This is a genomic window from Streptomyces sp. NPDC051218 (assembly GCF_044455475.1).
Lineage (GTDB): Bacteria > Actinomycetota > Actinomycetes > Streptomycetales > Streptomycetaceae > Streptomyces.
Genome location: NZ_JBITEU010000012.1, coordinates 170443 through 227878 on the forward strand (window position 1 = coordinate 170443; position 57436 = coordinate 227878).

48 protein-coding genes and 2 pseudogenes (2 of these 50 running past the window's edge) are annotated in these 57436 nt (G+C 70.7%); 15 read left to right on the forward strand and 35 right to left on the reverse strand.

The window, feature by feature from the left end:
• Positions 1-467, reverse strand: partial view of an acyl-CoA carboxylase subunit beta gene (locus ACIBCK_RS32915; RefSeq protein ID WP_399396176.1) — the start only. The gene continues 1129 nt to the left of window position 1, outside the view; only the first 467 of its 1596 coding nucleotides appear in the window; the start codon lies at positions 465-467; its stop codon lies beyond the left edge, outside the window.
• A 343-nt stretch (positions 468-810) separates the two neighbouring features.
• Here ACIBCK_RS32915 and ACIBCK_RS32920 point away from each other — a divergent pair, with 343 nt between their 5' ends.
• The 3 genes from ACIBCK_RS32920 to ACIBCK_RS32930 all read left to right on the forward strand — a co-directional run bounded on the left by ACIBCK_RS32920 (position 811) and on the right by ACIBCK_RS32930 (position 3195).
• Positions 811-1419 carry a YceI family protein gene (locus tag ACIBCK_RS32920; protein ID WP_399396177.1) on the forward strand — a complete coding sequence of 203 codons (609 nt, stop codon included), beginning with the start codon at positions 811-813 and terminating at the stop codon, positions 1417-1419.
• A gap of 212 nt (positions 1420-1631) precedes the next feature.
• Positions 1632-2168 (forward strand): hypothetical protein, encoded by a 537-nt coding sequence (locus ACIBCK_RS32925; RefSeq protein ID WP_399396179.1) that lies wholly within the window; start codon positions 1632-1634, stop codon positions 2166-2168.
• A gap of 46 nt (positions 2169-2214) precedes the next feature.
• Positions 2215-3195 (forward strand): SDR family NAD(P)-dependent oxidoreductase, encoded by a 981-nt coding sequence (locus ACIBCK_RS32930; protein WP_399396181.1) that lies wholly within the window; start codon positions 2215-2217, stop codon positions 3193-3195.
• On the opposite strand, the gene ACIBCK_RS32935 is transcribed toward ACIBCK_RS32930, so the two are convergent.
• The 8 genes from ACIBCK_RS32935 to ureA all read right to left on the reverse strand — a co-directional run bounded on the left by ACIBCK_RS32935 (position 3167) and on the right by ureA (position 13061).
• Positions 3167-4099 carry an alpha/beta fold hydrolase gene (locus ACIBCK_RS32935; protein ID WP_399396182.1) on the reverse strand — a complete coding sequence of 311 codons (933 nt, stop codon included), beginning with the start codon at positions 4097-4099 and terminating at the stop codon, positions 3167-3169. The two genes, ACIBCK_RS32930 and ACIBCK_RS32935, sit on opposite strands and share 29 nt — an antisense overlap.
• 80 nt (positions 4100-4179) lie before the next feature.
• Entirely contained in the window at positions 4180-5544 is a 1365-nt protein-coding gene (locus ACIBCK_RS32940) for a hypothetical protein (protein WP_399396184.1), read from the reverse strand.
• Positions 5545-5606: 62 nt separating this feature from the next.
• Positions 5607-7211, reverse strand: coding sequence for a citramalate synthase (gene cimA / locus ACIBCK_RS32945; RefSeq protein WP_399396186.1), 1605 nt, complete (start codon positions 7209-7211; stop codon positions 5607-5609).
• A 340-nt stretch (positions 7212-7551) separates the two neighbouring features.
• On the reverse strand, positions 7552-8811 hold the full coding sequence (locus ACIBCK_RS32950) for a TolB family protein (RefSeq protein ID WP_399396188.1): 1260 nt from the start codon (positions 8809-8811) through the stop codon (positions 7552-7554).
• Between the two features lie 134 nt (positions 8812-8945).
• A complete protein-coding gene (locus tag ACIBCK_RS32955; protein WP_399396190.1) occupies positions 8946-9575 on the reverse strand; it encodes a TetR/AcrR family transcriptional regulator in 630 nt (209 codons plus the stop codon).
• 14 nt (positions 9576-9589) lie between these two features.
• Positions 9590-10627, reverse strand: coding sequence for an agmatine deiminase family protein (locus ACIBCK_RS32960; protein WP_367045159.1), 1038 nt, complete (start codon positions 10625-10627; stop codon positions 9590-9592).
• A gap of 11 nt (positions 10628-10638) precedes the next feature.
• A complete protein-coding gene (locus tag ACIBCK_RS32965; protein WP_399396192.1) occupies positions 10639-12360 on the reverse strand; it encodes an urease subunit alpha in 1722 nt (573 codons plus the stop codon).
• On the reverse strand, positions 12357-13061 hold the full coding sequence (gene ureA / locus ACIBCK_RS32970; protein WP_399396193.1) for an urease subunit gamma: 705 nt from the start codon (positions 13059-13061) through the stop codon (positions 12357-12359). The genes ACIBCK_RS32965 and ureA overlap by 4 nt, the downstream gene beginning before the upstream one ends.
• Positions 13062-13223: 162 nt before the next feature.
• Here ureA and ACIBCK_RS32975 point away from each other — a divergent pair, with 162 nt between their 5' ends.
• Entirely contained in the window at positions 13224-14642 is a 1419-nt protein-coding gene (locus ACIBCK_RS32975; RefSeq protein ID WP_399396195.1) for a cytosine permease, read from the forward strand.
• A gap of 296 nt (positions 14643-14938) precedes the next feature.
• Here the strand turns inward: ACIBCK_RS32975 and ACIBCK_RS32980 are convergent, their stop codons facing one another.
• Together ACIBCK_RS32980 and ACIBCK_RS32985 are read right to left on the reverse strand one after the other, a co-directional pair.
• A complete protein-coding gene (locus ACIBCK_RS32980; RefSeq protein ID WP_399396197.1) occupies positions 14939-16036 on the reverse strand; it encodes a branched-chain amino acid aminotransferase in 1098 nt (365 codons plus the stop codon).
• 245 nt (positions 16037-16281) lie between these two features.
• Positions 16282-17322 (reverse strand): 3-isopropylmalate dehydrogenase, encoded by a 1041-nt coding sequence (locus ACIBCK_RS32985; RefSeq protein ID WP_399396198.1) that lies wholly within the window; start codon positions 17320-17322, stop codon positions 16282-16284.
• Positions 17323-17473: 151 nt separating this feature from the next.
• Here ACIBCK_RS32985 and ACIBCK_RS32990 point away from each other — a divergent pair, with 151 nt between their 5' ends.
• A complete protein-coding gene (locus tag ACIBCK_RS32990; protein ID WP_399396199.1) occupies positions 17474-19072 on the forward strand; it encodes a purple acid phosphatase family protein in 1599 nt (532 codons plus the stop codon).
• A gap of 22 nt (positions 19073-19094) precedes the next feature.
• On the opposite strand, the gene ACIBCK_RS32995 is transcribed toward ACIBCK_RS32990, so the two are convergent.
• Complete coding sequence (locus tag ACIBCK_RS32995; RefSeq protein ID WP_268251300.1) at positions 19095-19223, reverse strand: hypothetical protein; 129 nt, start codon at positions 19221-19223, stop codon at positions 19095-19097.
• A gap of 270 nt (positions 19224-19493) precedes the next feature.
• Positions 19494-20069, reverse strand: coding sequence for a GNAT family N-acetyltransferase (locus tag ACIBCK_RS33000; protein WP_399396337.1), 576 nt, complete (start codon positions 20067-20069; stop codon positions 19494-19496).
• 34 nt (positions 20070-20103) lie between these two features.
• Here ACIBCK_RS33000 and ACIBCK_RS33005 point away from each other — a divergent pair, with 34 nt between their 5' ends.
• The 4 genes from ACIBCK_RS33005 to ACIBCK_RS33020 all read left to right on the forward strand — a co-directional run bounded on the left by ACIBCK_RS33005 (position 20104) and on the right by ACIBCK_RS33020 (position 23560).
• Positions 20104-20700, forward strand: coding sequence for a CDP-alcohol phosphatidyltransferase family protein (locus ACIBCK_RS33005; protein ID WP_399396201.1), 597 nt, complete (start codon positions 20104-20106; stop codon positions 20698-20700).
• 73 nt (positions 20701-20773) lie between these two features.
• A complete protein-coding gene (locus ACIBCK_RS33010; protein WP_399396203.1) occupies positions 20774-21637 on the forward strand; it encodes a phosphatidate cytidylyltransferase in 864 nt (287 codons plus the stop codon).
• The gene (locus ACIBCK_RS33015; protein ID WP_399396204.1) at positions 21634-22833 is read left to right on the forward strand and encodes a lysophospholipid acyltransferase family protein; all 1200 of its coding nucleotides are present in this window, start codon (positions 21634-21636) and stop codon (positions 22831-22833) included. Before ACIBCK_RS33010 ends, ACIBCK_RS33015 begins: the two co-directional genes overlap by 4 nt.
• A gap of 19 nt (positions 22834-22852) precedes the next feature.
• Positions 22853-23560 carry a nitroreductase family protein gene (locus ACIBCK_RS33020; protein WP_399396206.1) on the forward strand — a complete coding sequence of 236 codons (708 nt, stop codon included), beginning with the start codon at positions 22853-22855 and terminating at the stop codon, positions 23558-23560.
• Here ACIBCK_RS33020 and ACIBCK_RS33025 read toward each other — a convergent pair.
• Entirely contained in the window at positions 23539-24660 is a 1122-nt protein-coding gene (locus ACIBCK_RS33025) for an alkene reductase (protein ID WP_399396207.1), read from the reverse strand. The two genes, ACIBCK_RS33020 and ACIBCK_RS33025, sit on opposite strands and share 22 nt — an antisense overlap.
• Before the next feature lie 57 nt (positions 24661-24717).
• On the opposite strand from ACIBCK_RS33025, the gene ACIBCK_RS33030 reads away from it, so the two are divergent.
• The 3 genes and pseudogenes from ACIBCK_RS33030 (at position 24718) to ACIBCK_RS33040 (ending at position 25987) form a co-directional block, all read left to right on the forward strand.
• Complete coding sequence (locus tag ACIBCK_RS33030) at positions 24718-25083, forward strand: MerR family transcriptional regulator (RefSeq protein WP_399396209.1); 366 nt, start codon at positions 24718-24720, stop codon at positions 25081-25083.
• A gap of 258 nt (positions 25084-25341) precedes the next feature.
• Positions 25342-25695, forward strand: a pseudogene (locus ACIBCK_RS33035) (alpha/beta fold hydrolase); the annotation flags it as partial.
• Position 25696: 1 nt separating this feature from the next.
• Positions 25697-25987 carry an alpha/beta fold hydrolase gene (locus ACIBCK_RS33040; RefSeq protein ID WP_399396353.1) on the forward strand — a complete coding sequence of 97 codons (291 nt, stop codon included), beginning with the start codon at positions 25697-25699 and terminating at the stop codon, positions 25985-25987.
• Positions 25988-26106: 119 nt separating this feature from the next.
• On the opposite strand, the gene pruA is transcribed toward ACIBCK_RS33040, so the two are convergent.
• Complete coding sequence (gene pruA / locus ACIBCK_RS33045) at positions 26107-27738, reverse strand: L-glutamate gamma-semialdehyde dehydrogenase (protein WP_399396210.1); 1632 nt, start codon at positions 27736-27738, stop codon at positions 26107-26109.
• A gap of 50 nt (positions 27739-27788) precedes the next feature.
• Positions 27789-28715 carry a proline dehydrogenase family protein gene (locus tag ACIBCK_RS33050; protein WP_399396212.1) on the reverse strand — a complete coding sequence of 309 codons (927 nt, stop codon included), beginning with the start codon at positions 28713-28715 and terminating at the stop codon, positions 27789-27791.
• A 180-nt stretch (positions 28716-28895) separates the two neighbouring features.
• On the opposite strand from ACIBCK_RS33050, the gene ACIBCK_RS33055 reads away from it, so the two are divergent.
• A complete protein-coding gene (locus ACIBCK_RS33055; RefSeq protein WP_399396214.1) occupies positions 28896-30062 on the forward strand; it encodes a PucR family transcriptional regulator in 1167 nt (388 codons plus the stop codon).
• Positions 30063-30127: 65 nt separating this feature from the next.
• Here ACIBCK_RS33055 and serA read toward each other — a convergent pair whose 3' ends face one another.
• From serA to ACIBCK_RS33085, 6 genes are all read right to left on the reverse strand, one after another.
• On the reverse strand, positions 30128-31732 hold the full coding sequence (gene serA, locus ACIBCK_RS33060) for a phosphoglycerate dehydrogenase (protein WP_399396216.1): 1605 nt from the start codon (positions 31730-31732) through the stop codon (positions 30128-30130).
• Positions 31733-31960: 228 nt separating this feature from the next.
• Positions 31961-32959 (reverse strand): ketol-acid reductoisomerase, encoded by a 999-nt coding sequence (gene ilvC / locus ACIBCK_RS33065; protein WP_399396217.1) that lies wholly within the window; start codon positions 32957-32959, stop codon positions 31961-31963.
• 110 nt (positions 32960-33069) lie between these two features.
• Positions 33070-33597: an acetolactate synthase small subunit gene (gene ilvN / locus ACIBCK_RS33070; protein ID WP_160507374.1), complete on the reverse strand. Its 528-nt coding sequence runs from the start codon at positions 33595-33597 to the stop codon at positions 33070-33072.
• Positions 33598-33626: 29 nt separating this feature from the next.
• Positions 33627-35471, reverse strand: a complete 1845-nt coding sequence (locus tag ACIBCK_RS33075; protein ID WP_399396219.1) for an acetolactate synthase large subunit — start codon at positions 35469-35471, stop codon at positions 33627-33629.
• A gap of 231 nt (positions 35472-35702) precedes the next feature.
• Positions 35703-38645 (reverse strand): putative bifunctional diguanylate cyclase/phosphodiesterase, encoded by a 2943-nt coding sequence (locus tag ACIBCK_RS33080; protein ID WP_399396221.1) that lies wholly within the window; start codon positions 38643-38645, stop codon positions 35703-35705.
• 379 nt (positions 38646-39024) lie between these two features.
• Positions 39025-39975 (reverse strand): 2-hydroxyacid dehydrogenase, encoded by a 951-nt coding sequence (locus tag ACIBCK_RS33085; RefSeq protein ID WP_399396223.1) that lies wholly within the window; start codon positions 39973-39975, stop codon positions 39025-39027.
• Between the two features lie 96 nt (positions 39976-40071).
• Between ACIBCK_RS33085 and ACIBCK_RS33090 the strand changes: the two genes are divergently transcribed.
• The gene (locus tag ACIBCK_RS33090; protein ID WP_399396225.1) at positions 40072-41064 is read left to right on the forward strand and encodes an aldo/keto reductase; all 993 of its coding nucleotides are present in this window, start codon (positions 40072-40074) and stop codon (positions 41062-41064) included.
• Positions 41065-41179: 115 nt separating this feature from the next.
• The gene (locus ACIBCK_RS33095; RefSeq protein ID WP_399396226.1) at positions 41180-42346 is read left to right on the forward strand and encodes a PQQ-dependent sugar dehydrogenase; all 1167 of its coding nucleotides are present in this window, start codon (positions 41180-41182) and stop codon (positions 42344-42346) included.
• Positions 42347-42382: 36 nt separating this feature from the next.
• Here ACIBCK_RS33095 and ACIBCK_RS33100 read toward each other — a convergent pair whose 3' ends face one another.
• From ACIBCK_RS33100 to ACIBCK_RS33160, 13 genes and pseudogenes are all read right to left on the reverse strand, one after another.
• The gene (locus tag ACIBCK_RS33100) at positions 42383-42712 is read right to left on the reverse strand and encodes a DUF6191 domain-containing protein (protein ID WP_399396227.1); all 330 of its coding nucleotides are present in this window, start codon (positions 42710-42712) and stop codon (positions 42383-42385) included.
• 79 nt (positions 42713-42791) lie between these two features.
• The gene (locus ACIBCK_RS33105; protein WP_399396228.1) at positions 42792-45956 is read right to left on the reverse strand and encodes an AAA family ATPase; all 3165 of its coding nucleotides are present in this window, start codon (positions 45954-45956) and stop codon (positions 42792-42794) included.
• Complete coding sequence (locus ACIBCK_RS33110) at positions 45956-46138, reverse strand: hypothetical protein (RefSeq protein WP_399396230.1); 183 nt, start codon at positions 46136-46138, stop codon at positions 45956-45958. The genes ACIBCK_RS33105 and ACIBCK_RS33110 overlap by 1 nt, the downstream gene beginning before the upstream one ends.
• 242 nt (positions 46139-46380) lie before the next feature.
• Positions 46381-46965, reverse strand: a complete 585-nt coding sequence (locus tag ACIBCK_RS33115; protein WP_399396232.1) for a hypothetical protein — start codon at positions 46963-46965, stop codon at positions 46381-46383.
• A gap of 35 nt (positions 46966-47000) precedes the next feature.
• On the reverse strand, positions 47001-47579 hold the full coding sequence (locus ACIBCK_RS33120) for a GNAT family N-acetyltransferase (protein ID WP_399396234.1): 579 nt from the start codon (positions 47577-47579) through the stop codon (positions 47001-47003).
• A complete protein-coding gene (locus tag ACIBCK_RS33125) occupies positions 47548-49821 on the reverse strand; it encodes an MMPL family transporter (RefSeq protein WP_399396236.1) in 2274 nt (757 codons plus the stop codon). Before ACIBCK_RS33125 ends, ACIBCK_RS33120 begins: the two co-directional genes overlap by 32 nt.
• Positions 49822-50051: 230 nt before the next feature.
• Positions 50052-52157: a phosphocholine-specific phospholipase C gene (locus ACIBCK_RS33130; RefSeq protein ID WP_399396237.1), complete on the reverse strand. Its 2106-nt coding sequence runs from the start codon at positions 52155-52157 to the stop codon at positions 50052-50054.
• 129 nt (positions 52158-52286) lie between these two features.
• Entirely contained in the window at positions 52287-53582 is a 1296-nt protein-coding gene (locus ACIBCK_RS33135) for an SLC13 family permease (protein WP_399396239.1), read from the reverse strand.
• Between the two features lie 95 nt (positions 53583-53677).
• Positions 53678-55189: an Asp-tRNA(Asn)/Glu-tRNA(Gln) amidotransferase subunit GatB gene (gene gatB, locus ACIBCK_RS33140; RefSeq protein ID WP_399396241.1), complete on the reverse strand. Its 1512-nt coding sequence runs from the start codon at positions 55187-55189 to the stop codon at positions 53678-53680.
• 16 nt (positions 55190-55205) lie between these two features.
• On the reverse strand, positions 55206-55448 hold the full coding sequence (locus ACIBCK_RS33145; protein WP_399396243.1) for a hypothetical protein: 243 nt from the start codon (positions 55446-55448) through the stop codon (positions 55206-55208).
• Positions 55445-56950 (reverse strand): Asp-tRNA(Asn)/Glu-tRNA(Gln) amidotransferase subunit GatA, encoded by a 1506-nt coding sequence (gene gatA, locus ACIBCK_RS33150; RefSeq protein ID WP_399396245.1) that lies wholly within the window; start codon positions 56948-56950, stop codon positions 55445-55447. The genes ACIBCK_RS33145 and gatA overlap by 4 nt, the downstream gene beginning before the upstream one ends.
• A 5-nt stretch (positions 56951-56955) precedes the next feature.
• A complete protein-coding gene (gatC, locus tag ACIBCK_RS33155; protein ID WP_016642027.1) occupies positions 56956-57252 on the reverse strand; it encodes an Asp-tRNA(Asn)/Glu-tRNA(Gln) amidotransferase subunit GatC in 297 nt (98 codons plus the stop codon).
• A gap of 133 nt (positions 57253-57385) precedes the next feature.
• Positions 57386-57436: pseudogene (locus ACIBCK_RS33160) on the reverse strand (putative bifunctional diguanylate cyclase/phosphodiesterase) (it continues 2352 nt past the right edge of the window).

A 57436-nucleotide genomic window follows, 5' to 3' on the forward strand; every position in this document is an offset into this window, starting at 1 on the left:
GCGGAGACGCCCTCCTGGATACGGGCCCCGGCACCGTCGTTCAGGGAGACCAGCGGGGCACCGGCCGCGATGGCCATGTCCATGATCTTGTGGATCTTCGTGGCGTGCGCCTCGCCGAGCGCACCGCCGAAGATGCGGAAGTCGTGGGCGTAGACGAAGACCGTGCGGCCCTCCACCGTGCCCCAGCCGGTGATCACACCGTCCGTGTACGGCTTCTTCGCCTCCAGGCCGAACCCGGTCGCCCGGTGCCGGCGCAACTGCTCGACCTCCTGGAACGACCCCGCGTCCAGAAGCAGCTCGATCCGCTCACGCGCGGTCAGCTTGCCCTTGGCGTGCTGGGCCGCCGTCGCCTTCTCGCTCGGGCCGCGCAGCGCCTCCGCACGGATCGCGTGCAGCTCGGCCACGCGCCCACGCGCATCGGTGGGCTCGCCGTCGGGAGAAGAAGCGGTGTCGTCCAAAACGGTCATGTAGTGACCTTACGAAGCGGGCCCATGGAAACGGACCGTCGACTCTGAACAGTCTCCGGCCCGTTTTCCTGGCACCCCCGAACAGAAGCCCTCCGCTGTACACGCGAAGTGACTGCTCAGAGCCGTCTCCAGCTGTAGGGATTCAACAAAGGGGTGCGTGAGAGACAGCTCACAGCGGTGGTCACTGCGCCCGCGATCGCGTGATCGTCTCGACACGCTCCGCTATAGGTTGAATGTTGAACTGAATCGCGTTAGAGTCAATCTCGTTGAACATTCAACAGGCACCTCCCTCGTAGCTCGCAGCTCGGCTTCCCCGCTCGCAGCTCGTCCCCAAGGAGCAGTCATGGGTCTCTTCGGCCGCAACAACGAAACCACCACCGCTACCGCAACCGCCCCGGTCAGCCCGGAGCTGGCCGCCCTGACCGGCGAGTACGTGATCGACCCCTCGCACACCTCGATCGGCTTCGTCGCCCGCCACGCCATGGTCACGAACGTCAAGGGCTCCTTCACCGACGTCGCGGGCACGCTGCACCTGGACGGCACGGACCCTTCCGCGTCCACCGCTTCCATCGACGTACAGATGGCCAGCATCGACACCGGCAGCGCCGACCGTGACGGGCACCTGAAGAGCGCGGACTTCTTCAAGGTCGACGAGTTCCCGGAGATGACCTTCCGCTCCACGAAGGCGGAGGCGCTGGGCGGCGACGACTACCGCGTCACCGGTGATCTGACGATCCTCGGCACCACGAAGCCGCTCGCCATCGACCTCGAGTTCAACGGCTCGGCCACGGATCCCTTCGGGAACGAGCGGGTCGGCTTCGAGGGCAAGGCGGAGATCCTTCGCTCGGAGTGGGGCCTCACGTGGAACGCAGCGCTGGAGACGGGCGGGGTTCTTGTCTCCGACCGGATCAAGCTGCGCTTTGACATTTCCGCGATTCGTTCTGGCTCCTGATTCGTTCTGGCTCCTGAGCCTTGGGCCTTCTTTTGTGCCGCCGCTTCGCGGCGGATGCTTTCCCGCCCACCCACCCGATTGCCCCGTAGTGCCAAGGGGGGGGGGTGGGTGGGTGGCTTGGGTGGGTGGCTTGGGGCGGGTGGCCCTTGCCGAATGTCGCCGTTCGGTCGGTCTCCGGTTCGGGCGCTTCGTTACTCCTATAGCGTTCCGCCGTGTCGGACTTTGTGCAGCAACTGCCCGCCCTGATAGGCGTGATCGTCGGTGCGCTCGGGTCGTATCTGGCGATCACCCGCGGTGACCGGGCCCGCTTCCAGCGGGAGCAGGCCGCCCGTTGGGAGGAGCGGCGCCTCGCCGTGTACGGCGACTACGCCCGCGTCGTGAAGCAGACGGTCACGCTCACCTACCGCGTCGCGGCCCACCTCGGCAACGACCCGCACCCCCACCCCCTGACCCCGGAGGAAGCGGCTCCGCACCTTGCGGAGGCCGCCATCGCGCGGGATCCGGCGGGCGAGGCGCTGTTGATGCTCGGTACGCCGGACGTGGTGGACAAGGCGCGGGTCTGGATCCTCACCGTCATCGAGATGGAGCGCTTCCTGCGCGAGGGCATCCGGGACCCCGGCGCCTGGTCCGCCCTCCTGGAGCGGCAGCGGACCTCGCGCGAGGGCTATTACCAGGCGGTGCGGCGCGACTTGGCGCTCCCGCCGGGGCATTCGGGGAGCTGGTCCGTCTCGTCGACGCAGGGCACTTGAGGCACGTCTTGCGTTGGAGCGCGGTCCAGCTTCTAGCGTCACGCGTATGACCACACGGCAAGAGCTACAGCACAGGATCGGCAGCGGGTTCGGCGCGCTGAGCACGGCGGACGACGTACTCGGCGGGATCGATCTCTCGGGCAGGACGGCGCTGGTCACCGGCGGCTACTCGGGTCTCGGCCTGGAGATCACCCGGGCGCTCGTCCGGGCGGGAGCGCACGTCGTCGTCCCGGCACGCAGGCCCCGTATCGCGGAGGAGGCGTTGCGCGGCACGGCCCGCGTGGAGGTGGGGGCGCTGGACCTGGCCGACCAGGAGAGCGTGCGGCTCTTCGCTGATCGGTTTCTCGCGACGCACCGCGTTCTCGACATCCTCGTCAGCAACGCGGGCGTGATGGCCTGCCCCGAGACCCGCGTCGGCCCGGACGGGACGTGGGAGTCCCACTTCGCGATCAATCATCTGGGTCACTTCGCCCTGGTCAACCGCCTCTATCCGGCGTTGAGCCGGGGGACCGACGCCCGCGTCGTGTCCGTCGCATCCTCCGGTCATTTCCTCTCCGGCATCCGCTGGGCGGACCCGCACTTCCACGAGGGTTACGACCGCTGGCTCGCCTACGCCCAGTCCAAGACGGCGAACGCGCTCTTCGCCGTGCACCTCGACTCCCTGGGCGCGGCGGGCGCCGGCCCGCGGGCCTTCGCCGTCCACCCCGGCAGCATCCTCACGCCTCTCCAACGCCACATCCCCCGCGCGGAACAGATCGCGCAGGGCTGGGTGACCGCCGACGGCACACCCGCGCAGGGCTTCAAGACCCCGGCGCAGGGCGCGGCCACGGCGGTCTGGGCGGCGACGTCACCGCTGCTCGACGCCCACGGCGGCGCGTACTGCCAGGACTGCGACATCGCGGAGCCCGCGCTGACGGATGACATGCTGATCGGCGGCGTGAAGCCCTGGGCGACGGACCCTGAAGCGGCCGCCCGCCTCTGGCAACTGTCGGCAGAACTCACGGGGTTGGGGAATCCGCTGCGGTGACCTGGCTGCCATCATGCCGGGCGGATTCAGTGTGCGTCAGGATCGCTTTCGCGAGCGGGCCCTGTACCGCCGGGGGCAGGGCGTGTCCCATGCCCGGGATCTCCACGACGTGGGTCGCACCGCCGCCGATGACCTGGGCCAGGTGGTGCGGGTGCGGGGGCGGGAAGACCGGCTCGGCCGGGGCGGCGAGGACCAGCGTGGGGACCTTCGTGTCGGCCAGTTCGTCGGTGCGGAGCATGTGGGAGTCGTCGGCTCGGGCGTGGGCCGTCGAGGCGATGTGGGTGCCTGTGTGGGCGATGATCCGGCGCTCCAGCTCACGGAAACACGCGTCGTCCACGTCGAGTTGGCCTCCGTTCAGGACCCGCCAGTGCTCCACCCTGCGGTCGAGTTCGGCCTCCAGCCCCGTGTCCTCGACCGGACGCGACCACATCTCCAGGACCTCCGGTGCGATGCCCGGGAGTTCACCTACGGGGACTTCGGTTCCGTCCAGAGTCACGTACGGTGCCTCGCTGAGCGCGCAGGTGCCGATCAGTGTGGCGCTGAGGACGCGCTCCGGGTGGTCGGCCAGCACCAACTGAGTCAGCATCCCGCCGAGCGACATGCCCACCAGGTGTGCGCGCTCCACTCCCAGACCGTCCAGGACGGCTACCGCGTCCCTCGCCAAGTCCGTTACGGGGTACGGGTTTTGGTCGAACGTCGTGGTGGATCGGCCGGTATCCCTGTGGTCGTAACGGATGACCTGATGCCGGGCGGCCAGTGCGTCGACCAGGGCGTCGGGCCAGCCGAGGCCGGAGGCCTGGGCGCCCATGACCAGGAGCAGGGCGGGAGCGTCGGGTGCACCACGCCGTTCCGTCCACAGGCGAATGCCGGGGGCTGTTTCGACGTACTGCTGCCGGGGCTCCATGGGGCGACCTTCCGTAGCGACGAGACATTCACTAGAAGACGATACGTATCGTCTCGCAAATGTCGTGCGTCGTCAACCCGCTAGAAACCGCCGCCACCGAAGTCCCCTCCCCCACCGCCGAAGTCTCCGCCGCCGCCGAAGCCACCGCCACCGAAGTCCCCGGGGTCGAAGTCCGAGCCCGAGTAGTCGCCGCCGTCGTACCCGGCGCCCGCGCCGCCGCCGAAGTCCCCGTACCCCGCCCCGTAGTCCGCCGCGTACGCCGGGCTCGCCATCATTCCGCCCAGCATCGTGCCGATCAGGAGACCCGGCAGCATGCCGCCGCCGAAGTAGCCGCCGGCCCAGGGGCCGTAGGCCGGGCCAGCGTCCCAGTACGGGCGCCGCTCCCCCGACTCCGTGGCCACCGTCCGCGACATGGGCTCCTCGCCGTCCGCGAGGCGCGTCGCGTCCGCCAGGCAGACCGGTACCGTCCGCTCGGCGCCGCCCGGCGGCGCCCACTGGGCGTCCTTCACCGACGGGCCGTGGCGCGGGTCGAAGAAGCAGGGGGCGCGCCACTCCGGCAGCGGGCGGCCCTCACGGCGCGCGGCGAGCAGGGCGAGCGAGAAGCGGCCGTCCTCCAGGGACTGGGTGACGGCCCGCACCTCCTCGGGGCGCTCCGCCGCCGCCATGAACGACTTCGCCTTCTCGTACGAGTCGAGGGCGCGTTCGTAGTCCGCGCGCATCGCGTCGTCCGCTCCCGCCTCCCCGGGGTGGAAGTCCAGACGGTCCAATTCCTCGCCGTACGCCGTGATGTCCTCGTCCACGACGACCCGCAGCTTCTCCAGCGCGACCCGCTGCTCCTCGGCCTTGCGCCGCCGGTTGCGCCGGACCACCGCGTACGTGGCACCGCCGCCCGCGACGAGCACCGCGCCGACACCGATCAGCGCGCCGACGGGAGTGCCGTCGTCGGAACCGGCGTCCCAGGACGCGGGCGCCGAGCCGCGGGTGTCCTTCACCGCCTGGTCGACGAAGTCGTTGAGCTGGGTCTTGGTGTTGGGCACGTCCCCGTAGGTGGCGACGAGGTTCGAGACGGCCGCATTGCTCAGGACCTGCCGGTCGGCCTTCGCGTCGAACGCGTCGCCGAGGCGGATCCCGTACACACCGGTCACGCCGGTCTCGGTGCGCAGCTTCTGGAAGAGGTCCTGCTTGGGGAAGTCGGCGGCCAGCACCGCGACGAACACGGGCTTGTCGGCGTCCTTGATCTTCTCCGCGATGGCATCCGCGTCGGCCCCGGACAGCTGCTCCGAGGCGGCAGGATCCACGTACACCGGGCTCTTCTCCCAGGCGTCGGCCACCGCGGGAACACTGGCAGCGGCCGCGGCCCCGGGCGCCGCCGTGAACGACACGGCACCCAGGGACAGGAGCATCCCGGACAGCGCGACAAATATTCGCTTCGTCCCATTGCTCATACTTCGAAGCTAACTCAGTCGAGCCCCCGACGGCGGTCCGTGACCGCCCTCATGTCCGGTGACTACTCCACCGGCTCGACGCCCGCGCGCAGCAGACCGAAGGTGTACGCGTCCTCCAGCGCCTGCCATGACGCGGCGATCACGTTCTCCGCCACACCCACCGTCGACCACTCACCGTCACCGTCGCTGGTGGAGATCAGTACCCGGGTCGTGGAGGACGTGCCGTGCTTGCCCTCCAGGATGCGGACCTTGTAGTCGACGAGCTCCATCTTGGCGAGCTGGGGGTAGATCCGCTCAAGGCCGACCCGCAGCGAGCGGTCGAGTGCGTTGACCGGGCCGTTGCCCTCCGCCGTGGCGACGATGCGCTCGCCCTTGGCCCACAGCTTCACGGTCGCCTCGTTCGCGTGCGTGCCGTCGGGGCGGTCCTCGACGATGGCCCGCCAGGACTCGACGCGGAAGTAGCGCCGGGCCCGGCCCTCGACCTCCTCGCGGAGCAGCAGTTCGAAGGACGCGTCGGCTGCCTCGTACGTGTATCCGCTGAGCTCGCGCTCCTTGACCCGCTCCACGACCCGGCCCACCAGCTCCCGGTCGTCGCCCAGGTCGATCCCGAGCTCCTTGCCCTTGAGCTCGATGGAGGCGCGCCCCGCCATGTCCGAGACCAGCATCCGGATGCGGTTGCCCACCAGGTCGGGGTCGATGTGCTGGTAGAGGTCCGGGTCGATCTTGATCGCGGAGGCGTGCAGGCCCGCCTTGTGTGCGAAGGCGGAGACACCCACGTACGGCTGGTGGGTGGAGGGGGTGAGGTTCACGACCTCGGCGATGGCGTGCGAGACGCGGGTCATCTCCCGCAGCGCACCCTCGGGCAGGACCTGCTTGCCGTACTTGAGCTCCAGGGCGCCGACGACGGGGAAGAGGTTGGCGTTGCCGACGCGCTCGCCGTAGCCGTTGGCGGTGCACTGCACGTGGGTGGCACCGGCGTCGACGGCGGCGAGGGTGTTGGCGACCGCGCAGCCGGTGTCGTCCTGTGCGTGGATGCCGAGCCGGGCGCCGGTGTCGGCGATGACGGTGCCGACGATGGCCTTGACCTGGGCGGGGAGCATGCCGCCGTTGGTGTCGCACAGGACGACGACGTCGGCGCCCGCCTCGGATGCCGTGCGGACGACGGCTTTCGCGTACTCGGGGTTGGCGCGGTAGCCGTCGAAGAAGTGCTCGCAGTCGACGAAGACGCGTCGGCCCTGGTCACGGAGGTAGGAGACGGTGTCGCGCACCATCTCCAGGTTCTCCTCCAGGGTGGTGCGCAGGGCGAGCTCGACGTGCCGGTCATGGGATTTGGCGACGAGCGTGATGACCGGGGCGCCGGACTCCAGCAGGGCGTTGACCTGCGGGTCCGTGGCCGCCGAGCCACCGGCGCGGCGGGTGGCGCCGAAAGCGACGAGCTGGGCGTGCCGGAAGGTGATCTCTTGCTGGGCGCGGGCGAAGAACTCGGTGTCGCGGGGGTTGGCGCCCGGCCAGCCGCCCTCGATGAAGCCCACGCCGAAGTCGTCCAGGTGCCGGGCGATGGTCAGCTTGTCCGCGACGGTCAGGTTGATTCCCTCGCGCTGCGCGCCGTCGCGCAGCGTGGTGTCAAAGACGTGGAACGCATCGTCGGGTGTGCTGGTTTCCGTCATGCTGATCTGGCTCCTGTGTCGGATCTCGGTCTACCGGAATGACCGGCTCCACCGCCTCAATGATCCCTCGCGCTCCGCGTCCGGCTGATGTTGGGCCAGGAAACGAAAAAACCCCTCGTGGGTACGAGAGGTTTGCGCGCGGGTCTGAGAGACGACGGTGTCCGCCCGTACATGGTGGTACGAGACGGTCACTGCGGACCGGCGCGCCTGCTGCCAATAATCATGGCGAACGAGAGCACGGTGGCAGCCTGCCACAGCCCGCACACGACGCGCTGCCCCGTCTCACGATGCGGGCGACGCGTGGGACGCGCCGCCCGCCTGCGTGCCGTGGCGTGCGGTGTCAGCGCGTGTGGCGCACGAAGGCGTCGTAGCCGTCATTGGTGTCGCCGCTCAGGAGCGTCGCGTCACCGGAGAGGAACGCGATCCTGCGGCCGTCCGCCGAGATGCCGCCGGGGGCGACCTGCGCCGTGGCCGTGCCGCCCGTGGTGTCCGGCGTGACGAGCGTGGTGCTGCCCTTCTCCAGGTCCCGCAGGTAGACGGGCCACTCCTTGCCGTACTCGGAGCCGGCTTCGGTGAGTTCCGACATGAAGGTCAGGCGGCGGCCGTCGGCGCTGATGGCGGGCGATCGGGTGTAGACCTCGCCGGGGCCGCCCTGGGTGCCGTGGACGCGCTGGTTCTTGCCGGACGCGATGTCGTGCACGAAGACGTTCCAGGCGACGTCGTCGTCGTTCGGCACGAGATGCGTGTCGCGGGACTCGAAGACGACCGTGCGGCCGTTGCCGCTGATGGACGGGTCGAGGGACTCCTTCTCCGTCTCCGAGCCGTCGTGCGAACGGTCGATCTCCGTCAGCTCACCGGTCCTGCGGTCGCGCAGCAGCACGTCGCTCCAGTCGTCGCCGCGTGGACCGTTGAAGTAGTTGTACGCGTAGACGACACGGTTGCCGTCGTCGCTGACGGTGGCCCCGTGCGCGGTGCGGCCGTCCCTCGCCGGGTCGGCGTCGCTGATCCGCTCGGTCGTGCCGGTCTTCCGGTCGCGCAGGAAGACGATGTCGCCGGGGCTGCCCGCCCGTTGGCCGATGTCGAAGACGGCGTACCTGGCGTTCGGCGTCAGCGAGACGGTGCCCGCGCCGGCCGCCCCGTCCGGCAGCTCGACGTCGAGCCGCTCGAACTTCTTGGTTTTGCGGTCGTAGAGCCGGACGTCGGAGTCCGAGTAGGAGTCCGCGGCCCTGGTGATCAGCGCGACGTACCGCCCGTCGCCGCTCAGCGAGGGGCTGCTGACCGCTCGCCCTTCGAGGGCGATCCGCTCGGTGGTGCCGGTGCGCAGGTCCCGTACGAAGACGTCGTTGAGGCCGTTCGTGTCGCCCGCGACCAGATCGGTGGCCTCGGAGTCGAAGGCGGCGAACCGGCCGTCCCTGCTGATCACGGCCCCCGCGGAACGGCCGTCGGCGGCCGTGCCTTCGGCCGTGACGCTGACGCCCTCGGTGCGGGGCGCGTCGGCGTCGGGCGCGGCGGAGGCGGAGCCGGCGGGCAGCGTGGCGGCCGTGACCGCGGCGACGAGTGCGGTGGCGGCCAGGGCGGCGCGGCGCTTGGTGCTGTGCATGGTCAAATCCCCCGTGGTTGCTCGGTGTTCGGCGCGCGAGCCGCGTTGGTGCGCGCATGTCCGTGATGCGATGCGGCCCACGGGGATACAACCGCACCGCCAAGACACACACAATCCGCAGGAATGCGTACAACCTAGACGGGCGTCACCGGGTCCGGGGAGCCGGGGACGAGCGCTCCGTCGAGGAACTCCCTCACGTGCGCCAGGATCTGGTCACGCCCCGTCCCGCGCAGGCCGATCGCCACGTGGATGGAGAAGCCGTCCAGGAGCGCCCGCAGCCGGGTCGCGAACCGGTCGGGGTCCAGCGGCCCGAACTCGCCCCGTGACACGCCCTCGGCGAGCAGCGCCACCAGATCGCGGTGCCAGGCGCTCTCGATGGCGACCTGGCGGTCGCGCTCGTCCTCGTCGGCGTTCAGGGAGCGGTTCCACACCTCGAGCCAGAGCGTCCAGTGGGGGTCACCGGGCGCGTCGGGTACGTACAGGTCGACGTACGCGTCGAGCCGCTCGCGGGCCGTGCCCTGCCGGGCGAGCAGCCGGCCGCGCTCGGCGCCGAGTGCGGACTCGCTCCACTCCAGGGTGCGCAGGAGCAGCTCGTCCTTGGTGCGGAAGTAGTAGAGGAGATGGCCGCTGCTCATGCCGACCTCACGGCCGAGCGCGGCCATGGTCAGTTTCTCCAGGCCGCGCTCGGCGATCATCTCCATGGCAGCGGCAAGCACGTCCTCGCGCGGTGGGGCGTTCTTCCGCGCGCGGGCCTGGCCTGCCATTGCGTTCTCCTCGATCACACCTTCGGCTGCTGCTGGGTGATGCAGTGGATGCCACCACCCCCGGCAAAGATCGTACGGGCGTCGACGAGCGTCACCGTACGGTCGGGGAAGAGACCGCGGAAGATGCCGGCCGCGAGCTCGTCGTGGGGGTCGCCGAAGGCGCACAGGACGACGCCGCCGTTGCAGAGGTAGTGGTTGATGTAGGAGTAGTCGACCCAGCCCTCGTCGTCCTTCAGGACGGTCGGGGCGGGCACCTCGACGATCCGCAGGGTGCGGCCGCGCGCGTCCGTCTGTCCGGTCAGGGCGGCGACGACCTCCTTGCTGACCTCGAAGTCCGGGTGGGCGGGGTCGCGCTGGGAGTGCACGAGGACGACACCCGGCGCGGCGAAGGCGGCGACGATGTCGACGTGGCCGAGCGTGCCGAAGCCGTGCCCGGGATAGTCGGCGGTGAGGCCGCGCGGCAGCCAGATCGCCTTCGTGGTGCCGAGGCGGGCGTGGATCTCCGCCTCGACCTGCTCCTTGGTCCACCCGGGGTTGCGCTCGGGGCCCAGTTGCACCGTCTCGGTGAGCAGGACGGTGCCCTCGCCGTCGACGTGGATGCCGCCGCCCTCGTTCACCAGCGTCGAGGGGTACGTCCGGGCCCCGGCTAGGTCGGCGACGTACGCGCCGATCTTCGCGTCGTGGTCCCAGCGGGCCCACTCCTGGGCGCCCCAGCCGTTGAACGTCCAGTCGACAGCGGCAAGGCGGCCCTTTCCGTCGGTGAGGAAGGTCGGCCCGATGTCCCGCATCCAGGCGTCGTCGAGCTCCCGCTCCACCACCTCGATGTCCGGGCCGAGGAGCTCGCTCGCGTACGCGGACTGCGCGGGTCCGCAGACCACGGTGACCGGCTCGAAGCGGCGTACGGCCCGGGCGACGTTCGCCCAGGCGAGGCGGGACTCGTCCAGGCCCGAGGGGTCGTCGAAGGTCGGGTTGGGGCACGGCCACGCCATCCAGGTGCGCTCGTGCGGGGACCACTCGGCGGGCATGCGGAAGCCGTCGGCGGCTGCGCTCATGACGTACACCCTTAAAGGAAGTAGAGGCGGTTGAGGGAGACGGAGTCGGCAGGCTCGGAGCGCACCGGGTCGCCGTCGAGCGTGACGAGGCCGGAGCGCTGGTCGACGTCGATGGAGCCGGTGCGGGAGTTGAGCCGCAGGTCGGCGGGGCCGATGCCCCGGGTGCCCCGCACGGCGACGCGGCGCCGCCGGGTCGGCATCTTGTCGTTGCCCTGGTCGACGGCGGCCTGCGCGACGAAGGCCACGGAGATGTCGGCGGGCGTCGCGCCGTACGAGCCGAACTGCGGCCCGAGGACGAGGGGTTCGCAGGTGTCGGTCGCGGCGTTCGGATCGCCCACGACGCCATAGGCGGGGAATCCGGACTTCAGGATCAACTGCGGCTTGGCGCCGAAGTACTCGGGCCGCCACAGCACGATGTCGGCCATCTTGCCGACCTCGATGGAGCCGACCTCGTGGGCGAGGCCGTGGGCGATGGCGGGGTTGATGGTCAGCTTGGCCATGTAGCGCAGGACACGAGCGTTGTCGTCGTGCGCGCCGTCGCCGTCCATGGGGCCGAAGTCGGCCTTCATCTTCCCGGCCATCGCGAAGGTCCTGCGTACGGTCTCGCCCGCGCGCCCCATGCCCTGCGCGTCGGACGAGGTGATGCCGATGGCGCCCAGGTCGTGCAGCACGTCCTCCGCGCCCATGGTCCCGGCGCGGATGCGGTCGCGGGCCATCGCCGCGTCGCCCGGCAGATCGGTCTTCAGGTCGTGGACGGAGACGATCATGCCGTAGTGCTCGGCGACGGCGTCGCGACCGAAGGGCAGCGTGGGGTTGGTGGAGGAACCGATCACGTTCGGCACGCCCGCCATCTTCAGGACGTTCGGGACGTGACCGCCGCCGCAGCCCTCGATGTGGAACGCGTGGATGGTGCGGCCTTCGAGGACCTTCAGGGTGTCCTCGACGGACAGACACTCGTTCAACCCGTCGCTGTGCAGGGCGACTTGGACGTCGTGCTCCTCGGCCACCCGAAGAGCCGTGTCCAACGCCCGCGTGTGCGCGCCCATGTCCTCGTGCACCTTGAAGCCCGATGCGCCGCCCTCGGCGAGCGCCTCGATCAGCGGGGCGTCGTGCGAGGACGAACCCCGGCCGAGGAAGCCGATGTTGACCGGCCAGGCGTCGAAGGCGTTGAACGCGTGCTTGAGCGCCCAGGGCGAGTTGACGCCGACGCCCCACACGGGCCCGAATTCCTGCCCGATGATCGTGGTGACGCCGGAGGCGAGGGAGGCCTCCATGATGCGCGGCGAGAGCAGATGGACGTGGGTGTCCACGGCTCCGGCGGTGGCGATGAGCCCCTCGCCCGAGACGATGGACGTGCCGGTGCCGACGACGACGTCGACGCCGTCGAGGGTGTCGGGGTTGCCGGCCCGCCCGATGGCGTGGATGCGGCCTTCCCTGATCCCGATGGACACCTTGCGGATGCCCTGCACGGCGTCGATCACCAGGACGTTACTGATCACGACGTCACAGGTCTCGCGGACGGCGGCGGCCTTCAGATGCAGTCCGTCACGGGCGGTCTTGCCGAACCCGGCGAGGAACTCGTCGCCGTACCGCTGGGAGTCGGACTCGACGCGGACCGTGAGGCCCGAATCGCCGAGCCGGACGTGGTCGCCGGCTCGGGGGCCGTGCGTGGCGGCGTACTCGTACGGGGTGAGGCGGCGCGGTTCCGCGGGGTGGCCTCCGGGGCGGCTCATCGCTCGACCTCCTGCTCAGTGGTTTCCGGTATGCCGAGGTAGCCGCAGGCGGCGGCGCGGCGCAGGGCCTCTTCGCGGGCGCCCGGCGCGTCCAGCGGGCCGTCGACCAGGCCCGCGAAGCCGATCGCGATCCGTTCGCCGCCGATCGGAAGGAGCCCGACCTCGGCGCTCTCGCCGGGCCCGAAGCGGACCGAGGACCCGGCGGGCACGGCCAGACGCATGCCGTACGCGGCCGCCCGGTCGAAGTCGAGCCGGGGGTTGGCCTCGAAGAAGTGGAAGTGCGAGGTGACGGAGACGGGCACGGTGGCGGTGTTGCGCACCGTGAGCTTCAGGGCCGGCGCGGCCTCCTCGTGCTCGGGTCCGGGGAGCAGCGCCCCCGGAGCCTGGCTCCCCAGCCCCTCCCCGATCGGCTCCGCGACGACCGCGAGCCGGGATCCGTCGTCGAAGACGGCTTCCACATGCACCTCGGTCACCACGTCCGCGACGCCCGGCAGGACGTCGTCGGGTCCCAGGACCGAGCGCGCACGCTCGATCGCCTCGGCGAGCCTGGCGCCGTCGCGGGCCGCCTCGCACACCGTGTCCGCGATCAGCGCGGTCGCTTCGGGCACGTTCAGTCTCAGGCCGCGCGCCTTGCGGGCCCTGGCCAGCTCGGCCGCCCCGAAGAGCAGCAGCCGGTCGCGTTCCGTGGGGGTAAGCCGCACGCCACCACACCTCCATCGTTTGAACACCACTCTAACCATGAGATTCATCCGACGGAAACATTGACGTACGACCTTGACTCAGGTCACATTGAGCGGCACTCAAACAGTCGGACGGCGGCCTGTGTGCGCAGGCGGCCACGATCGAGCGTCAGGGGCACCCTCATGCCGATAGAACAGCGCGGAGTCGACACCATCCCGGACGGGGAACGCACCAGCGGGCCCCGTGATCTCATCTCGATCCTGCTCGGCTCCAACCTCTGCCTCGGGGTGATCGTCTTCGGCTGGCTGCCGGTGTCGTTCGGCCTCGGCTGGTGGGCGTCCGTGACGTCCGTGGTGGCGGGCACGGTGATCGGTACGGCTCTCACGGCGCCCCTGGCCCTGGTCTCGCTGCGCACGGGCACGAACCTCTCCACGTCCTCCGGCGCCCAGTTCGGTGTGCGGGGCCGGCTGGTCGGCTCGGTCGTCGGCCTCCTGCTCTCCCTCGGGTACACCGCGCTGACCATCTGGATCGGCGGCGACGTGATGGTGGGCACGCTGCACCGCCTGACAGGACTGCCCGCCGGGGGCCTCTCGTACGGAGTCGTGTACGCGCTCCTCGCCGCCGCCACGGTGACCGCGGCGGTGTACGGCTACCGGGTCCTGCTGCGCCTCTCGCGCGTCCTCGCGGTCGGCATGACGGCGCTGCTGATCCTCGGGGCGGTGGCCTACGTCCCCGACTTCACCACCTCCGCCCTCCCCGAGGCGGGCGGCTATCTCCTCGGCTCGTTCTGGCCGACGTGGCTGCTCGCGCTGGTGGCGGCGGGCTTGAGCGGCCCGATCGCGTTCATCACGCTGCTGGGCGACTACACGCGGTACGTCTCGCCGACGCGCCACAGCTCGCGCACGGTGCTGAGGGCGTCATGGATCGGCCTACTCGCCGGCCTCCTCGTGCCCCAACTCTTCGGTACGTTCACGGCGTACGCGGCGGGTGCGGCGCTCGACTTCGCGGGGCCGCTGGTCTCGGCGTCCCCCGGCTGGTACCTCATCCCGCTCCTGCTCGCCGCCTCCGCGGGGTCGGTCGGCAACGCGGGCCTGATGCTGTATTCGATGGGCCTCGACCTGGACGCGATCCTGCCGCGGGCCTCGCGGGCCCGCGCGACCTACACGGTGGCCGTGGTGGCCACGGGGTGCGTGTTCGTGGGCCACTACGCGTGGGAGGCGCAGGACGCGATGACGTCCTTCGTCCTCCTCCTCACGGCGATCGGTACGCCGTGGGCGGTGATCACCCTGATCGGGTTCGTGCGCTGCGGTGGCGTCTACGACGCGGAGGCGCTCCAGGTCTTCAACCGCCGTTCCCGGGGCGGGATCTACTGGTACCGGTCGGGGTGGAACATCCCGGCGACGGTGAGTTGGTCCCTTGGCGCGGTGGTCGGCCTCGCGGCGGTCTCGCTCCCCTCCTACGAGGGGCCGCTGCTCTCCCTCACGGGTGGGGTGGACTGCAGTTTCCTGCTGTCGGGGATGGTGGGAGGCGTGGCGTACGTGGCCCTAGAGCGGGGCCGGGCTCCGGAGCCGGTGGAACCTGCGCTCACCATGACCCCCTGACCAGCGCGCCCGCAGCCTTACCTGCCCGAACAGACCTTTCCCGCCCACCCACCCGATTACCCCGCAGCGACACAGCGATCAGCCATCGATCAGCCGCAGTCGGCAGCGCTCGCGAGGGGACGTGCCGGCATGTCTGCCCGGAGCACGGTTCGCGGGGCTCCCTCGCCGAAGGAGCCCCGCGGTCACCGGACGATAGCGAGGACGGACATACCGGCACGTCCCCGCACCCACCCACGGACCCGCGCCGTACCCCGCTTCAGCCCCGCAGGGGACCGCAGGGAACCCGCAAACACCCCTTAGCCCAGGCCGTGCATCCAGCCGTGGCGGTCCTTTGCCGTGCCGCGCTGGACGTCCAGCAGGGCCTCGCGCAGCTTCAGCGTGACGGGGCCCGGCTCGCCGCCGCTCTGGGTCCACTCGCCCGAGCGGCACTTGACCGTCCCCACAGGGGTGATCACCGCCGCCGTACCGCACGCGAAGACCTCCGTCAGCGTGCCCTCGGACGTGTCCGCCTGCCACTGGTCGATCGAGACCCGCGACTCCTCCGACTTGTAGCCGAGGTCCTGGGCGACCGTGAGCAGCGAGTCGCGGGTGATCCCGGCGAGCAGCGAGCCCGTCAGCGTCGGGGTGACGATCTTGTCCCCGTACACGAAGTACAGGTTCATGCCGCCGAGCTCCTCGACCCACTTGTGCTCCACGGCGTCCAGGTAGGCGACCTGGTCGCAGCCCTTCTCCGCCGCCTCGGCCTGCGCGAGCAGCGACGCCGCGTAGTTGCCGCCGGTCTTGGCGTCGCCCACACCGCCCGGCACCGCCCGCACGCGGTCCTCCGACAGCCAGATCGAGACGGGCTTGACGCCACCGGGGAAGTACGCGCCCGCGGGCGAGGCGATGACGATGAAGAGGTACTCGTTGGCGGGCTTCACGCCCAGGCCGACCTCACTGGCGATCATGAACGGCCGCAGGTAGAGCGACTCCTCGCCGCCATGCGCCGGCACCCACGCCTTGTCCTGCTTCACCAGCGCGTCGCACGCCTCGATGAACGTCTCGACCGGCAGCTCCGGCATCGCGAGCCGCCGCGCCGACCGCTGGAAGCGCTCCGCGTTGGCGTCGGGGCGGAAGGAGGCCACCGTGCCGTCGGGCTGACGGTAGGCCTTCAGGCCCTCGAAGATCTCCTGCGCGTAGTGCAGGACGTTGGTCGCCGGGTCGAGGGAGAGCGGGCCGTACGGCACGAGCTGGCCGTCGTGCCAGCCGCGCCCTTCCGTCCACTTGATCGTCACCATGTGATCGGTGAAGTGGCGGCCGAACCCGGGGTTGGCCAAAATCGCCTCGCGCTCCGCCGTGGACAGCGGGCTCGAGGTGGGCTTGAGCTCGATCGAGGGTGTCGGCGTCGTCGTCATGAGTACTAGTCCTTCACGGTGTGATGGTGACGGACCGCGCTCACGCCAGTACTTCTCGTACTAGGACGTCCGAGTAACCCTGCATTCCGCGGCCCCACGTTCGATTATCGCTCGCGTGGCGCCGAGGAAGAAACAGCGTGATTGCGGCCCAGGGGTCGATGGTGGCACCCGGAGCCGCATACGAGAAGCCGCCGGGTCGTGTACCGGACCCGGCGGCTTCTGTGTCGTAAGGACGAGCTACCGGGTCAGCCCGCTACTCGTACGGCGAGCGCGTCGCCGATCTGCTCGGTGGTGCGGACCGTCTCGCCGCGCTCCGCGAGGTCCGCGGAGACGGCCGTCTCGATGCGCCCCGCCTCGTCCTCGTACCCGAGGTGACGCAGGAGCAGCGCGACGGACAGGACGGTGGCCGACGGGTCGGCCTTGCCCTGGCCCGCGATGTCCGGCGCCGAGCCGTGCACGGGCTCGAACATCGAGGGGAACTCGCGGCTCGGGTTGATGTTGCCCGACGCCGCGACGCCGATGCCGCCGGAGACGGCGGCGGCGAGGTCGGTGATGATGTCGCCGAAGAGGTTGTCGGTGACGATCACGTCGAAACGGCCCGGGTCGGTGACGAGGTAGATCGTCGCGGCGTCGACGTGGATGTAGTCGGTGGTGACGTCCGGGAACTCCTTGGCCACCTCGTTGAAGACGTTCGTCCAGAGGTGACCGGCGTAGGCGAGGACGTTGTTCTTGTGGACCAGCGTCAGCTTCTTGCGCGGGCGGGCCTGGGCGCGGGCGAACGCGTCACGGACCACACGCTCCACACCGAACGCGGTGTTGACGGAGACCTCGGTGGCCACCTCGTGCGGGGTGCCGGTGCGGATCGAGCCGCCGTTGCCGGTGTACGGGCCTTCGGTTCCCTCGCGTACGACGATGAAGTCGATCTCGGGCTGACCCTTGAGGGGGGTCGCCACACCCGGGAGCAGCTTCGAGGGCCGCAGGTTGACGTGGTGGTCGAAGAGGAAGCGGAGCTTCAGCAGGAAGCCGCGCTCCAGGACGCCGGACGGGACCGAGGGGTCGCCGATCGCGCCGAGGAGGATCGCGTCGTACTGCTTGAGGGCATCGGTGTCGGCGTCGGTGAGGGTCTCACCGGTCGCGTGGTACCGCTTGGCGCCGAAGTCGAACTCCTTGGTCTCCAGCTTCACATCCTGCGGGAGGACGGCATTGAGGACCTTGAGCCCCTGGGCCACGACTTCCTGGCCGATTCCATCACCGGGGATCACTGCGAGATTGATGCTGCGAGACATGCATGCACCCTACGCCCCGTCCCACGGGATGACACGCGCAGTCCGGCATGCGGACACCCCTGGTCATGCCACACGGCCGCCACCGCATGGCCACTCTCACTTCACCCGCAGGTCTGGCGGGAGTTGCGAGTCACGGGGAAGTTCTATGGACATGGACACCCCCAACGTCGGCATACCGGAGCGGCTCGCGGCCGGGATGAGCATGCCGGAGCAGCACGAGTACCTGCGCAGGAAGTTCTCCCGCCGCAAGGTCCTCGCCAGTTCGTTCGCCACGGCCGGCACCGTCGGCGGCATAGGCCTGCTCGCCGGCAGCTCGGGCAGCGCCCACGGCGAGGGCGCACCGGCGTCGAGCCCGCTCACCGCGACGTCCGCACCGCCCGCGCCCGTCAAGGTCGACGGAAAGCTCGTGGCCCCCTTCGCCCGGCATCTCGCCTTCGGCGCCGACCCCAAGACACAGATGCGGGTCTCCTGGCAGGTGCCGTTCGCCGTCAAGTCCCCGTATCTGCGGGTGGGCTTGCAGCCCTGGGAGCTGAGCCGGAAGATCGAGGCGGAGGTGCGCGACCTGCACACCCCGTCCCTGTCGAAGAAGCTGCCCAAGGTCGAGCAGTACTACCTGCACGCGGCGCTCGACGGCCTGCGCCCCGGCACGACGTACTACTACGGCGTCGGCCACGACGGCTTCGACCCGGCGTCACCCGAGCGGATGGCGACGATCGGCTCCTTCCGCACGGCACCCGCGACACCGGAGAAGTTCGTCTTCACGGCCTTCGGCGACCAGGGCGTGAGTTACGACGCACTCGCCAACGACCAGTTGATCCTGGGCCAGAACCCGTCCTTCCATCTGCACGCGGGCGACATCTGCTACGCGGACTCCACCGGGCACGGCAAGGAGTCCGACACGTACGACGCGCGCGTGTGGGACACCTTCCTCGCGCAGACGGAGTCCGTGGCGAAGTCGGTGCCGTGGATGGTGACGACCGGCAACCACGACATGGAGGCGTGGTACTCGCCGAACGGCTACGGCGGCCAGTCCGCGCGCTGGTCGCTGCCCGAGAACGGCTTCGACCCATCGGGCGCGCCGGGCGTCTACTCCTTCACGTACGGCAATGTCGGCGTCGTCGCGCTCGACGCGAACGACGTCTCGTACGAGATCCCGGCCAACAAGGGCTATACGGACGGCAAGCAGAGCGCCTGGCTGGACAAGCGCCTCGGCGAACTGCGGGCGGACGACACGATCGACTTCATCGTGGTCTTCTTCCACCACTGCATGTACTCGACGGCGACGCACGGGTCCGACGGCGGGGTGCGCGACGCGTGGCTGGAGCTGTTCACCAAGCACCAGGTCGATCTGGTCGTCAACGGCCACAACCACGTCTACGAGCGCACGGACGCGGTCAAGGGCGGCGAGGTCGGCAAGCCCGTGCCGGTCGGCGCATCGACCGATCCGACGCGCGACGGCATCGTGTATGTCACCGCGGGCGGCGCGGGCAAGGACCTCTACGACTTCCCGGCGGGCGTGAAGGACAGCTACGAGGGGAACGTCGAGGACCGCGATTCGATCCTGTCGTTCCACTGGACGAAGGCACGCCTTCCCGACCCGGACCGGGTGGAGTGGTCACGGGTGCGGTACACCGGCTTCTCGTTCCTCGCGGTGGAGGTGACGGCCGGCGCCCACCCGAAGCTGACGGTCTCCGCGCTCGCCGAGAACGGAGAGCGCGTGGACCACTTCGAGGTGGTGCGCGGTAAGTAGGACTCAGGGGCGAGACGGGTGCTCAGTGACCCGTCTCGCCGCCGTTGTCCCTGCGGTCGAGGGCGCGCTGCAGGGCTGCGGCGGCCTTCCTGCGGTCGGAATCGCTGGTACGGGAGGCGTGTCGGACTCGGCGTGCGGTCGTCTCGGCCATGGGAGATCCACTCCTTGAGGAAAAAAGGATGTACTGCGAGACGCCGGAGAGGCGGGGAGCGGGGAGCAGCAGGGGTTGCCTGCGTGGGGCTCCGGCTCACGACCGCCATTCGCTTGATCGAGCGAGACGTTCGGCTCCTACAAAGCTAAGCGAGGACGGAGCGTCTGTCTCCACAATTACTCGGACTTCCTACTATCTGAGACGGGCTTCGCTCCGCACCCCTCTTTTGGCGGCTCTGAACTCGCCGGTGAGTGCGGTGGTGCTCGGCGGTCAGAAGATGTCGCCGTCGCGCCAGTCGATGAGCAGTTCGTGCGCCGGGTCGAGGTCGGCGCCGCCGGCCCGGAGCAGCGGGGGCTCCTCGTCCGGCATGTGGATCACGCCCTCCGGGCCGAGGGCGCCGACCGCCCCCTTCCACTCCTGCCAGCCGCGCGCGAGATAGAGCCGCTGTCCCTCCTCGGATGCCGACAGCGCGCCCAGGGCGTACGCCCGGTCGATCACCCGCTCCAGGGCGCCCATCACCTGCCCGCCGAGGCCCGCACGCTGCCGGTCCGGGCGTACGGCGACCGCCTCGACGTAACCGACGCGCAACGAACGGCCGTTGTGCAGGATGCGGCGCTGGACCACGGAGCCGTGCGCGAGCAGAAGCCCGGAGTCGTCGTGCACGAGGGCGTGCACTCCGCCGAGGCCGTGGTCCCAGTCCGCGTCACTGAAGTCACCGTCGAACGCCTCGTCCATCAGGGCGCGGCCGGCGCGGAGTTCGGTGGGATCGAGATCGCAGGTGTGGGCCGTACGCAACGTGGTCACCCCACCACCGTACTCAGGCCGAACTTGAGTACGCACGCCGATTTGCCCGCGGCCCGGCGGCGGCAGAGTCGGTGCCATGAACGGCCTCTACGCTCTCAAGCCCTGGTACGCGGACCGGTTGTCCGGCGTACGCGGCGCGCTCGCCCGCCGCGAGGTGTCGCCCGACACGCTCACCGTGGCGGGGGTGCTCTGCGCCGCGGGCGCGGCGGCGGCGCTGGCTTGGCTGCCGGTGCCGTTCGCGGCGATCCCGGTGGCCCTGCTGCTCGCCGCGCGCCTCGCGTTCGCGAACCTCGACGGCGCCCTGGCCCGCGACACGGGCCGCACGACGCGCCGCGGGGCGCTCCTGAACGAACTGGGTGACCGGGCGGCCGACCTGGCCATGCTGGCCGGCTTCCTGACCCTGGCCCCCCTGTGGCTGGTGGCGACGGCTGGCCTCGCGGCGACGCTCCCGTCCTGGGTGTCGCTCGCGGGGGCGGCGGCGGGCGCGCCCCGCCTGAACGGCGGCCCGCTCGGCAAGACGGAACGCTGCGCCCTCGTGATCCTCGCGGCGGCCTCCGGCTGGGTCGTGCCGGTGCTCGTGGTGCTCGCCGCGGGTTCGGTGCTCACGGCGGGGCTGCGACTGGCCCGGCTGTGGCGGGAGTTGGGCCCGGTCCAGCCGGAGGGGCAGCGATGAGCGCGGCACCCCTGCGCCTCGCCCGCCTGCGCCCAGCGCTGGACACGGCCCCGGCTTCCCCACGGAGCACGCGATGAGCGCCGCGTTCATCGCCGGGGAGGCCGCCGGGCGCGCGGTGCCCGTGGTGGCCGGGGTGCTCGGCGTCGGTGGGGTGGCCGTGGTCGCGCTGCCCTCGCGGGTGCGGATGCGAGCCGAGCTGCGCAAGCGGTGGCGGACCTGGGCGATGGCCGCGCCGCTCTTCCTCGGGGCGTTCTTCCTCGGGCGGGCGGGGGCGTTCGCGCTCGCGGCGGGGCTGGGAGTGGTCGCCGTGGGTGAGTACGCGCGGATGGCGGCGCTGCCCCGGGGCGAGCGGGCCGTGCTCGCGGTGGCTGCCGTGGCGGTGCCCGGGATCGCCTGGGGCGCGCCCGGCGCCCTTGATCTGCGGGCGGCCGGCGCGCTGCTCATCGCCGCCGCCGGTGTGGCCCTCTTCTCCGGGGACGCCGCGCAGGGCTTCACGCGGGCGAGCAGGACAGTGTTCGGGCTGCTCTGGATTCCTCTCTCCCTGAGCGGGCTCGTCCTGCTCGGCGACACCGCCGTCGCGGTGGGCGTCGCGGTGGCGTTCGGGGACGTGGGGGCGTGGTGCGGGGGTACGGCGCTCGGCCGCAGGGGACTCCTGTCCCGGCCGCTGTCGCCCCTCTCCCCCAACAAGACCTGGGCGGGCGTGGTGGGCGCCGCCGCCGCGACCGCGGCCGCGCTGGCCGCGGTCGGCGCGTTCTCCTTTGCGCTGTGGGCCGCTGTGCTCGTCGGCTGCGTACTCGGGGATCTCCTGGAGTCGATGGTCAAGCGCGAGGCGGGTGTGAAGGACGCCGGGAGCTGGCTGCCGGGGTTCGGCGGACTGCTCGACCGGATCGATTCGCTGCTGGTCGCCCTGCTACTGACGATGGTGGTGACCCTGTGAGGGCACGTACGAGGCCTGGCGCTACGGGGCGGCGCCCGAAGCGGGGCGCGGCCCGTCTCCGCCGTGCCCTGTGGTGGACCCTGCTCACCCTCACCGGCGGGGTGGAGCGGCGCGGTCAGCTCCCGCCCGGCGGCTGCGTCGTCGTGGCGAACCACTCGTCCCACGCGGACACCGCCGCCCTGCTCGCGGCCCTGGACGCCCGGCACGCTCCCGAGATAGGCGCCGCCGCCGACTACTGGTTCGCCTCCCCCTGGCGCAAGCGGATCTGCAGCCGCCTGGCCGCGGGGTTCCCCGTACGCCGTACCGGAGGCGGCATGGACGACCTGCTGGCCAAGGCGGACGCCCTGCGCGCCGGCGGAGCCGTCGTGCTCTTCCCGGAGGGCACCCGCGCGCGGGAGGGCGAACTGGGCGCCTTCCACAAGGGCGCCCTGATCCTCGCCCGGCAGGCGGACGTACCCGTCGTCCCGGTGGCCATCGCGGGCACGGACCGCCTCCTGCCCAAGCACGGCAGGCTCCGCCCCGCCCTGGTGCGGGTCGCCATCGGTGCGCCGCTACCCGCTTCGGCCACCCCCGAGGAGGCCCGCGACGCGGTGGCCGCGCTGCATCGCCGTACGACGGAGGAACCCCTCGCCGACTCCCCCGCACGCAAGCGGATCGCGGCCGTCGCGGCCTCCCGCCGGGGCCTCGCCGCGGGCGTCCTGTGGGCCTTCGCGGAGGCATTGAGCTGGCCCCTGATGCCGGAGCTGTTCCTGGGCATCGCCTGCGTGGCGCTGCCGCGCCGGGCCCTGAAGCTGTCCCTCGCGGCGCTCACCGGCAGCCTGACGGGCGGGCTCCTCGCGCTCCAACTCGCCGCGTCCGGCGTGCAGTTGCCGCACCCGTTGACCACGGACCGGATGCGCGCGGAGGTACGCGCCGAACTCGCCACCGAGGGCGCGGCGGCCGTACGCCACCAGCCCTGGAACGGCATCCCCTTCAAGGTCTACGCACGCGAGGCGGGCCGCGCCGACATCGCACCACAGGACTGGCTGGCCCACTCGGCGCTCTCCCGCGGCTCACGCACCCTCACGGTGGGCCTCGCCTTCGGGGCCCTCGGATTCCTCGTACACCGGCTGCGCAGGTTCTACGGGCTGTATCTGGCCCTCCTGGGTGGCGGATTCACGCTCGGGCTCTCATTGATCGTGACGGGATGGCGCTGACCGGGGCACACTCGTGAGCATGGCTGACGAGACCGCAGAACGGCCCTGGACCCCCATCCACGGCGAGCCCTACCGCTCCGTGCCGTACCGCCCCGAGCGCATGCCCGAGTCCCAATCCCTCGCGCAGGCAGCGGAGTTGCGCACGCGGATGCGGGAGCGGCGCACGGTGCGGCAGTTCGCGCCCGACCCGGTGCCCCCGCAGGTCGTGCGGGACGCCATCGCGTGCGCGGCGACGGCACCGTCCGGCGCGCACCAGCAGCCGTGGACGTTCGTCCTGGTCCAGGACCCGGACGTGCGCCGCCGCATCCGCGAGGCCGCCGAGCACGAGGAGCGCGTCTCGTACGACGGGCGCCTGGGCGAGGAGTGGCTCGCCGCCCTGCGTCCGCTCGGCACGGACGAGGTGAAGCCGCATCTGACGGACGCGCCCGCGCTGGTCGTCGTCTTCCAGCAGCGGTACTGGCTGGGCGAGGACGGCACCAAGCACAAGCACTACTACGTCGACGAGTCGGTCGGCATCGCGGTGGGGATGCTGCTCTCCGCGCTGCACCTCTCCGGCCTGGCCGCGCTGATCCACACGCCGAGCCCGATGCGGTTCCTGTCGCAGGTGCTCGGACGCCCGGAGAACGAGAAGGCGTTCGCGGTGATCCCCGTCGGCTATCCGGCCGAGGACTGCCATGTCCCCGATCTCGTACGGAAATCGCTGGATCAGGTACTGGTCGAGGTCTGACCCGAACCCACCAACTCCCGCTCCAGGAACGGGTAGTCGGTGTACCCCCGCGCGCCGTTCGTGTAGAGGTGTGCCTGGTCGATCTCCTGGAGCGGCGCGCCCGTCGCCAGCCGCTCCGGCAGGTCGGGGTTGGAGATGAAGGCCCGCCCGTAGGAGACGAGGTCGGCGAGGCCGGACGCGAGGACCGCCTCGCCCGCCTCCCACGTCGTCGGGTCGCCGTTCTCCCCGACGTTGCCGATGAGCAGGCCGCGCCAGCGCGGGCGCAGGTCGGCGAGGGCCGGGTAGCGGTCGTTGTCGGTGAGGTGGAGGTAGGCGAGGCCGAGGCTGTCGATCTCGGCGAGCAGCGCGCGGTAGACGGGGCCGGGGTCGGCTTCGGCCATGCCGAACTGCGGGTTGCCCGGCGAGAGCCGCAGGCCGAGCCGCTCGGGCCCGATGGCGTCGGCGACGGCGCGGACCACCTCGACGGCGAAGCGGATGCGGTCGGCGATCGACCCCCTGCCGTACTCGTCGTCACGGAGGTTGGTGTTGTCGGCGAGGAACTGGTGGATCAAATAGCTGTTGGCGCCGTGCAGTTCGACCCCGTCGAAGCCGGCCGCGACGGCGTTGCGGGCGGCGGCCACGAAGTCCTGGACCGCCGTGCGAATGTCGTCACGCGTCATTTCGCGCGGGGCGACATAGTCGGGCTTGGTACCGTCCGGGCCGTGCGCGTGGCCGGGCGGGGTCACGGCCGAGGGAGCGAGCGGCAGGTCGCCGTCCAGACGGGCCAGCGGGTGGCCGTTGCGGCCGCCGTGCATCAGCTGGGCGTAGATCCGGCCGTCGGCGGCGTGCACGGCTTTGGTCACCCGCCGCCAGCCCTCGACGTGCGCGTCGGTCTCCAGACCGGGGTAGCGCCAGCCGCTCTGCCCGCGGCTGCTGGGCCAGATGCCCTCGGTGACGATGAGTCCGGCGCTCGCGCGCTGGGCGTAGTGGTCGGCGACGACGGCCAGCGGGGTGCCGTCCTCCGCGGCGCGGGCGCGGGTCATCGGGGCCATCACGATGCGGTTGGGGAGGAGGCCGAGGGGGCCTGCGGAATACGGTGCGAGAAGCGAAGTGTTCGTCATGCCGGAACGGTAGAAGCTGACACCGGTGTCAGATTCAAGTGCGGAGGGACGCGGGACATGAGGATCGGCGAGCTGGCGAAGCGTACCGCTGTGAGCGAGCGGTCCCTGCGCTACTACGAGAAGCAGGGTCTGCTGTACGCGGACCGCACGGCGGGCGGTCACCGCGACTACCCGGAGGCGGCGGTGGACCGGGTCGTGCACATCCAGGAGCTGTTCGCGGCGGGCCTGTGCAGCGCGAAGATCGTGCAGCTGCTCCCGTGCATGCGGGACCAGGACGGCGGCCCTTCGGAGAAGGCGACGCCGTGGCTGGTGGACCAGCTCTCGGTGGAGCGCGCCCGGATCGACGGCATGGTGGAGGAACTGCTGCGGGCACGGGACGTGCTGGACGAGGTGATCTCGGCGGCCACGGGACCCAGCCGCTGAGCCCTTCCCGCCGCCCCGCCATCTAACCCCTCAATACTCATTGACCAGTTAGATGCAGGCGTGCTCTACCCACCCCATCGCAACCGCCAAACTGCGCTTGAGGGGTTAGAGGTGATGAGCAGCTCGCAACAGGCCCGCGTCCAGCACACCCACCACCGCTCCACCACCGTCCGCGGCCATGAGATCTTCTACCGCGACGCGGGTCCCGCGGACGCCCCCGTCCTCCTCCTGCTGCACGGCTTCCCCACCAGCTCCCACATGTTCCGCGACCTCATACCGCTCCTCGCCGGCCACTACCGCGTCATCGCCCCGGACCACATCGGCTTCGGCCGCTCCGCGGCCCCGTCCTCGCAGGACTTCACGTACACCTTCGCCGAACTCGCCGCCATCACCGCCGAGTTCACCGAGCAGCTGGGCCTGACCCGCTTCGCGCTCTACGTCCAGGACTACGGCGCCCCCATCGGCCTGCGCCTCGCGCTCGGACCGGAACGAGAAGACGGCCGAGCCCGTACGGGAGATCCGCTCCCCGGAAGGCATCAAGTGGCAGTACACGCACGGAGTTACGGACCAGAGCCTGCTGAACCCGGACGCCTGGCACCACGATGCCGCGCTGATGGCGCGAGACGGCCAGGACGGGATCCAGCTCTCCCTGATCGGCGACTACGGCAGCAACGTCGGGCTTTACCCGGACTTCCAGGAGTACTTCCGCACCTCACAGGTCCCGCTCCTCGCGGCCTGGGGCGCGCACGATGAGATCTTCGTGCCGCAGGGCGCGCTCGCGTTCCTGCGTGACCTGCCGGAGGCCGAGGTGCACCTCCTGCCCACCGGGCACTTCGCCCTGGAGACCCACGCGGCCCAGATCAGCGGCCTGATCGACGACTTCCTGATCCGGCGCCTGCCCTGAACCGGCGCCTGCCCTGAACCGGGAAACAACACCGCCGGGAAACAACACCGCCCCCGACCGGGGTGGGGCCCAGGTCGGAGGCGGGGTTTGAGGGGGGGGCGTCAGAGCCCCGGGGGGCGTCAGCCCATGTGCGGGTACGCGTAGTCCGTCGGCGGGACCAGCGTCTCCTTGATGGCGCGGGTCAGCGTCCAGCGCTGCAGGTTCTGCGGGGCGCCCGCCTTGTCACAGGTGCCGGAGGAACGGCCGCCACCGAAGGGCTGCTGGCCGACGACGGCGCCGGTGGACTTGTCGTTGATGTAGAAGTTGCCCGCCGCGTAGCGGAGCTTCTCCATCGTGTCCGCCGCGGCGGCGCGGTCGTTCGCGATGACCGAGCCGGTGAGGGCGTAGTCCGACGCCGACTCCATCTGGGCCAGCATCTCCTCGTACTTGTCGTCCTCGTAGACGTGGATCGCGAGGAACGGGCCGAAGTACTCGGTCGTGAAGACCTCGTTGGCCGGGTCCGTGCACTCGACGACGGTCGGACGGACGAAGTAGCCGACCGAGTCGTCGTACGTGCCGCCCGCGACGATCGTGCAGGTGTCGTCCGCCTTGGCGCGGTCGATGGCCGCCTTGTTCTTGGCGAACGCGCGCTCGTCGATGACCGCTCCGATGAAGTTGGAGAGGTCCGTGACGTCGCCCATCTTGATGCCGTCGACCTCGGCCGCGAACTCCTCGCGGAAGCCGTCGTTCCAGATCGAGGCGGGGACGTACGCACGCGAGGAGGCGCTGCACTTCTGGCCCTGGAACTCGAAGGAGCCGCGGGTCAGGGCCGTCTTGAGGATCGCGCGGTCGGCGCTGGGGTGCGCGACGACGAAGTCCTTGCCGCCGGTCTCGCCGACCAGGCGCGGGTACGTGCGGTAGTTGGCGATGTTCTCGCCGACCGTCTTCCACAGGTGCTGGAAGGTCGGGGTCGAGCCGGTGAAGTGGATGCCCGCCAGGTCGCGGTGGGTCAGGGCCACCTCGGAGACGGCCTTGCCGTCGCCGGTCACCAGGTTGATGACGCCCTTGGGCAGACCGGCCTCCTCCAGGAGCTGCATGAGCAGCACGGCGGCGTGCGTCTGCGTCGGGGACGGCTTCCACACGACCACGTTGCCCATGAGGGCCGGGGCGGTGGGGAGGTTGCCCGCGATGGCGGTGAAGTTGAACGGCGTGATCGCGTAGACGAAGCCCTCGAGCGGGCGGTGGTCCAGACGGTTCCAGACGCCGGTCGCGTTCGCCGGGGGCTGCTCGGCGAGCAGGTCACGGGCGTACTTGACGTTGAAGCGCCAGAAGTCGATGAGCTCGCAGGGAGTGTCGATCTCGGCCTGCTGGGCGGTCTTCGACTGGCCGAGCATCGTCGAGGCGGCGAGCGTCTCGCGCCACGTCGTGGAGAGCAGCTCGGCGGCGCGCAGGATGATCGCGGCGCGGTCGTCGAAGGACAAGGCGCGCCAGGCGGGGGCGGCGGCGAGGGCCGCGTCGATCGCGTCCTGGGCGTCCTGCTGGGTGGCGCCGCGGCCGTTGCCGATGACGGACTTGTGGTTGTGCGGCTGCACGACCTGGAAGGGCTCACCGCCACCGAGGCGCTTGACGCCGCCGATGGTCATCGGCAGCTCGATGGGGTTCTCGGAGAGCTCCTTGAGCTTGGTCTCGAGGCGGGCACGCTCCGGGGATCCGGGGGCGTAGCCGTGCACCGGCTCGTTGACCGGCGCGGGGACCTGGGTGACGGCGTCCATGAGTTCCGTATCTCCTTAAGGGGGGTCGGGGGAAGTCGGGAAAGGAGCGCTCAGCCCTTGGTGAGGATGGAGCGGGCGAAGAAGAGCAGGTTGGCCGGTTTCTCCGCGAGGCGGCGCATGAAATATCCGTACCAGTCGGTGCCGTAGGCGGTGTAGACGCGCATCCGGTGGCCCTCGGCCGCGAGCCGCAGGTGCTCGTCGCTGCGGATGCCGTACAGCATCTGGAACTCGTACTCGTCCAGTTTGCGCCCCGCACGCCGTGCGAGCTCCTGTGCGATGGAGATCAGGCGCGGGTCGTGGGACCCGATCATCGGGTACCCGTCGCCCTCCATCAGGATGCGCATGATCCGGACGTACGCCTTGTCGATCTCCGCCTTGTCCTGGTACGCGACCTCGGCGGGCTCCTTGTAGGCGCCCTTCACGATGCGGACGCGGCTGCCGGCAGCGGCCAGGCGGCGGGCGTCGTCCTCGGTGCGGAAGAGGTAGGACTGGATGACGCAGCCGGTCTGCGGGAAGTCCTTCCGCAGCTCCTCGTGGATGGCGAACATCGAGTCGAGGGTGGTGTGGTCCTCGGCGTCCAGGGTGACCGTGGTGCCGATCTGGGCGGCGGCGATGACGACCGGGCGGACGTTGGCGAGGGCGAGCTCGTGGCCGCCTTCGAGTGCCTGGCCGAACATGGACAGCTTCACGGACATCTCGGCCTTGGCCCCGAGGCCGAGGTCCTTGAGGCGCTCGACGAGTTCCAGGTAGGCGTCGCGCGCGGCGGCGGCCTGCTCGGGCGTGGTGATGTCCTCGCCGACGACGTCGAGGGTGACCTCGAGGCCCTTGTCGGCGGCGTCCGTGATGATCGGCACGACCTGGTCCACGGTCTCACCGGCGATGAAGCGGCCGACGACCTGCTTGGTGCCCGGGGCCGCCGACACGAAACGGCGCATCTGGTCGCTGCGCGACGCGGCGAGGATCACGGGACCCAGCACGGGCACCTCCACGGAGAGTAGAAACAAGGCCGTACCTGGATATAGGTAACGAAGCGGTACGGCACGGAGAACCACCCTGAAACTTAAGGATCCCTCCGATCCCGTGCCATCGACAGCTGTCACGCATCCGTGCCCTGGATCTCAGACATCTGTCTGAAGGCGGGGGCGAACTACGTCAGAATGGACAGCGTGAAAGGCGATTACCAGGAACTGGTCGACGAGATCTCAGCCCTGCTCGGCGCCCCCGCGACGCTGGAGAACCGCGATTTCGAGCTGATCGCCTTCGGCGCGCACGACAGCGGCGACAGCGACTTCGACGCGGCGGCCCTGGACCCCGTGCGCACCCGCTCGATCCTCACGCGCCGCTCCACGGCCGGGGTCCGCACATGGTTCGAGAGCTTCGGCATCACGCGCGCCACGGCTCCGGTCCGCATTCCACCCACCCCGGAGGCGGGCGTGCACCGCGGGCGGATCTGCCTTCCCGTACGGCATCGGGGGTTCGCCCTGGGTTACGTATGGCTGCTCGACGACGATCCCGGGCCCACGGACGCCCAGCTTGCCGCCGCCATGGAGGTCGCCGCCCGCATCGGCGCCCTGCTCGCCGACGAGGCACAGGCGGGCGCCGACCTGACCCGGGAGTTCCGGGCGGTCCTGACCGCCGAGCGCGGCTGGCAGCGGGACATGGCGGTGGCCGATCTGCGCACGGCACTCGGCCCCCGCGGCGAGGGCCTGCACGCCGTGGTCTGCGTGGCCCCCTGGCCCTCCGCGGACCCCGATTCCGCCCCTTCGGTCCGTACGGTGCAGGGGGCGACCGCCCTGTGCACGGTGCCCTGGGGCACGGCGGGCCAGAGCCTCGCCGTCCTGGTCCGGCTGCGCTCGGCGGACGTCCTCACCCCGGCGGTGTCGGCGGCCACACGGCTCCTGGAGCCTGGGCAAGGCGTGGCGGCGGGCATCGCGAACGCCCGGCACGGCCTGGACGAGCTCGGCGCCGCCTGGTGGGAGGCGTCGACGGCAGCCCGAGCGGCCCGCGCCGAACCCCGCTTCGCCCCCGTGGCCCAGTGGTCGGAGGTGGGCCCCTACCGCCTCCTGACCTCCCTGCCCGCGGAGGCGGCCGAGGACCCGGTGGCCCGCGCACTCCTCTCCCCCGCCCACCGCGAACTCGCCCGCACCGCCGAGGTGTTCCTCGACTGCGCGGGCCAGGCGGGCCGCACGGCAGCGGAGTTGGGAATCCACCGCCAGACGCTCTACTACCGCCTCTCCCGCGTGGAACAACTCACGGGCCTGGACTTGGACGACGGCGAGGACCGCCTGCTGCTGCACATGGTCCTGAAAGCGTCACGCCTCTGACGGCAAACGCCGGACGGGCTGGAGAGTGTCTCCAGCCCGTCCGGCGTTTGCGAAGCCGCGGGGCCCTAGTCCGTGAGGTTCACCGCGCGGGCGGACTCCGCACCGATCTCCTCGGCCAGCTCGTTGAGGACCGCCTGCGGCACGGTGTCGTCCACCGTGAGGACGGCGAGGGCCTCCCCGCCCACGTCAGCACGCGCGACCTGCATGCCGCCGATGTTGATGCCCGCCTCGCCGAGGACACGGCCGACGGTGCCGACGACACCGGGGCGGTCGGCGTAACGGAGGACGACCATGTGCTCGGCGAGCGCCAGGTCCACGTCGTACCCACCGATGGCGACGATCTTCTGCAGGTGCTTGGGGCCGGCCAGCGTGCCGGAGACCGAGATCTCCTCGCCGCCGGTGAGCGTGCCGCGCACCGTCACGACGTTGCGGTGGTCGGGGGACTCCGAGCTCGTGGTGAGGCGGACCTCGACGCCACGCTCCTGGGCGAAGAGCGGCGCGTTCACGTACGACACGGTCTCGTCCACGACGTCCTCGAACACGCCCTTGAGCGCGGACAGTTCGAGGACCTTCACGTCGTGCTGGGTGATCTCGCCGTACACCTCGACGTCGAGGCGGGCCGCCACCTCGCTCGCGAGGGCGGTGAAGATGCGGCCGAGCTTCTCGGCGAGCGGCAGACCGGGACGCACGTCCTCGGCGATGACGCCGCCCTGGACGTTCACCGCGTCCGGCACGAGCTCACCGGCGAGCGCGAGGCGCACGGACTTGGCGACGGAGACGCCGGCCTTCTCCTGCGCCTCGTCCGTCGAGGCGCCGAGGTGCGGCGTGCAGACGACCTGGTCGAACTGGAAGAGCGGGGAGTCCGTGCAGGGCTCCTTCGCGTACACGTCCAGACCGGCGCCCGCGACGCGGCCCTCCTTGAGCGCCGAGTACAGCGCCTCCTCGTCGACGATCCCACCGCGCGCGGCGTTCACGATGCGGACGGCCGGCTTGACCTTGTGCAGGGCCTCGTCGCCGATCAGACCGACCGTCTCGGGCGTCTTGGGCAGGTGCACGGTGATGAAGTCCGAGACTTCGAGGAGCTCGTCGAGCGTGAGGACCTTGACGCCCATCTGCGCGGCACGCGCGGGCTGCACGTACGGGTCGTACGCGACGACCTTCATGCCGAAGGCGCTCATGCGCTGCGCGACGAGAGCACCGATGCGGCCGAGGCCGACGACACCGAGGGTCTTTTCGGCGAGCTCGACGCCGGTGTACTTCGAGCGCTTCCACTCGCCGGCCTTCAGGGCCTGGCTGCCCTGGGGGATGTTGCGGGCGGTGGCGATGAGCAGGCCACAGGCGAGCTCGGCCGCGGTGACGATGTTCGAGGTGGGTGCGTTCACCACCATGACGCCCGCCTTGGTGGCGGCGGACACGTCGACATTGTCGAGGCCGACGCCCGCGCGGGCGACGACCTTCAGCTTCTTGGCGGCCGCGATGGCCTCGGCGTCGACCTTGGTCGCGGAGCGGACCAGAATCGCGTCGACGTCGGCGATGGCGGGCAGCAGCGCGGCGCGGTCCGCGCCGTTGCACTGACGGATCTCGAAGTCCGGGCCCAAGGCGTCGACAGTGGCGGGCGACAGCTCTTCAGCGATGAGTACGACCGGTTTGCCGTTGGCAGCAGTGCTCACGTGAGTCCTCACAAGTCCAATGCGGACGGCCGTCCCGACGGCCGCATGCGGTGTCGCTTAGCCGCGTGGAAGACGCACGACGCTGTGGGCCCGACGCGAATATTGAAAGCAGTCTAGTGGCGTGGTGACGCGTGTCTTACGCCTCTGCGGAAGGATCACTCGTCCGTGGCTGGACGAGGTGGACAACGCCGGAGGGAGAGCGCCCCCCTCCGGCGTTTCCGGGGTGCCTCAGGCCTCTTCGTTCACCCACGACATGAGCTTGCGCAGCTCCTTGCCGGTGGTCTCCAGGAGGTGCTCGGAGTCCGCGGTCTTGTACTCGTTGTACTTCTTCAGACCGCCGTGGTACTCGTCCATCCACTGCTTGGCGAAGGTGCCGTCCTGGATCTCGGTCAGGACCTTCTTCATCTCGGCCTTGGTGGCGTCCGTGATGATGCGGGGGCCGGTGACGTAGTCGCCCCACTCGGCGGTCTCGGAGATCGACCAGCGCATCTTCTCCAGGCCGCCCTCGTACATGAGGTCCACGATGAGCTTCAGCTCGTGGAGGCACTCGAAGTACGCGATCTCCGGCTGGTAGCCGGCCTCGGTCAGCGTCTCGAAGCCCGCCTTGACCAGCGCGGCGGTGCCACCGCAGAGCACGGCCTGCTCGCCGAACAGGTCGGTCTCGGTCTCCTCGGTGAAGGTCGTCTTGATGACGCCCGCACGCGTGCCGCCGATGCCCTTGGCGTACGAGAGAGCGAGCGCGAAGCCGTTGCCGGTCGCGTCCTGCTCGACGGCCGCGATACACGGAACGCCGCGGCCCTCCTCGTACTGACGGCGGACCAGGTGGCCCGGACCCTTCGGGGCGACCATGCAGACGTCGACGCCCTCGGGGGCCTTGATGAAGCCGAAGCGGATGTTCAGGCCGTGGCCGAAGAACAGCGCGTCGCCGTCCTTGAGGTTGTCCTTGATGGACTCCTCGTAGACCTGGGCCTGGATCGGGTCCGGGACCAGGATCATGATGACGTCGGCCTCGGCGGCGGCCTCCGAGGGAGTCACCACGCGCAGGCCCTGCTCCTCGGCCTTGGCCTTGGACTTGGAGCCCTCGTGCAGACCGACGCGGACGTCGACACCCGAGTCACGGAGCGACAGCGCGTGGGCGTGGCCCTGGCTGCCGTATCCGATGACCGCGACCTTGCGGCCCTGGATGATGGACAGGTCGGCGTCGTCGTCGTAGAACAGCTCGGCCACTGGGAATCTCCTATGTGTGCTGATGTTGCGACCCACCGTACGGCGGGCGGGGGAAGGAAAGTTTTCAGGTCTCGCCATGCGGGCGGACCCCATGGCTCGTTCGGGCCGGTTCAGGCCGAGCGGTCGAGTGCCCGCAGGCTGCGGTCCGTGATGGAGCGGGAGCCGCGGCCGATGGCGATGGTGCCGGACTGGACGAGCTCCTTGATGCCGAAGGGTTCCAGCATCTTGAGCATCGCCTCCAGCTTGTCGCTGGAGCCGGTGGCCTCGATGGTGACCGCCTCGGGCGAGACGTCCACGGTCTTGGCGCGGAACAGCTGGACGATCTCGACGATCTGCGAGCGCGTCTCGTTGTCGGCGCGGACCTTGGCGAGGACCAGTTCGCGCGCCACGGCGCCGGCCGGCTCCAGTTCGACGATCTTCAGGACGTTGACGAGCTTGTTGAGCTGCTTGGTGACCTGTTCGAGCGGCAGGTCCTCGACGTTCACGACGATGGTGATGCGTGAGATGTCGGGGTGCTCGGTGACGCCCACGGCCAGGGAGTCGATGTTGAAGCCGCGGCGGGAGAACAGGGCGGTGATCCGTGCGAGGACACCGGGCTTGTTCTCGACCAGGACGGAGAGCGTGTGCTTGGTGGACATGACTCGTGGTCTCTCTTTCGCGTCCGGTCTCAGTCGTCTTCGTTGTCGCCGAAGTCGGGGCGGACCCCGCGGGCGGCCATGACCTCGTCGTTCGAGGTGCCGGCTGCGACCATCGGCCACACCTGGGCGTCCTCGTGGACGATGAAGTCGACCACGACGGGGCGGTCGTTGATGGCGTTGGCCTCGGCGATGACCTTGTCGAGGTCCTCGGGGCGCTCGCAGCGCAGCGCCACGCAGCCCATCGCCTCCGACAGCTTCACGAAGTCCGGGACGCGGGTGCCCTTGTTGGGGCCGATGTCCTCGGGACCGCTGTGCAGCACGGTGTTGGAGTAACGCTGGTTGTAGAACAGCGTCTGCCACTGGCGGACCATGCCGAGGGCGCCGTTGTTGATGATGGCGACCTTGATCGGGATGTTGTTCAGGGCGCAGGTGGTCAGTTCCTGATTGGTCATCTGGAAGCAGCCGTCGCCGTCGATCGCCCAGACCGTGCGGTCGGGCTGACCTGCCTTGGCGCCCATCGCGGCCGGGACCGCGTACCCCATCGTCCCCGCGCCGCCGGAGTTGAGCCAGGTGGCGGGCTTCTCGTACTGGATGAAGTGGGCGGCCCACATCTGGTGCTGGCCGACACCCGCCGCGAAGATCGTGCCCTCCGGGGCGAGCTGCCCGACGCGCTCGATGACGTGCTGCGGCGAGAGCGAACCGTCATCGGGCTGGGCGTAGCCGAGGGGGTAGGTGTCGCGCCAGCGGCTGAGGTCGTTCCACCAGGCGGTGTAGTCGCCCTTCTGGCCTGCGGTGTGCTCGGCCTGGACCGCCTGGATCAGGTCGGCGATGACCTCGCGGGCGTCTCCGACGATCGGCACGTCGGCGGCGCGGTTCTTGCCGATCTCGGCCGGGTCGATGTCGGCGTGGACGATCTTCGCGAAGGGCGCGAAGCTGTCCAGTTTGCCGGTGACGCGGTCGTCGAAGCGGGCTCCGAGGGCGACGATCAGGTCGGCCTTCTGCAGCGCGGTGACGGCGGTGACCGCTCCGTGCATGCCCGGCATTCCCACGTGCAGCTCGTGACTGTCGGGGAATGCGCCGAGCGCCATCAGGGTGGTGGTGACGGGCGCTCCGGTGAGTTCTGCCAGGACCTTCAGCTCGGCGGTGGCCTGGGCCTTCAGGACGCCTCCGCCGACGTACAGGACGGGCCGCTTGGCGCTGGTGATCAGCTTCGCGGCCTCGCGGATCTGCTTGGCGTGCGGCTTGGTCACCGGGCGGTAGCCGGGCAGGTCCTGGGTGGGCGGCCACTGGAAGGTGGTCTGCGCCTGGAGGGCGTCCTTGGCGATGTCGACCAGGACGGGTCCCGGGCGGCCGGTGGAGGCGATGTGGAAGGCCTCCGCGATCGTCGCCGGGATGTCCTCCGCCTTGGTGACCAGGAAGTTGTGCTTGGTGATCGGCATCGTGATGCCGACGATGTCCGCCTCCTGGAAGGCGTCCGTGCCGATCGCCTTGGAGGCGACCTGGCCGGTGATCGCGACCATGGGCACGGAGTCCATGTGGGCGTCGGCGATCGGCGTGACGAGGTTCGTCGCACCGGGACCGCTCGTCGCCATGCACACCCCGACCTTGCCGGTGGCCTGCGCGTAACCGGTGGCGGCGTGGCCCGCGCCCTGCTCGTGCCGGACCAGGACGTGACGGACGCGGGTGGAGTCCATCATCGGGTCGTACGCGGGAAGGATGGCGCCGCCGGGAATGCCGAATACCGTGTCGGCCCCGACTTCCTCGAGAGAACGAATGAGGGACTTCGCACCCGTGACGTGCTCGACGGGGGCGGACTGTCCTGAGGATCGGGGCCGCGGCTGCGGATGGTGGGCCCCGGTGGCCTGCTCGGTCATCGGCATTCTCTTCTCGAAGCTGAGGGTTTTTGCGGGGTGTTTGCGGGGATTTGGCGGGTGCCGGTGCAACAAAAAACCCCTCGTGCCGTGAGGCAAGCGAGGGGAGCGCGTCGGAGCGGGTGCAGGGATTCCGGTTCGGACCGGTGAGTCCCAGCTTCAGCCGACGCGCTTTCCAAGTACGAGAATTCGGGTGCGCATGGCATTGACCCTCTCCCTGGCGCACTATGCCTGTCAAGTAGGTGGGACGGGGGTCTCATTATGTGAGCGGACCAAGGACCCGACACCTCCTCCTCCGTACGCCACGTGCGGGGCGCCGGCGAGCACCGGCTCCGCGGGGCCGTGCGGCACCGGATACCGCCCGAGCGACAGCGCGCGGCGCAGGCGGTACTCGTCCAGCGGCCCGGAGAACGCCATGCCCTGGCCGTGCGTGCAGCCCATCGCGCGCAGGGCGACGACCTGCTCCGGGAGGTCGACACCGTCGGCCACCGAGAGCAGCCCCAGGTCGGTGGCGATGCGCAGCAGACCAGAGGTGATCTTGTGAAGGCGCGCGGACTCGACGACGCCCTCGATGAGGCTGCGGTCCAGCTTCAGTACGTCGACGGGGAGCCGCCGCAGCGCGGTGATGGCGGCATAGCCGCTCCCGAAGCCGTCCAGGGCGATGCGTACGCCGAGCCGGCGCAGGGACGTCAGGCGGCGCTCCAGGTCGTCGAGGGACACCCGGGGGTCGCTGTCGGCGAGCTCGATGACGAGCGCCCCGGAGGGCAGCCCGTAACGGGTGAGGAGCGCCTCGATGGAGCCGAGCGGCATGGAGCGGTCCAGGAGGCGCCGCGCGCTGACGCGGACGGCGACGGGCGTCGCGTGGCCCGTACGCCCGCGTTCGGCGGCCTGCTGGACGGCCTCCTCGATCATCCAGCGGCCGAGCTCGGCGGTCCTGGCACCCTCCTGGGCGTCCGAGCTGTCGGCCACGCGCAGGAACTCGGCGGGCGTGAAGAGGATGCCTTGCGCCGAGCGCCAGCGCGCCTGGGCGGCGACGGAGGTGATGCGTCCGTCGTCCAGGGAGACCACCGGCTGGTGGAGCAGCGCGAACTCGCCGTCGTGCAGGGCGGTGCGCAGCCGCGTGGCCAGCTCCGCCTTGCGGACGACGTCGGCCTGCATCTGGGGTGCGTACAGCTCGACGCGGCCCTTGCCCGCGGCCTTGGCGCGGTACATCGCGAGGTCGGCGTTGCGCAGCAACTCGCCCGCCCCTATGCCTGGTTCGGCGAAGGCCACACCGATGGAGGCCGCCACGCGCACGTCGTTGCCGTCGATCGCGTAGGGCTGGGAGAGGGTGATTCTGAGGCGGTCGGCGAGTTCGTAGATGTGCTGCTCGCGTGCGGCCTGGTCGCGGGTGCCGTCACCCACGATGAGCGCGGCGAATTCGTCGCCGCCAAGCCGGGCCGCGCAGTCCCCGGACCTGACGGCCACCTGAAGGCGGCGGGCCGCCTGGATGAGGAGCTCGTCCCCCGCTTGGTGGCCGATGGTGTCGTTGACCGCCTTGAAGCCGTCCAGGTCGATGAAGAGCACGGCCGTGCCCCGGTCGGTGACCCTGCGGCCGGTGAGCGCCTGACCCACCCGGCGGGTGAACAGGGCGCGGTTGGGCAGGTCGGTGAGCGGGTCGTGCTCGGCGTTGTGCTGCAACTGCGCCTGGAGCCTGACCCGTTCGGTGACGTCACGGCTGTTGAAGATGAGGCCGCCCTGGTGGCGGTTGACCGTGGACTCCACGTTCAGCCAGTCGCCGTCACCGGACTTGAAGCGGCATTCGATGCGGGTGGTGGGCTCCTCGACGGGGTTCGCCGTCAGGAATCTGCGGACTTCGTGGACCACGCGGCCCAGGTCCTCGGGGTGCATGAGCGAGGCGAGTTCGGACCCGACGAGTTCCTCGGCGTCGCGGCCGTACACACCGGAGGCTGCCGGGCTGACGTAGTGGAGTATGCCGTTCGGGGCGGCGATCATGATGACGTCGCTCGAACCCTGCACCAGGGAGCGGAAGTGGTTCTCCTTCTGGGCCAGTTCCTGGGTGAGGGTGATGTTGTCCAGGAGCATGATGCCCTGGCGCACGACCAGGGCGAGCACGACGGTGCCCGCAGTGAAGAGCACGACCTGGTCGACGCTGCGGCCACTGAGCACGTTGTAGAGAATCCCCAACGTGCAGACCGCGGCGGCCAGATAGGGCGTCAGCGCGGCGAGTGATCCGGCGATCGGCCGGGTGACGGCGGCCCGCACGTCCTTGGGGGCGTCGTCGCGCCGCACGCGCTCGTGCTGCTGCGCGTCGTCCGCGTGCTTGTGCCAGGGGGCCGCCCAGGGCGCGTACGCGAGGAGCAGTGAGCCCGCGAACCAGCCCGCGTCCAGCATCTGTCCGGAGCGGTAACTGGCGTGCAGGAGGGGCGAGGTGAACATCGCGTCGCACATGACGGTCAGCGCGAGGGCGCCGATCGCCGTGTTCACCGCCGTGCGGTTGGCGGACGACCTTCTGAAGTGCAGCGCCAGGACCATGCTGACCAGCGCGATGTCGAGAAGAGGGTAGGCGAGCGAGAGAGCGGCGTGCGCGACGCTCTGACCCTCGAACTCCGCCGTGTGGGCGAGCGCCAGGCTCCAGGAGAGCGTGAGCAGTGAGCCGCCGATGAGCCACGCGTCGAGCGCGAGGCAGACCCAACCGGCCTTGGTCACCGGGCGCTTGGCGAGCACGAGCAGACCGATGATGGCGGGCGGCGCGAAGCAGAGGAAGAACAGATCGGCGAGGCCCGGACTCGGCACCGGCTGCTCGAGCACGACCTCGTACCAGCCCCAGACGCCGTTGCCCAGGGCCGCCATGGCGGAAGAGAGCGCGAAGAGCAGCCATGCGGGTCGAAAGCGGCTGCGACGGGTGCGTGAGTACCGGAAGCAGGAGACCGCGGCGGCCGCCGCCGCGACGCTCAGGCCGAAGTCGCCCATGATCAGGGCGTTCCGGGGTGATCCCCAGCCGAACGCCGCCCCGGTGGCATACCCGCCGCAGACCACGAGGAGCGCGATCTGCGAGACCATGCCGGCACCGCCGCCGGAGGCGGGGCGCCGGGTCAAGGGCGCGCCGGGCGGCATCGGCGCCGTCAGTCCGCCGCCGCCCTCCAGGGCGGCGGCGGGTGACGGACGGGTGCTCATCGGGCCGCCCTGGCCCGTACCGCGCACGTGTCCGTGCGCCTCCCGTGACTGATCGGTCCCGGGACCTCGCACGCGAAGTCGTCGCGCGTGCGGCTGCGCGCCGGTGCGCGGGTGGGTCGTCGCCGGCGGCCTCGCCGCGTCGGATGGTTCGCCCATTGGCCGTACATCGCCCGTCGCCCCCCTCGCGTCTGATGTCTCGTCCCCGGCGCCGACGAACTGTCCACGGCGCAGCCCCTGTCGGGACGATACACCAGTCTCGTCACTCAGGGACATAGCTTCTCTACGCTCCGTGACTGTGAACGGAGTTGTGAACACGGGGCGCACACAAGTAGGTGCGGAGTGTGCTCGAACGGTCTCCGGGTGACCGGGACTTGATCCGCTACTCGGTTGTCAGGACGACGTTGCCGAGGGGTTCCCCGGCGACATAACGGGTCAGTTGGGCGGCGAGCAGGCGTTTGGCGCGAGGCAGGAAGGCGGAGGTCGATCCGCCCACGTGCGGGCTGATGAGTACTCCAGGAGCGTGCCACAGGGGGTGACCTGCGGGCAGCGGTTCCGGGTCGGTGACATCGAGGGCGGCGGTGATCCTGCCGGACTCCAGTTCGGCCAGGAGCGCCTTGGTGTCGACGACGGGGCCGCGGGCCACGTTCACGAGGAGGGCGCCGTCCTTCATGCGGGCCAGGAAGTCGCCGTTCACCAGGCCACGGGACGCGTCGGTGAGGGGCGTGGAGAGGATGACCACGTCGGCGTCGGGCAGCAGCGCCGACAGTTCGGCGAGCGGGTGCACGGGGCCGCGCTCCGTGGCACGGGCAGAGCGCGCGACGCGCGCCACCCGCGCGCACTCGAAGGGGGTGAGCCGGTCCTCGATGGCGGAACCGATCGATCCGTATCCCACGATCAGCACGGACTTGTCGGCGAGAGCCGGGTAGAACCCGGACCGCCAGTCCTCCTGGCGCTGTCCTTCCACGAAGCGGGGGATTCCGCGCAGTGCCGCGAGGGTGAGGGTGAGCGCCAGCTCGGCCGTGCTGGCCTCGTGCACTCCCTTGGCATTGCACAGCCGCACGCCGGGCGCGAGGAACTTGAGCCCGCCCTCGACGTGGTCGATGCCCGCGGTGAGTGTCTGTACGGCGCGTACGGACGTCATCTCGGGCAGCGGTCGTACGGAGGTCTCCGCACCCTTGAGATAGGGCACCGCGTAGAACACGCAGTCGGCGGGGTCCGCGGGGAAGTCCGGGCCACCGTCCCAGAAGCGGTAGTTGAGCCCGGCTTCGGCCGCTGCGGGCAGGCCTTCGATCTCGTCCGCGGCATAGGGGAGCCATACATCTGTCGTCATGGTCAGGAGGCTAATGCGCGGAGGCCGCACGCCGCGTGGCCGGAGGCAGAGGTTACGTTGGGGGCCGCTCGGACATGAGGTGGAGGGCACGGCCAGGTGGACCGCAGGACGATCGGCGCGGCAGCGCTCGAGGTGGGTGCGGTCGGGCTCGGCTGCATGCCGATGAGCTGGGCGTACACCGGCTCACGGCAGCGGGGCGAGGAATCGCTGCGCACCGTGCACGCCGCGCTGGATCAGGGCTCGACCCTGCTGGACACGGCGGACATGTACGGGCCGTTCACCAACGAGCTGTTGGTGGGCAGGGCGTTGAAGGAGCGGCGGGCCGAGGCCTTCGTGTCCACCAAGTGCGGGCTCTTGGTGGGCGAGCAGCACATCGTCGCCAACGGCCGCCCCGGCTATGTGAAGCGCGCCTGTGACGCCTCGCTGCGGCGGCTGCAGACCGAGACGATCGACTTGTACCAGCTGCACCGCGCCGATCCCGAGGTGGCCGTCGAGGAGACCTGGGGCGCGATGGCGGAGCTCGTCGGCGCGGGCAAGGTGCGGGCGCTCGGGCTGTGTGCGGTAGGGGCCCGTGCCTCGCGGCGTGAGGGCAGAGGGCTGCACGAGGGGACGATCCGGCAGCTGGAGCGGGTCCAGCAGGTGTTTCCGGTCAGCGCGGTGGAGGCCGAGCTGTCGGTGTGGTCGCCGGAGGCCCTGGAGGCGCTGCTGCCGTGGTGCGCGGCCCGCGGGGTCGGCTTCCTGGCGGCGATGCCGCTGGGGAATGGTTTCCTCACCGGGACGCTGACGCCGGGGCAGGGCTTCGAGCCGGACGACGTGCGGGCCCGGCACCCCCGTTTCACCGCCGAGATGATGGCCGCGAACCAGCCGCTGGTGGTGGGCCTGCGCCGGGTGGCCGAGCGGCACGGGGCGACCCCGGCGCAGGTGGCGCTCGCCTGGGTGCTCGCGCAGGGCCGTGACGTGGTGCCGGTCCCGGGGGCCAAGCGGGAGCGCTGGGCGGTGCAGAACGCGGGGGCGGCGTCGATACGGCTCACCGGGGCGGATCTGGCCGAGATCGCGGCACTGCCGTCGGCGATGGGATCCTGGGAGTGACGACGTCCGCACGTCCGTGAAGCGGGGTTCCGCGAGTCCGTGCAGCGGGGTTGGGAACCTGCGGGGACCGAGCGGTGTATGAACAGTAGAAGCGCTGCGTCGAAGGGACCTGATCGTGCAACGACCTGCTGTCACAGCCGCATTGGCTGCCGCCGCCCTGGTGCTCACGGCCGGTTGTTCGTCCGGGGGCTCGGACACGCCGGACAACGGGAAGAGCGCCGAGTCGCGCCCCGCCCAGTCGGACGGGACGTCCTCGGGAAAGCCGCGCGCCGGCGCCGCCCCGCCGGAGAAGGGGTCGGCTTCGGTCACCAAGACACTCACCGAGAACCTCAAGTCGCCGTGGGGCCTCGCACCGCTCCCCGGCGGGGACCTGCTGGTGTCCTCACGCGACGAGGGGACCATCACCCGCGTCGACGGCGAGACGGGCAAGAAGACCGAGCTGGGCCCGGTCCCCGGTGTCTCCCCCGCCGGCGAGGGCGGCCTGATGGGCTTGGCGATCTCGCCCTCGTACGCATCGGACCACATGGTCTACGCGTACTTCACCACCGAGTCGGACAACCGCATCGCCCGCATGCTGTACGACGAGAAGAAGCCCACCGGCCAGCAGCTGGGCGCTCCCGACACGGTCTTCAAGGGCATCCCCAAGGGAGTGGTCCACAACGGCGGCCGGATCGCCTTCGGCCCGGACAAGATGCTGTACGCGGGCACGGGCGAGACGGGTGACACCGGCCTGGCCCAGGACAAGAAGTCGCTGGGCGGCAAGATCCTGCGCCTGACCCCGGACGGCGACCCGGCCCCCGACAACCCCTTCGGCGACTCCCCCGTCTATTCGTACGGGCATCGCAACGTGCAGGGCCTGGCCTGGGACGAGGAGAAGCGGCTCTGGGCGGCGGAGTTCGGCCAGGACACGTGGGACGAGCTGAACGAGATCAAGGCCGGCGACAACTACGGCTGGCCGGAGGTCGAGGGCAAGGGCGACGAGGAGGGCTTCAACGACCCGGTGGCCCAGTGGAAGACCTCGGAGGCCTCCCCCAGCGGCATTGCCTACGCCGAGGGCTCGGTCTGGATGGCGGGCCTGCGCGGCGAGCGCCTCTGGCGGATTCCGGTGCGCGGGGTGGAGGGCACCGTGGAGCCCCAGTCCTTCCTGAAGGGCGAGCACGGCCGCCTGCGCACGGTCGTCGCCGCGAGCGGGGACAAGCTGTGGCTGGTGACGAACGAGACCGATTCCCGGGGCACACCGGAGAAGGGGGACGACAAGATTCTCGAGGTGACGGTGAAGTAGGGCTTAGGAGAGATAGGGCTTCAGCGAGAAAGGGCTTCAGGGCTTGCGGGTCACCGGGCGTGCGGGCCGCTTCTCGGGCGAGTGAGCGGTGCCGGGCTCGGCGTCGGGCTCGGCGTTGGCGGCGTCCACCACGGGGTCCGGCTCGGGCGCCAAGTCGGGCTCTGGCTCCGCGTCCGGTTCTGGATCCCGCACGGCTTCCGTCTCCGCCTGCTGTGGCACCCTCACCACCACCTTGCCCGAGGTCAGGTCTATCGGGCCGCGGCCCGGGTCGCCGTCGGCCACGTCGACCCGGCTCAGCTCCAGCCGCTTCTGCTCGTCGTGCGTGTGTTTGCGGCCGGGCTGGAAAAGCTCCATCGGGTTGAACACTGCGCCTCCTGGCGGCCGGGTTCCTCCTACCAGCGTAAGCGAGCGCTTGCGAAACCCTCCGGGGCCGGGAAAGCCCAGGTCAGCTGGCGGACTGGGTGCGTTCGGCGGGGAACAGGCGCAGGCGGTGGGCCAGGGCCGCAGCCTCGCCCCGGCCGGCCACGCCCAGCTTGGCGAGGATGTTGGAGACGTGGACGCTCGCCGTCTTCGGGGAGATGAAGAGTTCCTCGGCGATCTGGCGGTTGCTGCGGCCCGCGGCGACGCGGCGGAGCACGTCCCGCTCCCTGCTGGTGAGGCCGAGCGCCTCGGCGGGGTCGACCGGGGTGAGGTGCGGGCTCGCGGTCTCCTCGTCGTGCAGGGTGAGGCGGGCACGCTGGGCGAGCCCGGTGATGGACTCGGCGAGGGGGCGGGCTCCCAGCCGCTCGGCGACCTCGCGAGCCTGTCGCAGCAGCCCGGCGGCTCGCTCCCGATCCGCTTCGGCGCCTACGCCCGCGGAGGTCGCGAGGAGGGACTCGGCGAGGCGGAGGCGGGCGCGGGCCAAGTCGTAGGGGCGATCGACGGGTTCGAGCGCGGTGACCGTGGCCGACCAGTCGGCGGGGGTGTCGCGGTCCTCGGCGCGCAGGAGCTCGGCGCGGACCCACTTCTCGTACGCGGCCCAGACCGGCACGGGTGCGGGGAGCTTCTTCGCGGCTCGGCGGATGCTGTCGATGGTCTCGGTCCTGCCGGGCTCGGCGGCGGGCAGGCCGCGCGTATCGGCCTCCGAGGTGGCGGCGCCGAGGAGCAGGGGCCAGGCGTAGCGCTGGGTGCCGGGCGGGAAGCCCTTGGCCAGGGCGTTCTCGAGCTCGGCGCGTGCCGCGGCGCAGGCCGCCGCGCGGTCGGGGCCGGCCGCCGCGATGCCGAGGGCGGCGTTGAGCATGGGCAGGGAGTACTGCGGCATGCGTTCGTGCGAGCCGTAGTGCCCCCGGGCCGTGGCGAGTTGGGCGGCGGCTTCGGCCAAGTTGCCCCGGCCGAGCGCGATGACGGCGAGCTGCAGGGCCGCGCCGCCCCGCGGCTTGACGCTGAGCGCGCCGCGGCGGGCCGCCTCGGAGGCCTCGACCGCCGCGTCCCAACGGCCCAGCGAGAACAGCGTTTCCGCCTTGTTGACCTGGACCCAGCTCTCGGTGTCCGTGAGGCCGTACTTCCGGCAGAGCGCGATGCCTTGGTCGCCGATCTCCAGGGCTTCGAGCGAGCGGCCCGCCCCTTCGAGCACGGACGGCAGGTTGACGTGAATGTGCGGGACCCGGGAGACCAGGCCGGGCGGTTCCACGCACCGGTCCCTGACCGCGTACATCTCGGCGAGGCCCTGCTCGACGTCGCCCGCGTCGACCAGGAGACCGCCGTAGATGAGCCGCGCGTTGAGTTCGATCTCCTCGGCCTTGACCATCCGGGCGTATTCCACGGCGCGTTGGGCCGCCGCCAGGGTCTTGGCGCCGGGGTTGTGGAGCATGCCCCAGGAGGCGACGTTGGTCAGCACCTCGGCGTGCACCTCGGACGGCGGCAGGCCGCGGACCAGTTCCTGCGCGGTGGCTATCTCCGCCCAGCCGTCGCCGCGGCCGAGGGTAGAGGTGAGCCGGGAGCGCTGGATCCAGAACCAGGCAGCGCGCAGGGGGTCGTGCTCGTCCTCGAGCAGCCGCAGCGCACGCTTGGTGATCTTCAGGGCGCGTTCCCGCTCCCCGCAGAGGCGGCCGGCGACGGCGGCCTCCGCCATGAGGTCGAGGTAGCGCAGGGGGGTGGTTTCGGGGTCGCAGCCGCAGGGAGGGTAGACCTCGGCGTAGTCGAGGGGGCGCAGTTCGAGGCGGATGGTCTCGGGGGCGTCGTCCCACAGCTCCATCGCCCGTTCGAGGAGGCGCAGTTGCTCGGAGTACGCATAGCGGCGGCGGGCTTCGACGGAGGCCCGCAGGACGGCGGGGAGCGCCTTCGCCGCGTCGTGTGCGTGGTACCAGTAGCTGGCGAGGCGGGCGGCGCGCTGGTCGGCGGCGACGAGTGAGGGGTCGGCTTCGAGGGCCGTGGCGAAGCGGCGGCTGATCCGGGAGCGCTCACCGGGCAGCAGGTCGTCGCCGACGGCCTCGCGGACCAGGGAGTGCCGGAAGCGGTAGCCGTCGCCGTCGGGCGACGGCAGCAGGATGTTGGCGCCGACCGCGGCCCGCAGCGCCTCGATCAGGTCGTCCTCCGCGAGCCCCGCGACGGCGGCGAGCAGCGGGTGCTCGACGGTCGAGCCGCCCTCGGCGACGATCCTGGCCACCCGCTGGCTGTCCTCGGGCAGCTCCTCGACGCGGACGAGAAGGAGGTCGCGCAGGGAGTCCGAAAGGCTCGCGCAGCTGCTGCCGTGCGAGGCGACCGCGAGCTCCTCGACGAAGAAGGCGTTGCCGTCCGAGCGGTCGAAGACATCGTCCACCAGGGTCTGCGCGGGCTCGGTGCTGAGGATGCCGGCCATCTGCCGGGCCACTTCGCCCTTGCTGAAGCGGGCGAGTTCGATGCGGCGCACCGTGCGCAGGCGGTCCAGCTCGGCGAGGAGGGGACGCAGCGGGTGGCGGCGGTGGATGTCGTCGGCGCGGTAGGTCGCGACGACGACGAGGCGGCCGCTGCGCAGCGTACGGAAGAGGTACGCGAGGAGGTGCCGGGTCGAGGCGTCGGCCCAGTGCAGGTCCTCGAGGGCGATGACCACGGGGCGGTCGGCGGCGAGGCGTTCCAGGAGGCGGACGGTCAGCTCGAAGAGCCGGGCCATGCCTTCCTCGTCGTGGTGGGCGTCGGTGCCCCGGCGGCGCTGCGGTGCCTCGCCCAGTTCGGGCAGGAGCCGGGCGAGTTCGCCCTCCTGGTCGGCGACCGCGGCGTCCACCTCGCCGGGGAGCTGGCGGCGCAGGGAACGCAGGGCGCTGGAGAAGGGGGCGAAGGGAAGGCCCTCCGCGCCGATCTCGACGCAGCCGCCGAGTGCGACGACGGCGCCTTCGGCGCAGGCCGCGGCGGTGAACTCCTCGATGAGGCGGGTCTTGCCGACGCCCGCCTCACCGCCGAGCAGCAATGCCTGCGGCTCGCCCGTGCCGGGGGTGGTCCCCTTGGCACGGGCGAGTGCGTCGTTCAATACGCCCAGCTCGTCGGAACGGCCGACGAACACGGGGCTTACGGACCTGGTCTCCACAGCGGTGAGCATCGCACAGGGTGCGGGCGTCACGGCAGCGGATATTCCGAGGGCAGAAGACCTCGCGCTCATCAGGCGGCCCGGGTGGCGCGGGTCCTCCGCCACTGGCCGGTGCTCACCCGCCCCTCGGATTCGTGACGCGCCGAGCGGCGGCGGGCCGCCTTGGCCTCACGTGCCTCACGGAGGAGGCGGCGGCGGTCGGCCTCACGGGCGAGGTCGGCGGCGCGGAGCTGGTGCATCTCGTACTCGAACATTGCGACTCCCTGAGCTGGTGTGACGTCCGGTTTCCGGCTTCGCTTCCTGCGATGCCTTTACTTTCGTCTCCCAGGCAGGGCCGGCACATCGGGAGAGTGCCGCATCTTGCGGGGGCGGGGGGCCTTAGAGGGGTGAGGGGGGTCCTTAGGGAGCCTTACGGAAACGGAAACGCCGGTGGGGCTCGAGTCAGCCCCACCGGCGTTCTGCACACTTCGCGGCCGTCAGAGCGGCCCCGCTGCCATCAACTCGTCGACGGCAGCCCGTAGATCAGGTCCGAGTACTTCGCGATGGCAAGGAGCAGGCCGATGACGCCCAGGGCGACACCCGCCCAGGCCACCGACTTGATCCACGGCGCCTGCACCTGGTCGGGCGCGCCGAACGCGGGCCGCACCAGGACGACGAAGCCGACGACCAGCGCGGCGAGCGCGAAGGCTCCGGCGATCAGCGCCGTGACCTGCCAGGAGTCGCCGTACAGCGCCTGGATCTGGTCGGCGACGCTCGCCGACTGCTTGGTCTCCAGCTGCCCGACGATGTTCGCGCGGGCCGCTGCGACCGTGCCGAGCCAGCCCCCGGACAGGCCGATCACACCGAGAGCCGCCGAGACGACAGCCGCGGCGCCCTGGAACACGCCACCGGACCTGGCCGGAGCGACCTCCTCGACCACGACGAGCTCATCGGCGTCGTCGGCCTCGACCGCGTCCGCCTTGGTGGTGTCCGCCTTCGTGACGCCCGTGGCGCCCGTGGCGTCAGCGGTCTCCGCGGCCTCCGGCTCTGCGGGCTTCGCGGCCGCCTCGGCCGCGGTCTCATCCTCTGTCTTGGTTCCCATGCCCCGCACCGTACGGACGGAGTCTGAGAGCTTTCTTAACGAGCCGATTCCCCGGCTTTCGCGGCCTCGCGCGCCTTGCGCCACTCCGGCGCGAGCACCGACCACACCTCCATGTCGTGCCGCACCCCCTGCCAGGGAAAGCACTCCCGCAGCACCCCGTCCCTGGTCATTCCGAGCCGCTGGGCCACCGCCTTGCTGCGGTCGTTCGCCGTGGAGACCATCCACTCCACGCGGTGCATCCCGCGCTCGTCCACCGCCCAGTCGATGAGGACCCGGCTCGCCCTGGTGATCAGGCCACGCCCCGCGGCCGAAGGCTCCAGCCAGACGCCGACCTCGCAGCTCTCCATGGCCGTGTCGAAGATCCGGAAGAGCACTCCGCCGACGAGCGTGCCGTCCAGCCAGATGCCGTACAGGCGGCCGGTGTCGGCGGCCTGCCTGTCGGCGAACATCTGGAGCATCTCCCGCGCCGATTCCAGGTCCTTCGTCCGCACGGTCAGGGGCACCCACGGCCCCGCGTACTCCCGCGCGCGCTCGATGTGCGTGAGGAACTCCTGCGCCTGCCACGGCTCGATGGGCCGCAGCTCAGCGCCCTCGCCCAGCGATATCGCGAACATCCCGCTCCTTCAATCCGTCCGGCACCACGCCCGGGGCGTCCCGCGCGTCCCGTTGCCCCCGGATCCTCGCACTCACGACGGACGTATTCGAGCGACATTCCGGCGGCTCGATGCTGATGCGCGGCAGCAGGCGGTCCAGGCCCCGCGGCAGCCACCAGTTGGCGCCGCCCAACATGTGCATCAGCGCAGGCACGAGGAGCGTGCGCAGGACGAACGCGTCGAGCGCGACCGCGGCGGCGAGGCCGATGCCGAACATCGCGATGACCCGGTCGCCGCTCAGGACGAAGGCGAGGAAGACCGAAATCATGATCACGGCAGCGGAGTTGATCACGCGGCTCGTCTCGGCGAGGCCCACGCGGACGGCCCGCCGGTTGTCGCCGGTCTCCAGCCACTCCTCGTACATCCGGCTGACCAGGAAGACCTGGTAGTCCATCGAGAGCCCGAAGAGGACGGACACCATGATCACGGGCAGGAAGGGTTCGATCGGTCCGGCCGAGCCGAGGCCGAGCAGCTCGCTCCCCCAGCCCCACTGGAAGATCGCGACGACGACCCCGAAGGCGGACGCCACCGCCGCCACGTTCATCGCGGCGGCCTTCAGGGGGATGCCGATGGACCGGAAGGCGAGAAGCAGCAGGACACAGCCGAGGCCGATGACCACGCCGACGAAGAGCGGCAGCTTGCCGACGATGATCTCCGCGAAGTCGTCGTAGCTCGCCGTGACACCGCCCACCTCCAGGTCGAGCGAGGTGTCGGCCTCGGCCCTCGGCAGCACGTCGTCGCGCAGCCGGTCGACGAGATCGCTGGTCCGCTCGGACTGCGGAGAGGAGTTGGGTACGACGGTGATGTGGGCGACCGTGCCGTCGGCGTCGTACGTGACGGGGCTGACGGAGGCGACGCCCTCGGTCGATTCCAGCGTGGGGACGAGGTTGGTCAGGGCGAACCGGTCGCCCGCTCCCGCGACGTCCGTGACGAGGGTGAGGGGGCCGTTCACGCCGGGGCCGAAGCCGTCGGCGAGCAGGTCGTAGGCCTGCCGGGTGGTGGTCGACGCCGGGTTGTTGCCCTGGTCGGACGTGCCCAGGTGCAAGGAGAGCGTGGGCAGCGCGAGCAGCGCCATCACGGCGACGGCGACCCCGCCGAGCAGCTTCGGGTGCCGCTCCACGAACGCGGACCAGCGGGCGGCGAGCCCGGTGGGCAGCTCCGGGGCCGGTCCGTGCTCGGCGAGGGCACGCCGTTCGCGGCGGCTGAGCGCGCGCGGGCCGATCCAGGACAGGAGCGCCGGGAGCAGGGTCACCGACGCGGCGACGGTGAGGAGCACCGTCAGCGAGCCCGCGATCGCGACGCCGTTGAGGAAGCTGAGTCGCAGGATGAGCATGCCGAGCAGCGCGATGCACACGGTGGCGCCCGCGAAGACGACCGCGCGCCCGGTGGTGGCGACAGCGCGCTCGGCGGCGACGGCCACGGGAAGGCCCTGCTTGAGGCCCTTTCGGTGTCTGGTCACGATGAACAGCGCGTAGTCGATGCCGACGCCGAGCCCGATCAGGGTGCCCAGCATCGGGGCGAAGTCCGCGACGGTCATGAAGTGACCGAGCAGCACGATGCCCGCGTAGGCCGTGCCGACCGACACCAGCGCGGTGGCGATGGGCAGGATCGAGGCGGCGAGCGAGCCGAAGGCGACGAAGAGCACGACGGCGGCGACGGCGACCCCGACGATCTCGGCGGTCTGCGCGCTCTTGGACTCGGTGAGGCCGACGGCGCTGCCGCCGAGCTCGACGTCCAGGCTGTCCGAATCGGCGGCCTTCGCGGTGTCGACGAGGGCCTGGGCGTCCGCCTTGCCGACGGCGTCGGCCTGTTCGTGGAAGGTGACGTTCGCGTACGCGATGCGCCCGTCGTCACTGATCTGTGCGGCGCCGCGCCCCTCGTACGGACTGCTGACGGAGGCCACCGCCGGCATGTCCTCGATGCTGTCGAGGGTGTCGGTCATCGTCTGCTCGACGTCGGCCGCGCGCACGGTGGTGCCCGCCTCGGTCTTCCAGACCACGGTGTTGCTGTCCCCGCCGAGGCCTTCGAATCCCTCGTTCAGGAGCTGGGTCGCACGGCCGGACTCGGTGCCCGGCACCTCGTAGTTGTTCGAGTACGCGGAGCCTGCGACGGCCGCGGCGCTCGCGGCGCCGGCGAGGGCGACGATCCAGAGCAGAACTGCGAGGAGGCGGTGCTGCACACACCACCGTGCGAGTGCTGCCACAGACCGGCTCCCTGATGTGATTCGTGGATCTTTATCGGGAACCGTCTTGAATGACCTGAACAGCCCGCAAAGAACGTATGAGCGATGACATAAGCGCCAAGGACACTTTGACAGGACCTGGAGATCGTTGGTCCGGTTCGTGGGTTACCTCACAAGAGCACAAAGGGTGTACGAGGCCCCACCCGGACCTCGCACACCCTGAGAAGTTCACACCCTGAGACGTGAGGGCTTCAGCCCGATACGCTCGCGCGTCCGTCCTCTATGTGCCCCATCAGGCGCCGCCGGAAGGCGGGCTCGCCCGCGGCCGTGACCTCGACGTCGTACCAGCCGTGCTCGTCGTCCGTCCGCCAGGCGAGCGTGCGGCTGCTGCCCGCCTTCACCCGGACGATCCGCGTCCGCTTCCTGACGTCGTCCTCGTCCACGTATCCGACCGGCTCGACCGTGAAGACGAGCTCCTTGCGCCCCCGGTTGGCCAGGGTCATGTGGAGCTCGCGGCGGGTGATCGCGGAGGCCAGTTGCGCGCCGCCGCCCTTGCCGCCCGCGAACTCGCGCCGGAAGCCGTTCGGTCCCGTGATCGTGAAGGCGTACGCGTCCTCGGGCGCCGGAACGGTCCAGGAGCCCTGGCGTACGACGTCCTGGTGCTGCGGGGCCGTGAACTCACCGGCGTACGGGTAGAGCGCGAAGTGCGCGCTGGAGGGCCCTCCGTTGCGCAGCCGCACCGAGAGAGCACCGCTCTCCCCCGGCTTCACGTATGCGTCGGGCTGGTAGGGCAGCGGGCGGGCGCGGCGCGTGCCCGGCTCCTGGACCGGCATCGACTGCTTCAGGGGCGGCTGCGGGGACCAGCGGCCGCTGAACTCCGGGATGGCGCCGGGCTGCTCCACCTCGGGCTGCCGGTGGCCGCGCCGGAAGTCGAAGGCGCCGGTGAGGTCGCCGGTGACCTTGCGGCGCCAGGCGCTGATGTTGGGTTCCTTGATGCCGGTCCACTTCTCCAGGAAGCGCACGACGGAGGTGTGGTCGAAGACTTCCGAGCAGACGTAGCCGCCGACGGTCCAGGGCGAGACGACGAGCATGGGGACGCGGACGCCGAGGCCGGTCGGCCTCCCCTCCCAGCGCTCCTCCTGGTCCTCGGGAGAGTCCGTGCCGGGCACGGGCGGCGGGACGTGGTCGAAGAAGCCGTCGTTCTCGTCGTAGTTGATGAAGACTGCGGTGCGCCGCCAGACCTCGGGGTGCGAGGCGAGGGCGTCCAGGACCTTGTAGACGATGGTCGCGCTGTGGATCGGCGAGGAGACGCTGGGGTGCTCGGAGTCCACGGCGGACGGCACCAGGTAGCTGACCTTGGCCAGCTTGCCGCCGGCGACGTCCTTGGCGAACTCCTCGGCGAGCTTGCCGGTGGGCACGCGCCGCAGACCGCGCTCGAAGAGCGACTTCTCCTTCTTGGTGAGGGTGGCGACCCCCTCCTCCAGGGTGGCGAGCAGCTTCGCGCGCTCGGCGTCGTCCTTGGCGTCGCGCACCTTGGCGTAGAAGGCCTCCATGAAGGTGAGGCCGGTCTGGGCGAGGACCTTGCGGGCGATGGCCTTGAAGGTGGTGAAGAACTCGATCTGGTTGTCGGTGAAGTTCTCCCACTCGGTGTACGTCTGCCAGCTCACGCCCGCCTTCTCCAGGCGCTCGGCGTAGGTCCCCCAGTCGTAGCCGGGGTGCGTGCCCTCGGCGTAGGCGTCGTTCTCGACGGCGCGGCTGCCATCCGCCTCGAAGCCGGTCTTGCCGCTCCACAGGTGGTTGCGGTTGGGGCTCGTGGAGGTGTGGATGGAGGAGTGGTAGGCGTCGCAGACGGTGAAGGTGTCGGCGAGTTCGTAGTGCAGCGGGATGTCGTCGCGCGTGTAGTACGCCATGGTCGCCGCGGTCTTGGCGGTGATCCAGCCGTCCGTCCAGCCGTCGTGCCAGGCCTTGAAGCCGCCGCTCCAGGAGTGGTCGAGGGCGCCGATGTACTGCAGGTCCTTCTTCTGGGCCGCCGCGGCCTCGCGGACCGGGAAGGGCATGACGGTGCGCAGCACGCCCGGCTGTTCGAACACGTACTTCCCGCTCGGGAGCCGGATGGCGTTGCGGTCGCCGAAGCCGCGTACGCCCCGCAGGGCGCCGAAGTAGTGGTCGAAGGACCTGTTCTCCTGCATCAGGATGACGACGTGCTCGATCGAGTCGAGCCCGCCGCTGCCGGGTTTGTGCCGGTCCTGCGCCAGTGCCTGCTGCAACGACGGGGGCAGGAAGGATCCGACGGCGGCGGCGCCGAGTGCGCCACCGCCGACCGCCATCAGTCGCCTGCGGGAAATCTCCGGGGACACGTCACGACCTCCAGTCGACGGTCAATGGTTCTCCGCTGATCCATTGACCTGCTCGGCCGGGACGGTAGTGAAGTCTGGTTTCGCTGTGAAGACTTGGGGACGAAGTCGGTATGAACGCATGCCCGGGGCTCAGGCGCCGATCAGCAGCCCGGCCCAGAGCGCGACGGTCGACGCCGCCAGCGCGACCGGCACGGACAGCACGCCGAGGCGGGTGAAGGTGCCCAACTCGGCGTCCGTGCCGTGCTCGTGCAGGATGCGGCGCCACAGCAGCGTGGCGAGCGAGCCGACGTAACTCAGGTTCGGGCCGATGTTGACGCCGATCAGGGCGGCGAGGACGGGGCCGGGCCCGGCGGGCGCGACGGCGGGCAGCAGCGCCAGGATCGCCGGCAGGTTGTTGATGAGGTTGGCGAGTACGGCGGCGAGGCCCGCGATCGCGAGCAGCGCGGGCAGCGAGGCGCCGTCCGGCAGGAGCCACTCGATGCCGGAGCCGAGGCCGTTGTCGACGACCGCCTTGACGACAATGCCGAGCGCGAGGACGAACAGGCAGAAGAGGGGGCTCGCGGAGCGGACGAGTGCGGTGGCGCTCGTACGGCGTCGCAGCAGCGCACGGCCCGCGAGGACGACGGCCCCGGCGAGGGCGGCCCACAGGGGTTCCGCTCCGACCAGCGAGGTGCCGACGAACCCGGCGAGCGTGAGCCCGAGGACGACGAGCGTGAAGACCGGTACGGGGGTCGGTTCGACCTCCTTGGCCTCTTCGGCACCCGCGTCCAGATCGGCGGCGAAGTACCGCCGGAAGGCGAGGTATTCGATCCCGATGGCGACCAGCCAGGGCAACGCCATCAGGAACGCGAACCGGGTGAAGGTGAGCCCGCTGGCGGTGAGGGCGAGGAGGTTGGTGAGGTTGGAGACGGGGAGCAGGAGCGAGGCCGAGTTGGCGAGGTGGGCGGTGGCGTAGACGTGCGGCCGCGGCCTCGCGCCGACGCGGGCGGCGGTGGCGAAGACGACCGGCGTGAGCAGGACGACGGTGGCGTCGAGGCTGAGTACGGCGGTGACCGCGGCGGCCACGCCGAAGACCCCGCCGAGCAGCGCCCGGGTCCGCCCGCCGCAGAGCCGGGCGACGAGATCCCCGGCGGCGGCGAAGAGCCCGTCGTCGGCGCAGAGTTGGGCGAGCACGAGCACGGCGGCGAGGAACCCGACCACGGGCAGCAGGCTCTGCACCTCGGCGAGCGCGTGCTCCGGCGAGACGGCCCCGACCCCCACGACGATCCCGGCGGCGGGCAGCGCGGCGGCGGCCTCGGGCCACTGCTTGGGCCGTATGACGGCGAACGCGAGCACGGCGAGCAGCAGGCCGACGGAGAGGGTCTCGGCGGTGACGGTGTTCAGGGGGACGCTCCGTGGCCCGGTGGGCGGGGGGTCGAACAGCACCCCGCCCACCCACTCGATCGCTCCGGGGCAATCGGGTGGGTGGGCGGGGAAGATCCGCCGCGAAGCGGCGGTTCAGGCCGTACCGGCGAGAGGACTCAGCCCTCCACGCCCAGCTTCTGCAGGATCAGTTCCTTGACGCGGGCCGCGTCCGCCTGACCCCGGGTGGCCTTCATGACCGCCCCGACCAGTGCGCCGGCGGCCGCGACCTTGCCGCTGCGGATCTTGTCCGCCACCCCGGGGTTACCGGCGATCGCTTCCTCCACGGCAGTGGACAGCGCGCCCTCGTCCGAGACGACCTTCAGGCCGCGCTTCTCGACGACCTCGTCCGGCGTACCCTCGCCCGCGAGGACACCCTCGAAGACCTGACGCGCCAGCTTGTCGTTCAGGTCGCCCTTGGTGACCAGCTCGGCGACCCTGGCGACCTGCACCGGGGTGACCGGCAGCTCGTCCAGCGCCCTGCCCGTCTCGTTGGCGTTACGGGCCAGCTCGCCCATCCACCACTTGCGCGCGGCCGCCGAGTCGGCGCCCGCCTCGATCGTGGCGACGATGGGGTCGACCGCACCGGCGTTCAGGATCGACTGCATGTCGTGCTCCGAGACACCCCACTCCTCGCGGAGGCGGTTACGGCGCACGCGCGGCATCTCGGGGAGGCCGGCACGCAGTTCCTCGACCCACGTACGGGCCGGGGCGACGGGGACGAGGTCGGGCTCCGGGAAGTACCGGTAGTCCTCGGCGTTGTCCTTGATGCGGCCCGACGTCGTGGAGCCGTCCTCCTCGTGGAAGTGACGGGTCTCCTGGATGATCGTGCCGCCCGAGTTCAGCACCGCGGCATGCCGCTGGATCTCGAAGCGCGCCGCACGCTCCACGGAACGGAGCGAGTTGACGTTCTTCGTCTCCGAGCGCGTACCGAACTCCTCGCGCCCGTGCGGCCGCAGGGAGAGGTTCACGTCGCAGCGCATCTGGCCCTTGTCCATCCGGGCCTCGGACACGTCAAGCGCCTTGATGACCTCGCGCAGCTCCGCGACGTACGCCTTGGCGACCTCGGGAGCCCGCTCGCCCGCACCCTCGATCGGCTTGGTGACGATCTCGATGAGCGGGATGCCGGCGCGGTTGTAGTCCAGGAGCGAGTGCGAGGCGCCGTGGATACGGCCCGTCGCGCCGCCCACGTGCGTGGACTTGCCGGTGTCCTCCTCCATGTGGGCGCGCTCGATCTCCACGCGGAAGACCTCGCCGTCCTCCAGCTGGACGTCCAGATAGCCGTTGAAGGCGATCGGCTCGTCGTACTGGGAGGTCTGGAAGTTCTTCGGCATGTCCGGATAGAAGTAGTTCTTCCGGGCGAAGCGGCACCACTCGGCGATCTCGCAGTTCAGCGCGAGACCGATCTTGATGGCGGACTCGACGCCGATCTCGTTGACCACCGGCAGCGCGCCGGGAAGGCCGAGACAGGTCGGGCAGGTCTGGCTGTTGGCGTCCTGCTTGAGCTCGGTGGAGCAGCCGCAGAACATCTTGGTCTTGGTGCCCAGCTCGACATGGACCTCAAGGCCCATGACGGGGTCGTACGTCGCGAGGGCATCCTCGTACGACACCAGGTCAGTCGTGACAGTCACGGTGAAACTTTCCCTCTCAACCCAGCAGGACGTCGTCGTCGCCGAGCTTCTTCAGCTCGCGATAGAGCAGAGCAAGACCGGTGACGATGGCGGCGGCGGAGACAGCAGCGTCGACGAGACGGAGCGTGTCGTTCTCCTTGCGGGCCAGCCTGGCCTGCTTGACGACCGAGATCGCGCCGAAGGCGGTTGCGCCCATCGACAGGTACGCGCCGGGCTTGGACTTCTTGAAGCCCTGGGCCTTGGCAGTCATGGGACTCATAGTGACGGTGCCTCCTCAAGCAGCGGGTGACCCCACCTTTCCACGAAGGCGGCCTCTACGGCGGCTCCCACCTTGTAAAGGCGGTCGTCCTTCATGGCGGGGGCGATGATCTGCAGTCCGACGGGCAGGCCGTCCTCCGGCGCGAGGCCGCAGGGCAGCGACATGGCGGCGTTGCCCGCCATGTTCGACGGGATGGTGCACACGTCCGCGAGGTACATCGCCATCGGGTCGTCGGCGCGCTCGCCGATCGGGAAGGCGGTGGTGGGCGTCGCGGGCGAGACGATCACGTCCACCTGCTCGAAGGCCTTCTCGAAGTCCTTCGTGATGAGCGTGCGGACCTTCTGGGCGCTTCCGTAGTACGCGTCGTAGTAGCCGGAGCTCAGGGCGTACGTGCCCAGGATGATGCGGCGCTTGACCTCGTCGCCGAAGCCCGCCTCGCGGGTGAGCGCGGTGACGTCCTCGGCGGACTTCGTGCCGTCGTCGCCGACCCGCAGGCCGTAACGCATGGCGTCGAAGCGCGCGAGGTTCGAGGAGCACTCGGACGGCGCGATCAGGTAGTACGCGGAGAGCGCCAGGTCGAAGGACGGGCAGTCCAGCTCGACGATCTCGGCGCCGAGCTCCTTCAGGAGCGTCACCGACTCCTGGAAGCGCTGGACGACACCGGCTTGGTAGCCCTCGCCCGCGAACTGCTTCACGACGCCGACGCGCAAGCCCTGTACGGAGCCGTTGCGCGCCGCCTCGACGACCGCGGGGACCGGGGCGTCGATGGACGTGGAGTCGAGCGGGTCGTGCCCGGCGATGACCTCGTGCAGGAGGGCCGCGTCCAGGACCGTGCGGGCGCAGGGACCACCCTGGTCGAGGGAGGACGAGAACGCCACCATGCCGTAGCGCGAGACGCCGCCGTAGGTGGGCTTGACGCCGACCGTGCCGGTGACGGCCGCGGGCTGGCGGATGGAGCCGCCGGTGTCCGTGCCGATGGCCAGCGGGGCCTCGTACGAGGCGAGGGCGGCGGAGGAGCCGCCGCCGGAGCCGCCGGGGATGCGGGTGAGGTCCCAGGGGTTGCCGGTGGGGCCGTACGCGCTGTTCTCGGTGGAGGACCCCATGGCGAACTCGTCCATGTTGGTCTTGCCGAGGATGACGACGTCGGCGGCCTTCAGGCGCTGGGTGACCGTCGCGTCGTACGGCGGGATCCAGCCCTCGAGGATCTTCGAGCCGACCGTGGTCGGCACGCCCTCGGTGGTGAAGATGTCCTTGAGCGCGAGCGGGACGCCGGCCAGCGGGCCGAGCTTCTCGCCGTTCTCCCGCTTGGCGTCGACGGCGCGGGCCTGCGCGATGGCGCCCTCGCGGTCGACGTGCAGGAAGGCGTGCACCTTCTCGTCGACAGCCTCGATGCGCGCGAGGTGGGCCTCGGTGACCTCGACGGCCGTCAGCTCGCCGGATGCGACCTTCGCGGCGATCTCGGCGGCGGTGAGCCTGATGATGTCGGTCTTGCTGTCCGTCATGGTGGTTAGTCCTCCCCCAGGATCTGCGGCACCTTGAAACGCTGCTGCTCTTGGGCCGGGGCTCCGGAGAGAGCCTGCTCGGGGGTGAGCGACGGACGGACCTCGTCCGCGCGCATGACGTTCGTCAGCGGCAGCGGGTGGGAGGTCGGCGGTACGTCTTGGTCGGCGACCTCGGAGACGCGGGCGACCGCGCCGATGATGTCGTCGAGCTGTCCGGCGAAGTGGTCGAGCTCCTCGTCCTTCAGCTCAAGACGTGCTAGGCGGGCGAGGTGGGCGACCTCCTCGCGCGTAATGCCAGGCATGCGGCGATCCTCTGGGGGTGAGTGTGTGGTGTGTGGCCCCAATCCTATGGGGCCACACCCCGTGCGCGTGAAACGCATTCCCTCCGCGGGAGCCCGGCCGCCTCCCCACGGGCCCCGCGGGCCCGCGGCCCGGCTACTTCGCGATGTCGGCGCCGGCCTCGGCGGCAGCCGCGGCGGCCGCCTC

Bases quoted from the DNA above. Each gene is read 5' to 3' on its own strand.
- ACIBCK_RS32920 (WP_399396177.1), top strand. From the start codon at position 811: ATGGGTCTCTTCGGCCGCAACAACGAAACCACCACCGCTACCGCAACC.
- ACIBCK_RS32930 (WP_399396181.1), top strand. From the start codon at position 2,215: ATGACCACACGGCAAGAGCTACAGCACAGGATCGGCAGCGGGTTCGGC.
- ACIBCK_RS32935 (WP_399396182.1), bottom strand. From the start codon at position 4,099: ATGGAGCCCCGGCAGCAGTACGTCGAAACAGCCCCCGGCATTCGCCTG.
- ACIBCK_RS32940 (WP_399396184.1), bottom strand. From the start codon at position 5,544: ATGAGCAATGGGACGAAGCGAATATTTGTCGCGCTGTCCGGGATGCTC.
- cimA (WP_399396186.1), bottom strand. From the start codon at position 7,211: ATGACGGAAACCAGCACACCCGACGATGCGTTCCACGTCTTTGACACC.
- ACIBCK_RS32950 (WP_399396188.1), bottom strand. From the start codon at position 8,811: ATGCACAGCACCAAGCGCCGCGCCGCCCTGGCCGCCACCGCACTCGTC.
- ACIBCK_RS32955 (WP_399396190.1), bottom strand. From the start codon at position 9,575: ATGGCAGGCCAGGCCCGCGCGCGGAAGAACGCCCCACCGCGCGAGGAC.
- ACIBCK_RS32960 (WP_367045159.1), bottom strand. From the start codon at position 10,627: ATGAGCGCAGCCGCCGACGGCTTCCGCATGCCCGCCGAGTGGTCCCCG.
- ACIBCK_RS32965 (WP_399396192.1), bottom strand. From the start codon at position 12,360: ATGAGCCGCCCCGGAGGCCACCCCGCGGAACCGCGCCGCCTCACCCCG.
- ACIBCK_RS32975 (WP_399396195.1), top strand. From the start codon at position 13,224: ATGCCGATAGAACAGCGCGGAGTCGACACCATCCCGGACGGGGAACGC.
- ACIBCK_RS32980 (WP_399396197.1), bottom strand. From the start codon at position 16,036: ATGACGACGACGCCGACACCCTCGATCGAGCTCAAGCCCACCTCGAGC.
- ACIBCK_RS32985 (WP_399396198.1), bottom strand. From the start codon at position 17,322: ATGTCTCGCAGCATCAATCTCGCAGTGATCCCCGGTGATGGAATCGGC.
- ACIBCK_RS32990 (WP_399396199.1), top strand. From the start codon at position 17,474: ATGGACACCCCCAACGTCGGCATACCGGAGCGGCTCGCGGCCGGGATG.
- ACIBCK_RS32995 (WP_268251300.1), bottom strand. From the start codon at position 19,223: ATGGCCGAGACGACCGCACGCCGAGTCCGACACGCCTCCCGTACCAGC.
- ACIBCK_RS33005 (WP_399396201.1), top strand. From the start codon at position 20,104: ATGAACGGCCTCTACGCTCTCAAGCCCTGGTACGCGGACCGGTTGTCC.
- ACIBCK_RS33010 (WP_399396203.1), top strand. From the start codon at position 20,774: ATGAGCGCCGCGTTCATCGCCGGGGAGGCCGCCGGGCGCGCGGTGCCC.
- ACIBCK_RS33020 (WP_399396206.1), top strand. From the start codon at position 22,853: ATGGCTGACGAGACCGCAGAACGGCCCTGGACCCCCATCCACGGCGAG.
- ACIBCK_RS33025 (WP_399396207.1), bottom strand. From the start codon at position 24,660: ATGACGAACACTTCGCTTCTCGCACCGTATTCCGCAGGCCCCCTCGGC.
- ACIBCK_RS33030 (WP_399396209.1), top strand. From the start codon at position 24,718: ATGAGGATCGGCGAGCTGGCGAAGCGTACCGCTGTGAGCGAGCGGTCC.
- ACIBCK_RS33040 (WP_399396353.1), top strand. From the start codon at position 25,697: ATGGCGCGAGACGGCCAGGACGGGATCCAGCTCTCCCTGATCGGCGAC.
- pruA (WP_399396210.1), bottom strand. From the start codon at position 27,738: ATGGACGCCGTCACCCAGGTCCCCGCGCCGGTCAACGAGCCGGTGCAC.
- ACIBCK_RS33055 (WP_399396214.1), top strand. From the start codon at position 28,896: ATGGACAGCGTGAAAGGCGATTACCAGGAACTGGTCGACGAGATCTCA.
- ilvN (WP_160507374.1), bottom strand. From the start codon at position 33,597: ATGTCCACCAAGCACACGCTCTCCGTCCTGGTCGAGAACAAGCCCGGT.
- ACIBCK_RS33075 (WP_399396219.1), bottom strand. From the start codon at position 35,471: ATGACCGAGCAGGCCACCGGGGCCCACCATCCGCAGCCGCGGCCCCGA.
- ACIBCK_RS33080 (WP_399396221.1), bottom strand. From the start codon at position 38,645: ATGAGCACCCGTCCGTCACCCGCCGCCGCCCTGGAGGGCGGCGGCGGA.
- ACIBCK_RS33085 (WP_399396223.1), bottom strand. From the start codon at position 39,975: ATGACGACAGATGTATGGCTCCCCTATGCCGCGGACGAGATCGAAGGC.
- ACIBCK_RS33105 (WP_399396228.1), bottom strand. From the start codon at position 45,956: ATGAGCGCGAGGTCTTCTGCCCTCGGAATATCCGCTGCCGTGACGCCC.
- ACIBCK_RS33110 (WP_399396230.1), bottom strand. From the start codon at position 46,138: ATGTTCGAGTACGAGATGCACCAGCTCCGCGCCGCCGACCTCGCCCGT.
- ACIBCK_RS33115 (WP_399396232.1), bottom strand. From the start codon at position 46,965: ATGGGAACCAAGACAGAGGATGAGACCGCGGCCGAGGCGGCCGCGAAG.
- ACIBCK_RS33120 (WP_399396234.1), bottom strand. From the start codon at position 47,579: ATGTTCGCGATATCGCTGGGCGAGGGCGCTGAGCTGCGGCCCATCGAG.
- ACIBCK_RS33145 (WP_399396243.1), bottom strand. From the start codon at position 55,448: ATGAGTCCCATGACTGCCAAGGCCCAGGGCTTCAAGAAGTCCAAGCCC.
- gatA (WP_399396245.1), bottom strand. From the start codon at position 56,950: ATGACGGACAGCAAGACCGACATCATCAGGCTCACCGCCGCCGAGATC.
- gatC (WP_016642027.1), bottom strand. From the start codon at position 57,252: ATGCCTGGCATTACGCGCGAGGAGGTCGCCCACCTCGCCCGCCTAGCA.